We start from the raw sequence: 52508 nt of genomic DNA, 5'->3' as shown, positions 1-52508 counted from the left end.
CTGGCCGTTGACGCCCGGTCGACGATCGTGATCAGCGGGTTTCGAGGTTGTGCGTCATGCGTTCGAGGACGCTGACGGCGGTGTGGTACTCCTGCGCGGTGATGCCGGTCATGGACAGTTCGCGGAAGGCGCTGATCCGGTCCTCGACGGCGGCGAGGCGCCGGCGGCCGTTCTCGGTGAGCACCAGCCGGCCGGGTGCGGGGCGGGTGGCCCAGTCGTCGGTGAGAGCGGTGTCGATGGCGGCGGTCAGGGTGGGGAGGTCGGCGTTGGGTGCGAGGGCCGTGTGGACGTCGGTGTCGGCGGCGTCGGGCGTGTCGCGGATGACGTTGAGGACCTGCCAGGCGGTCCGGGTGAGGCCGAACTCGTCGAGCATGCCGTTCATGGAGCGGGTGAGGGCCTTGTCGGTGCGATTGAGCCAGTAGCCGATGGGCTTCACGGTGATGGTCCTTCAGTGAGGTCGGGATCGCGCGGGGCGGGGCGGGGCGCGGGAGCGGCGGCGGTCAGCGCGTGGTGAACGCGGCGGCGTTGTCGGTCGCCCATTGCCGGAAGGTGCGCGCGGGCGTGCCGAGCAGGGTTCGGGTGGTGTCGGCGATGGGGGCGGGGCCTGCGGACGCGGCAGCCCACAGGGCGAGCAGGGAGGAGACCATCGGGGCCGGCATGAAGCGGCTCATCTGCTGCTCGGCCTGCTCGTGGGTGATCGTGTCGACGCGGATGTCGCGGCCGAGGACCTCGGCCAGGACGGCGATCTGCTCGCGGAAGGTGAGGGATTCGCCGCCGGTGAGGGTGAGCGCGCGCCCGCGGCGGGCGGTGTCGGTCAGGGCTGCGACGGCGATGTCGGCGATGTCCTCGGGGTGGATGGGCGCGATGTGCGCCTCGGGGTAGGCGAGCTGGATCGGCAGGCCGTGCCCGATGAAGTGGGACCAGCCGAGGGCGTTGCTGGCGAAGGCGTCCGGGCGCAGGAAGGTGCACGGCAGGCCGCTGGCGGTCAGGGCGCGCTCGACGAGGAGGCTGTGCGAGGCCAGCGGGTCGGTCTCGGCGTCGGGGGCCAGAACCGAGGAGGAGGACAGCAGTACGACGTGCTCGACGCCGGCGGCCCGTGCGGTCTCGGCGAAGGCGTCGATGCCCTCGGGCTGGGGGTAGAGGAAGACCTGGCGCACGCCGTCGAGCGCGGCCGGGAAGGTCTCGGGCCGGCTGAGGTCGACTTCGGCGACCTCGACGCCGGTCGGGACGGCCAGCTCGGCGGGCTTGGCGCTGGCGGCGCGGACAGGAAGGCCGGCGGTGTGCAGGCGGTTGATGACGGCCTGGCCGACCTTGCCACGGGCGCCGGTGATGAGGATGGTCATGAAAACTCCCGGAGGCTCACGAAGCTTGCTCGAAGACATATGCATGATTGCATGCACGTAATTTCACGTCAACACATGCCTTCCAAAGCTCACGGACATTACGATGGGTGCATGACGACGAACGAGCCGCAGACGGCCGAGGAACTGCTGAACGCCGTGGGCCCCGCGTTCTCCAAACTGCGCCGCACCTCGCTGCTGGAGGTCGAGAACCCCGTCTCGGCCAAGGACCTGAGCCGCACCCTGGTCCTGAACATCGTCCTGGAGCACACCCGGGACTCCGACAAGGAGATCACCGTCGGAGCGGTGGCCGAACTCCTCGGCGTCGACCCCTCGGTCGCCAGCCGGATGGTCACCGACAACATCAAGGCCGGCTACCTGACCCGTGCCGCCTCCCAGCAGGACGGCCGCCGCACCGTCCTCCTGCTCAGCCCCGAAGGCGCCGACCTCATGGCGCGCTTCCGGCGCCACCAGCGTGCGGCGTTCGAGTACATCACCGCCGACTGGGCCGAGCACGACCGCCTGGAGTTCGCCCGCCTGATGCTCAAGTACGTCGGCTCCCTCGCCCAGTTGAACGATCGCCGCCCGGCCGAGGACGCCAAGGGATCCTGACGATCGCAGGCCCGGCCCTCGTCTCCCCCTCCCCCGCCCGGCACTCCTTCGTCACCGCCGTCCGCACCGGGGAGTTCGACACCCGGGAGTTCGGCACCGGGGAATCGGCACCGGGAAGCTGAGGGTGCTCGCACGCCGCCACCCCCGACCGGGGCGGCGGTGTGGCGGCGTGGCGGCTGCGGCAGGGAAGGCGGCTCAGTCGAGGCAGAACTCGTTGCCCTCGACGTCCTGCATCACCAGGCACGACTCGTTCTCGTCATCGGCGGTCAGCAGTTGCACGCGTACCGCGCCGAGTGCGACCAGTCGGGCGCATTCGGCCTCGAGTACGGCCACGCGCTCCTCGCCCACGAGTCCGGTGCCGACCCGTACGTCGAGGTGCACCCGGTTCTTGACGACCTTGCCTTCGGGAACGCGCTGGAAGTACATGCGCGGGCCCACCCCCGTGGGGTCACTGCACGCGAACCACGCACCCCGCTTCTCCGGCGGCAGTGAGAGGTTGAAATCGTCCCAGGTGGCAAACCCGTCCGGCGGCGTCGGTGCTACGTAGCCCAACACCTCGCACCAGAAACGGGCGACGCGTTCGGGGTCCGCGCAGTCGAAGGTGACCTGGAGTTGCTTGACCGATGACATCGGGTCACCCTAACAGGGGGGTTCGGGGCTCTTCCGCTCAATTTCCGGTGGGGTTCCCCGGGTTGGCGGGCGAAGCCGCGCCCCGGGCCCCACCAGCTCCCTTCACTGTCGCGTGACGGTCACCCACACGGCGTCCTGCCCGGTCACGGCACCCCGCCGGACGGCGACGGGGGCGGCGGCGGTGCGCGCGGTGACGCTAGTGGTCGGCTTCCTGCAGCGCGGATTCCCCCTGATGGCCGGTCAGCGCAGGCGAGGGCCCGGTGCGGGGCCGGCGCCGCACGGCCACGTCCAGTAGCCTGCGCACTCTTGACTTCCTCCCCCTCGTGAACGAGGGGGATTCCCCTCAGCCTCGCGGCTGAGCCGCTGCGAGTGTGCGCTGCGGTGGGACGACTTCCTGCTTCACCGACGACCGCCCGCCCGGAGTGCTCCGTTGAGGTCTTACAGCGTCTCCACAGGCGGCAACCGCCAGCCCGGCGGCCAGGATGTTCTTCGCCGCGTTCACGTCCCGGTCGTGGGTCGTCCCGCAGTCACACGTCCACTCACGGACGTTGAGCGGCATCCTGCCTCGCAAGATACCGCAGGCACTGCACAGCTTGGAGGAGGGAAACCAGCGGTCGATCACCACGAGCTCCCGCCCGTACCAGACCGCTTTGTACTCCAGCATGCTCCGCAGTTCCGACCACGACGCATCGGCGATCGCGCGAGCCAGAGTACGGTTCCTCAGCATGTTCCGCACGGTCAGGTCCTCGATCACGAGCGTTTGGTTCTCACGCACGAGAGCGGTGGTGACCGTGTGTAGGAAGTCCCTGCGACGGTCGGCGATCCGGACATGCGCCCGGCCGACCTTCAACCGGGCCTTGTCCCGGTTCTTCGATCCCTTGGCCTTGCGCGCAAGATCCCGCTGAGCCTTCGCGAGGCGCTGCCGGTCATTCCGCTCATGCCTCGGGTTGCGGATCTTCCCGCGCCCGTCCGTCAGACCTTCGATCGGTCTGGACAGGACGAGCAGCGACGCTATGCCCGCATCGATACCGACAGCGGCGTTCGTCACCGGCATCGGCGCCGGGCGGTCGTCGCACAGCACCGACACGAACCAGCGTCCGGCCGAGTCCTGCGACACGGTGACCATGGTCGGTGTACTGCCCTCGGGCAGAGGCCGGGACCACACGATGCGCAGAGGCTCGGCCATCTTCGCCAGCGTCAGCCGACCGTCCCGCCACCGAAACGCGGAGGACGTGTACTCGGCGGACTTGCAGGACTTCTTCCGGGACTTGAAACGCGGGTACTTCCCCCGTTTCCCCCAGAAGTTGACGAACGCACCCTGCAAGTGCCGCAGCGCCTGCTGCAATGGAACGGAGGAAACCTCGCAGAGGTAGGCCAGTTCCTCGGTCTTCTTCCATGCCGTCAGCATCGCACTGGTGGCGTTGTAGTTGACGCGCTCCTGCCGCTGCTGCCACGCGTCCGTACGCGCCTGCAGCGCCAGGTTGTAGACCTTCCGCACGCACCCGAACGTGCGCGACAGCTCAGCCGCCTGCGCATCGGTCGGATAGAAACGGAACTTGAACGCCCGCTTCACGGAAGTGGTCCGCACGAATCACACGATACATCATCAGATTGTGACCATTTGCTGGCGGTTGGTAACCGGCGGTCCGTCTCTACGACGACCCGCCGTCCCCTGCCCCGCTACGCGGGCGGTCCGTTTCCTCCCCCGGCTGAAGCCGGGGGTATCCCCGGAGACATCCGATGACGCGCCCTTGGATCATGCCGGTACTGCTCCTGCTGTGCGGCTCGGTCGTCGCGGCCGGGCTGGCCTCCCGGGGCAGCCTCGGGCCGGCGGCGGCCTTCCTGCTGGTGTTCGTGCTGTGCGCGCTCGTGAACTCGCCGCTGGTCTTCCCGCGTTCGGTGAGCGTGGCGCAGGCGCAGCGGCGCAGCGCGGCCGACGGGCGGCCGGTGGTCCTGTGGCGGCCGGGCTGCAGGTACTGCCTGCGGTTGCGGTTGCGGCTGGGCCGCGATGCGCGCCGGGTGCACTGGGTGGACATCTGGCGCGATCCCGAGGGGGCGGCGGCCGCGCGGGCGGTGAACGAGGGCAACGAGACGGTGCCGACGGTCTTCGTGGCGGGGCGGGCGCACACCAATCCCCCGGTGGAGTGGGTGCGCGCGCAGCTGTCCGCGCGCGGGTGAGCGGAGCCGGCGGGGGGTCCGCGCCCTCGGTGTCTCGTCAGGCCTGCGTGGCGAGGAGGGTGTCGGTGGCGGTGACGGTGGCGCCCAGGTCGCGGAAGGTGTGGAGGGCGGCGGTGTGGGCGGGGGCGGACAGGGCGGTGACGGCGTCCTCGGCGACGGTGGTGGGGTAGCCGAGGGTGACGGCGGTGCGGACGGTCTCGCCGACGCCGTACTCGGTGGTGATGCCCGCGACGACGAGGGCGGTGGCGCCGAGGCGGCGCAGGCGGTCGGCGAGGTCGGTGCCCTCGAAGGCGTCGATGCCGTACTTGGTGACGACCTCGTTGCCGGGGCGGGCGTCCACCTCGGGCGCGAAGCGGTTGGCGTGGGAGTCGGGGCCGCCGTCGCTGCCGTCGATGCGGGCGTAGCGGACCAGGACGACGGGCAGGCCGGCCGTTTCGAAGGCGGTTTTCAGGCGGGCGGCGGAGCGGACCACGGCGGTGCCGGTCAGTGGGGCGGATGGGCGGTTGACGATCCAGTGCTGGAGGTCGACCAGGACCAGGACGGTGCCGGGGGCGAGGGCGGCGGGGCTGTCGGGGGTGTCGGTCATCGGGGTTCCTCGGGGTGGCGGGCGGCGCGGGCCGGGGTTGGGTCGGTGTCGCGCAGGGCGGCGGTGGAGCGTTCCAGGAGGTCGCGCAGCTGGGCCTGTTCGGTGGTGTCGAGGGCGTCGGCGAGGCGCTGTTCGACGGCGCGGGCCAGGGTGTCGGCCTTCCTGGTCAGGGTGCGGCCGGAGCGGGTGAGCGTGGCCACGAGGACCTTCCGGTGGACGCTGGAGGTCTCGCGGGTGATGAGGCCCTTGTGTTCCAGGTTGGCGAGGACCGTCGTCATGGTCTGCGGCGTGACCATGCACGCGCGGGCGAGCTGGGCGCCGGACAGGCCGGTGGTGGACTGCTGCAGGACGAGCAGGGCGACGTACTGGGGGACCGTCAGGTCGACGGTGCGCAGCACGCGGGTCTTCTCGCCGATGAGTGCCTGCTCGGCCCGTTTGATGGCGTGGCCCAGGCGGTCGTGGAGGTCGGGCGGGGCCTGGGCCGGGCCGTCGGTGCCGCTGCCGCTGCTGGTGTCAGTGTCGGTCATGGTGATCGCATCCCTGGCCGCTCCCCGGTCCTAGGCTGTTCGGGCTTTACGTTATATCAGTGGCCTGACACTGTGCCAGATGGGGAGTCGGCGGGTACGTCCCGTGGGCCGGGGTGCGAATCCGGTGGCATCGGCGGCTCGTGGGCGGGGAGACTGCGGGGATGGAGACTCCTGTTCCGGACCTGCGCGTGCGCAGCGTCGTGCCCGACTACGCGGGCATGCATCCCCTGGTCGCCGAGCTGGTGCTACCCGAGGGCGCGTCGATGTCCGTCATGAGCGCGCTGGAGACCTCCCGCGAGCTGATCCGGCATTCCTTCTACCGGTACGAGTTCGCCACCGTGGCCGTCACCCACTCCCTGTCGGCCCTGGAGCAGGTCCTGGCGGGGCGGCTGGCCGACGAGGACGCCCCGTTGCGGGAGCTGGTCCGGCGGGCCGGCGACGCGGGGCTCGTCCCGGCGTACCTGGCCGGGGAGTTGGAGCGCGCGGTGCGGCTGCGTGAGCGGATCGCGCGGGGTGCCGTGAGCAGCGGCGTCGTGAACCCGCTCAGGGCCGTCGATCTGCTGCGCGCCGTGTTCGACACGGTCGCCCTGCTGCTGGGCCCGCCGTCGCAGGCGGGGCCGGCTGCTGGGGAGCCCGGTCCGGGCGAGCCGCAGGAGCGCCTGGCCCGTCTGTGGGAGGAGCACCGGCAGGCCCCGTTCCCGGAGAGCTTTCGCGGCGTGGACATCGACGGCGCGGACCTGATCCAACTGGACGCCGACGTGGCCGGCCTCGTCCGGCGGGAGCTGGGCGGCGGACTCGACGCCGACGGCGTCGCCGTCCTGTGGGCGTGCATCGCCGGCCTCGGCAGGGCCGTGCCCGTGCTCGACGAGGAGTACTGCGCCGCCTACTTCACCCGGCTGCGCACCATGGCCGATCTCGTGGCGGCCCGCCACCTGCCCCCGGCGGCCGCCTGACGCCCGGCACCCGGCACCCGACGCCTGACGCCTGACGCCTGACGCCTGACGCCTGACGCCTGACGCCTGACGCCTGAGTGGGCGTACACGCCCGGACGGGGTCTCAGGACGGCGAGGACGTGCCGCCGGGCGCGGCGGGCTTGGTGTGCAGGACCTCGCGGGCCTGTTCGGCGGCGCGCAGGATGCTCTCGCTGATGAAGTCGAGGAAGCGGGCGACGTTCTCCAGGCGGTGGGCGGCGGGGGTGCCGGCGCCGAGGACGGCGACGCCTTCGCGGGCGGTGGCGACGAGTTGGTCGTTGGCGCGGGCGCTGGCGATGGTCGCCTGGTAGAAGAGTTCGTCGTCGACGATGTAGCGGTCGCGGCGGCGTTCGTCGCGTTCGCGGCGCACCAGGCTCTGGCTCTCCAGGAAGGCGATCGCCTTGGAGATGGAGGCCGGGCTGACCTGGAGGCGGTGGGCGAGGTCGGAGGCGGTGAGGCTGCCCGCGTCGGTGACGAACAGGCAGGTCAGCACCCGGGCCGTCATCTTGGACAGGCCCGTGCCCATCATGACGGTGGTGAGCGTCTCCTCGTAGTCGGCCACGGCCTCGGCGTCGCGGCCGTGGGCGTGGGGGGCCGGCTGCGGCCCGCGGGCGGCGGCGGGTCCGCGCCGGTGGGCGCGGCGTTCGGTGGCACGGTGGGCCAGGTCGGCGCGGTAGGCGGTGGGGCCTCCGTTGCGCATCACCTCGCGGGTGACGGTGGAGGTGGGGCGTTCCAGGCGCCGGGCGATCTCGGCGTAGGGGAGGCTGTCGGCCAGTCCCAGCGCGATCTGCTGGCGTTCCTGCTGGGTGAGTCGGCCTCCCGGCATCGCGGTCTCCTCGGTGGTGCCTCGTGGTGGTCCTTGATCCCCACGATAGCGTTCACCTCTCATCCATTGCAATGAACAAGTCTCATGCCGTTGCGCTACTGACAGAACCGTTGCAACACTTTCCCGCATCCCACCTGCAGATATGGCCGTCTGACGCAACGAACATGTTGTCGCTACCTGGAAAGCAACGTAGCGTTTCCGGTGTCAGAAAGATCGCCCGACCGGCCGGCCGAAGCACTGGCCGGCCGAGACACCGCCGGCCGAGACACCGGAGAACACCGTGCAGAAGTTCGACACCCCCGCCGCGATCACTGCCGTCCTGGACATCCGCGCCACCACCCCGCACGGCGACATCACCGCCCGCAGCCTCTGAGCCCCCGAGCCCGACCGCCGCCCGCCCGGGGAACCGACGGCACGCCCGCACCGGGACCGACCGCGTGGCGGCACGGGGCCGCATGGGCCAGGCGCGGGCTCCGTACGGGTGGATTCGCCAGGACGCGTCCCGCGCGGGGGCGTACCCGGCCGGTCGGGCTGGTGATGCTGGCGTGGGTCCGCTCCCCCGACCCGAAAAGGCGCCCCGACGTGCGACGCACCCACCACCGCAGACTGTTCGCCGCCGCCCTGGTCGTGGCATCCGTGCTGGCCCCGATCACGGCGGCCCCCGCCACCGCGACCGCCCGCCCCGCGGGAGTCCACCCCACGGGCAACCACCGGTACGACACCCGCCACGGCGGGGACGACTGCCCGCCCGACGGGCTCGACCCCGACCTGACCGCCCGCCTGGACACCGCCATCGAGTCCGTGCGCCGCCAGGCCGCCATCCCCGGCGTCGTCGTCGGCCTGTGGATGCCCGGCCGGGGGTGCTACGTGCGCGCCACCGGCGTCGCCGACACCGCCACCGGCGCGCCGATGCGCACCGACTCCTACGTCCGCATCGGCAGCGAGACCAAGACCTTCACCGTCACCGCGCTGCTCGAACTCGTCGACGAACACCGCGTCGGCCTGGACGACCCGATCTCCGCCTACGTCGACGGCGTGCCGAACGGCGACTGCATCACGCTGCGCCAGCTCGCCGAGATGCGCAGCGGCCTGTTCCCGTACACCTCCGACCCGGACTTCATCCACGACCTGCTGAGCGACCCGCAGCGCTCCTTCACCCCGCAGCAGGCGCTCGCCTACGGCTTCAGGCACGACAACACCTTCGACCCGGGCCAGGAGTTCCAGTACTCCAACACCAACCTCGTCCTGCTCGGCCTGGTGGTCGAGAAGGCCGGCGGGCGCCCGCTCGCCGAGTTCCTGCGCGAGCGGGTGCTGCGCCCCTCCCGGCTGCACCGCACCCTGCTGCCGCAGGGCCCCGAGTTCCCGCAGCCGCACCCGCGCGGCTACACCGACCAGACGCTCAGCGGCGCCACCGCCGACGCCACCGACTGGAACCCCAGCTGGGCCTGGGCGGCCGGGGCGATGATCTCCGACCTGCACGACCTGCGGCACTGGGCCGAGGTCCTCGCCACCGGGCGGCTGCTCAGCCCCGGGACCCAGGCGCAGCGCCTCACCACCCTGCCCACCGGCTTCCCCGGGACGAGCTACGGCCTGGGCATCTTCGACGCCAACGGGTGGATCGGGCACAACGGCTCCATCCCGGGGTACGAGACCGTCACCGTCTACCTGCCCGCGCAGCAGGCCACGCTGGTCATCGAGATCAACACCGACTCCACGGTCCAGGGCCAGGAGCCGTCCACGCTCCTGGCCCGGGCGATCACCGGGATCGTCACGCCGGACAACGTCTACGACGGGGCGGTGGTCACGCGGTAGGCGCACCGGCCCGGCGGCCCGGCGCCGCCCCGGCCCGCACGGGCGCCGCGGCCGGGGCCCGACGTGCGCTCCGCCAGGGGCCTTCAACGCGGCGGGGGCGGGCGCCGCTCAGCCCGCCCATCCCCTCCCCCGCGCCGCCGTGCCCGCCCGCGCCAGGTGCCGCACCGCGGGCCGTTCCACCACCGCGTACGTCAGCGCCCCCGCCCCCAGCGTCACCGCGAACGCCGCCAGCGTGAGAGCGGCCGCGACCGGGGCGGGGTAGGTGCGCTCGCCCAGGAGCAGCGGGCGGCCGTGGAAGAGGACGACGCCCTGGCAGAGGTAGAAGCCGAAGGAGACGCCCCCGAGCCACTGCGCGAACGGGCGGGCGGGGGCGGGGTGGTGGAGGTCGCGGTGGGCCGCGGCGCAGACGAGCAGGGCCAGCGGTACCAGCATGGGCAGGGTGAAGTCGTACGGGGCGGGGACCGCGAGGGTGAGCGCGTAGGCGGGCGCGACGAGGAGGGCGGCGGGGGTGAGGCCGGGGCGCGGGGCGAGGCCGGCGGCGACGGCCCGGGCGAGGAGCATGCCGAGGACGAACTCCGGCAGGCGGGCCGGCGGGAAGAGGTAGCCGAACCACAACTGGTCGAGGGATACCGGCAGTTGGGGGATCCGGGGCCGGTCGGGCAGCAGGGCGTCGTCGGCGGCGGCCACGGCCGCGGCGGCCGTCAGGGCCAGGGCGATGGCCGGCCGCAGGCCCCGGTCGGGCAGGCGGCGCAGCGCGCGGTGCAGGAGCGGGAAGAGCAGGTAGAACAGCAGCTCGCAGCAGAGCGACCAACTGGGCATGTTCATACCCGAGTTGATGTTGGGGTCGGGTGATTCGGCGTGCACGAGCAGGAGGTTGGGCAGCCAGGTGCGCACCGGTGCGGTCTGGGCGAACAGCAGGAGCGCGGCCGCCCACATCACCAGGTGGGTGGGGTAGATCCGGGCCAGGCGCCGGCGCCAGAAGGCGCCCGGCTTCTCCCCCTCCCGGGCCGACCGGGTCAGGACGAAGCCGCTGAGGACGAAGAAGAAGGACACTCCGGCGTACCCGGCCTTGGAGGTGGCGTGGGCGAGCGCGCCGGCGAGGGGACGGTCGGCGAAGAAGGTGAGGGGTGCCTGCGGGCGCAGCGGGTCGGCGGTGAGGAAGGCGTGGAAGAGGAAGACGGCGAGGGCGGCGGCGAAGCGCAGGGCGGTGAGGGTGGGCAGATGTCCCCCGGACCTGCCGTGATCGCTGTGTGCGCGCATGATCTGACTGTAGGTCACGGACGCGTGGGGGCCTGCCCGGGGCAGCTCGCTCCCCCGGCCCCGGGGAAGCCCCGGGGCCGGGCGGGTGCGGCCCCGGCGAACGGACGCCCGGCGGACGGCGGACGGCGGACGGCGGACGGCGGACGGCGGAACGGGACCGTCAGCCCCCGCTCGGGGCCGCGCCCAGGGCGGCGGGCAGGGCCTCGAGGGAGTGCAGGACGTGCACGCCGTCCGCCACCGGGGCGCCGTCGGCGGACCGGTCGAGCCAGAAGGCGTGCAGGCCCGCGTCGCGGGCGCCGAGCGCGTCGAGGTCGTACTTGTCCCCCACGTAGGCGACCTCGTGCGGGGCCAGGCCCAGGCGCGCGCAGCCGGCCCGGAAGATGCCCGGGGCGGGCTTGGCCTCGCCGTGCTCGTCGGAGCAGACCAGCACGGCGTCGTCGAAGTGGCCCAGCAGGCCGACGGCCCGCAGCTTGCCGCGCTGGTGGCCGGCCGAGGAGTTGGAGACGATCCCGAGCCGGTAGGCGGGCGCGAGCGCGGCCAGCACCGGCGCGGCGTCCGGGAACGCGGCCCAGGCCGCGTCGCGGTGCGCCGCGTACCCGGCGAACCAGGCGGCGGCCCGCTCGTCGGACAGGTGCTCGGCGTCGTCCTCGCCCAGGCGGGCGAGGAACTGCCGGGTGCGCTCGTACTGCTGGCCCGCGAAGGTCAGCTCGCCGGCCAGGAACCGCGCGTACTGCTCCTCCATGACGCCGCGCCACAGCGCCACCGCCGCCGCGGGCGCCGGGAAGCGGCCCAGCAGGCCCAGGTCCCGCAGGTGGGCGAGGATGCCGGTCTCCTCCGACCCCGAGTAGTCGAACAAGGTGTCGTCGACGTCGAAGAGCACGCCCCTGATCGGCACGATCCGTCCTTCCCGCTGTCCCCCGGCGCCCCGGGTGCGCCCGGAGCCGTACGGAGCCGTACCCTACGCGAGGTCCGGGCGCCGGGCCCTGGGCGGCAGCCGGGGCGCCCGGCCCCGGGTCACTCGCCCTTGAGCTGCTGCACCAGGCCGAGCCGGTCGATGACGGCGTGCCGCTCGCTGATGCGGTCGCCGACGAAGCGGAACAGGGCGAAGGCCTCCGTGCTGACGCGCTTGCCGGTGGCCGGCAGGCCCATCAGCGGGCCGGTGTGGGTGGCCGTCATCCGCCAGCGCACGACGACGTCCTCGCCCTCGCCGAGCAGGTCGAGGATCTCGAACGACGGGTCGCTGTGGGTGGCGTGCACCTCGCGGATGGCGTCCTTGAAGCCCTGCGGGCCGCGGACGTTCTGGTGCAGGCCCTCGCTGGTGACGAAGTCGGCGGTGAACAGCTCGTCGGCGACGTCCACGTCCCCGGCCTCAAGTGCCTTGTAGAGGCGGCGGACGGCGTTCTTGCGGTACTCGACGGTGGTCATGGGGGTCCCCTCCCGAGGCGGATGCCAGGCGAACTGCCAGGCGAATTGCCGAAACGGACTGCTGAAACGGATTGCTGAAACGGATTGCCACATGCGGTGGCAAGCGGATCGCCGAGCGACTTACTGAGCGATCCATCAGTAAGTTAACCTCTTACTGAGCGGTTACTCAAGTAGTCGGGACGGCATGGAGAAACGGAGGCCGGGCATGGCCCAGGCGCGAAGCGGTCGGCCCTCGACCGGGGTACGGGAGGCGGTGCTCAAGGCGACCGAGGAGGTGCTCGGGGAGGCCGGACTGGCGCTGTCCACCAAGGAGATCGCGCGCCGGGCGGGCGTCGCGGAGTCGAGCATCTTCTACCACTTCGGCGACCGGCTGGGCCTGCTCCAGGCCGTCATCGGGCTGCACCTGCCGGCCTTCGCCGACGCGACGGCCATCCTCGGCACACCGGAGGCCGAACCCGAGGCCGACGCTCCCGAAGCCGACCTGGAGGCCGACCTCGCCGCCCTGCTCACCCGCCTCGAACAGTTCTACCGCCGGATCATGCCGATCCTCGGCGCCGTCCAGTCCGACGCCGGGCTGCGCGGGCTGCTCGCCGAGCGCGACGGCGAACTCGGCCCGCACCTCGCCCTCGGGGCGGTCGCCGACGCCGTCCGCGCCCGCCAGGGCGCCGGCCGGCTCCCCGCCGCGCTCGACCCGTCGGCCGCGGCCCTCCTGCTCGTCGGCGCCGCCCACCAGCGCGCCCTGCACACCCATCTGCTGGGCGAGGCCGCAGCCCGCTTCCTCCCCCCGGTGGCGGCCCTCGCCCGCACCCTCGCCCCGGCCTTCCGGTAACCCGCCCTCCGGTAACCCGCCCTCCGGCAACGCGCCTTCGGACGACAGCCACGCCCGGCACGGCCCGCAGGACGGCGATGACGACGCCGGGCGCGCGCCGGCCGCGCGCCCGGCCTCGCCGCGGAACCAGGCGGCATGAGCCGGGCCATGGCCCCGGCAGCGGGGTTGCGCGTGCGCCCGGGCGGTCCCCCGGCGCCTCCTCCGGCGCGCCAGGGGTGCGATTCCGGCTGCTCAGGCGGGAGTCGCGGCCGCCGCGAGGAGGGCGTCGAGCAGGCCGGGGAAGCGGGTGTCGAGGTCGGCGCGGCGCAGGCGCACGAAGCGGTTGCGGCCGGCGACGCGGGTGGTGGTGACGCCGGCTTCGCGCAGGACGCGCATGTGGTGGGAGACGGTCGACTTGTGCAGGTGTTCCAGGCCGAGGCCGCGGGGGTCGCAGGAGTGCTCGGCGTCGTCGGCGTAGCTGAGCAGCAGGGTGAGGCGGACCGGGTCGCCGAGGGCGTGCAGGACGGTGACGAGGTCGATGTCGGCGGTGGCGGGCTGGGGAAGCCGCTCGTCCCCGCCCGTGACACTCGTGGCGCTCGTGACAGTCGTGGCGCTCGTGACGCTCATGGCGCTCAGCCTCCGGGCCGCTGGGAATGACGGGGAATGAATGGTTTGACAATCATCCACCCATCCCCGAGTGTTTGACGAGCTTCAAACTGTTGCACGTCCATCCAACAATCTGTCATCGGGGGGGCTCACCCGTGCCCGTACGTCTGCTCCTGCTCGCCCTCGGCACCTTCGCCATGGGCACCGACTCGATGGTCGTCGCCGGCATCCTCGGCCCGATCTCCGCCGACCTGGGGGTGTCGGTGCCGGCCGCCGGCCAGCTGGTCACCGTCTTCGCGCTCGGCTACGCGCTGCTGGCCCCGGTCCTGGCCGCGCTCACCGCCCGCTGGCCGCGCCGGCGCCTGCTGCTGAGCGCGCTCGCGGTGTTCAGCGCGGCCAACGCGCTCAGCGCGCTCGCCCCCACCTACGGCCTGCTGCTGGCCACCCGGGTGCTGGCGGCCGCCGGCGCCGCCCTCTACACGCCGACCGCCAACGCGGTGGCCACCACCCTGGTCGCCCCCGAACGGCGCGGACGGGCGCTGGCGACCGTGCTCGGCGGGATGACGGTGGCCACCGCCCTCGGCGTGCCGCTGGGTACCTGGGTGGGGCGCGCCGACTGGCGGCTGACGATGTGGCTGGTCACCGCCCTGGGCGTGGCCGCGCTGGCCGGCCTGGCGGTGCTGCTGCGCGACCTGCCCGCCCCCGCCGCCGCCCCCACCCTCGCCGCCCGCCTGGCGCCGCTGGCCCAGCGCCGGGTGCTGGGCGCGGCCGCCACCACGCTGGTGTTCTTCCTCGCCTTCCAGAGCGTCTACATCTACCTGGCCACCGCCGTCTCGGGTGCCACCGGCGGCGACGCCAACCGGCTGAGCCTCGTCCTGCTGACCTGCGGCGTGATGTCGGTGGCCGGCAGCTGGCTGGGCGGGCGCCTGGTGGACCGGGCGGGGGTGCGGCGGGTACTGCTGGCCGGCTCGGCCGTGGCGGCGGGCGCGTTCGCCGCACTGCCGTGGCTGGGGCGCAGCATGCCGGGGGCGCTGGTGTACGCGATGGTGGTGCCGCTGGCGGGGTGGGCGGTGTCGGTGGCGCTGCCGCACCGGTTGGCGTCGATCGATCCGGCGAGCGCGCCGCTGCTGATCTCGCTGAACAGCAGTGCGCTGTACCTGGGGACGGCGGCCGGGGGTGCGGTGGGGTCGGCGGCGGTCGCGGTGCTGGGCGGGCGGTGGTTCCCGCTGGCGGCGGCGGTGCTGGCGGTGGCGGCGTGCGCGGTGGCGGCGGCGACCACGCGCGACGAGCGCCGGGCCGGGCCCGTGGTGGCGGCGGTGCCGGTACGGCCCTGAGCGGCCGGGTACGGCTGAGCGGCCGGGTGCGGTGCCGGGCGGTCGTGCGGTGCCCCGGGCCGGTGTCGGCCGGCCCGGGGCTGGGGCGGGTTCAGTTCCCGAGGACCTCGCCGACCAGGGCGCGGGCCTCGTCCTGGACCCGGGCGAGGTGGTCGGGGCCGTGGAAGGACTCGGCGTAGATCTTGTAGACGTCCTCGGTGCCGGAGGGGCGGGCGGCGAACCAGGCGTTGTCGGTGCAGACCTTGATGCCGCCGATGGCGGCGCCGTTGCCGGGGGCGTTGGCGAGGACGGCGGTGATCTTCTCCCCGGCGAGTTCGCCGGCGCCGACCCGTTCGGGGGACAGGCGGGCCAGGCGGGCCTTCTGCTCGCGGTCGGCGGGGGCGTCGACGCGGGCGTAGGCGGGGGCGCCGTGGCGCTTGGTCAGTTCGCGGTAGCGGGCGCTGGGGGTGGTGCCGGTGACGGCGGTGATCTCGGAGGCGAGCAGGGCCAGCAGGATGCCGTCCTTGTCGGTGGTCCACACCCCGCCGTCGCGGCGCAGGAAGGAGGCGCCGGCGCTCTCCTCGCCGCCGAAGCCGATCGAGCCCTCCAGCAGGCCGTCGACGAACCACTTGAAGCCGACCGGGACTTCGACCAGGGTGCGGCCGAGGTCGGCGGCGACGCGGTCGAGCATCGAGGAGGAGACCAGGGTCTTGCCGATGCCGGCGTCGGCGGGCCAGTCGGCGCGGTGGCGGTAGAGGTAGTCGACGGCCACCGCGAGGTAGTGGTTGGGGTTCATCAGGCCGCCGTCGGGGGTGACGATGCCGTGCCGGTCGGCGTCGGCGTCGTTGCCGGTGGCGATGGCGTACTGGTCGCGGCGGGTGATGAGGGAGGCCATCGCGGACGGCGAGGAGCAGTCCATGCGGATCTTGCCGTCCCAGTCCAGGGTCATGAACCGCCAGGTCGGGTCGGTGAGCGGGTTGACGACGGTCAGGTCCAGGCGGTGGGTCTCGGCGATGCGCGCCCAGTAGGCCACCGACGCGCCGCCCAGCGGGTCCGCGCCGATGCGCAGGCCCGCCGCCCGCACCGCGTCCAGGTCCAGGACGGAGGGCAGGTCCTGGACGTAGGCGCCCAGGTAGTCGTGGCGGGCGGTGGTGGCCGCGTTCAGGGCCCGCGCGTAGGGGACCTTCCTCACCCCGCGCAGGCCCTCGCGGATCAGCTCGTTGGCGCGGTCCTGGATCCGCCCGGTGGCCTCGGATCCGGCCGGGCCCCCGCTGGGCGGGTTGTACTTGAAGCCGCCGTCGCGCGGCGGGTTGTGCGAGGGGGTGACCACGATGCCGTCGGCCAGCGCGCGGGGGCTGCGCCGGTTGTGGGCGAGGATCGCGTGGGAGACCGCCGGGGTGGGGGTGTAGCCGTCGGCGGCGTCGATCAGCACGTGCACGCCGTTGGCGGCCAGCACCTCCAGGGCGGTGACCTTGGCCGGCTCCGAGAGGGCGTGGGTGTCCGCGCCCAGGAACAGCGGCCCGCCGACGCCCTGTTCGGCGCGGTACTCGCAGATCGCCTGCGTGGTCGCGGCGATGTGGTCCTCGTTGAACGCCGCGTCCAGCGACGAGCCCCGGTGCCCCGAGGTCCCGAACGCCACCCGCTGCCCGGGCTCCTGCGGATCCGGGTGCAGCGCGTAGTACGCCGTCACCAGCCGCGCCACGTCCACCAGGTCACCGGGCTGCGCCGGCTGCCCGGCCCGTGCGTGTGCCATCCGTCTACTCCCGCCGATTTGCGACTTGTGTGCCGTACCCGTCCTTGCCCGTGCTCACCGATCGTAGCCAGAACGCGACGGTGCCCCGAACCGCGGCAGGCGGTCCGGGGCACGGCGGCACAACTCTTTCCCGCGGGATCAGCCGGGCAGCTGCTGGCGGTAGTCGTCCAGGACGGGCGCGGTGGTGGTGGCGAGGAACTCCGTCACCGTGTACGCGGTCAGCCCGGCGACCACGAACGGGTCGGTGGCCACCAGCGCCTCGATCGCGGCCCGGTCCTCCCCCACCGCCAGGATGATCCCGCCCTCGCGCGGCACCTTGCGCCCCGAGGCGAGGAAGGTGCCCGCCGCGTAGTGCGCCTCCAGCCACGCGACGTGCTGCGCCAGCGCGGCGTCGATCTGCTCCAGCGGTGCGGTGTAGCTCAGCTCGAGAATGAACATGCGCCCAGGCTAGTCCGGCCGCCGCCAGGGCTTCCCGCCGGCGGCCCCTTCCCCGGGCCCCGGGAGGGTGCCGACCCCAATCCTGCCAGGTCAGGCAAGGTTTCGGTAGGACGCAGCGCACCCCGTTTTCGTCTTGCCGCGCGGTGGGCGCGGCCCGCAGACTCGTGCGACATCCCCTCCCCCTCTCCACGGCCTGACGTGCCGTCGCCCCGCTGCGGGCGCCCGGTGCGTGGCGCCGTCGTGCCCGCGGGCCGCGTGAGGAGGGGGCGGGGAGCGAGCGAAGCGACGAAGGGGGACAGACCCATGAGCGGGACGAACGTGCACGGGGACCTGGTGCTGAAGGCGCGCGTGCGGCTGCTGAGCCACAACGAGCGGGTGCTGCACGGCGAGGAGGGGCTGTGGGTGTACCGGACGCTGTTCGCGGTGAGCCCGCACGTGTACGCCTTCAAGCTGGCCCTGGTGCTGCGGGAGGCGGCCGAGGGCCCGCGGGTGGCGCACCTGCCCGAGGCGCGGGAGGCGCTGCTGGCGCAGGCCCGGGCGGCGGCGGCGAGCATCCCGGCCGGCGCGCCGGCGTACCAGGTGCGGATGTGGGAGCACACGGTGACGGACCTTCGGCTGACGGAGCAGCAGGCGGGGCGTGCGGGGCGGTAGGTGGCCGCGGGATGGTTGCGGTACGACAATCCCTTTGTGACGACTGATCGGAGAGATTCTTATATGAGCAGGTCAGGGCTGTCGCGGCGTGCGCTTCTCGCCGGTGCCGCCGCGGGTGCGGGCGGCGCCGTCGTCGGCTGGGACACCTCGGCGCGGGCGTGGGCCGCCGAGCCGGGTGCCGGTGTCGCGCGACTTCCCGCCCTGGACGGGGTGGTGACGCTGCAGGGGGCGGATCTGGAGCGGTTCTCCTCCGATTTCGGGCACCTGGTGTCCGCGGCGCCGCGGGCGGTGCTGCGGCCCGGCTCGGTGCGCGATGTGCAGCGGGTGGTGGCGTTCGCCGCCCGGCACCGGATCCCGGTGGCGGTCAACGGGCAGAGCGGGGACGTGGCGCAGGTCGGCGAGGCGGGGCTGGAGTCGCACTCCAGCTACGGGCAGGCCAACCCCCGCGGCGGGATCGCGATCGACGCGCGCGGCCTGTCGAAGGTCGTCTCGGTGCGGCCGGGGCGTGCGGTGGTGGAGGCCGGGGCGACCTGGGCGCAGGTGGTCGAGGCGGGGCTGGCGCAGGGCTGGGTGCCGCCGTGCCTGACGGACTATCTGCACCTGTCGGTGGGCGGGACGCTGAGCGTGGGCGGGATCGGCGGCGCGGTGCAGCGCTACGGCCTGCAGGCGGACCGGGTGCTGGAGGTGGAGGTGGTGACCGGCACCGGGGAGCTGGTGACGGCGTCGCCCGCGCGCGAGCGGGAACTGTTCGAGGCGGTGCTGGCCGGCGGCGGGCAGGCCGGGATCATCGTGCGGGCGACGCTGGCGCTGGTGCCGGTGCGCGAGCGCGCCCACGTGTTCCAGCTGTTCTACGACGACCTGGACACCTACCTGGCCGACCAGGAGAAGGTGCTGGCCCAGGGCCGGTTCGACCTGCAGGTCGGCGACGTGGAGCGCAGCGCGGACGGGTCGCGGTGGCGGTACAAGGCGGAGCTGGTGGCGTTCGCGGACGCGGGGCAGGCGGTGGACCGGGAGGCGCTGCTGGCGGGGCTGTCGCCGGCGGCGGGCGGGGTGTCGGTGGTGGAGCAGGGCTGGCGCGAGTACGCGTTCCGGGTGGACGCGTTCGCGGGGTACCTGCGGGCGGCGGGGCTGTGGGGGCTGGCGAAGCCGTGGCTGAGCGTGTTCCTGCCCGCGTCGACGGCGCGGGTGTTCATGGCGGAGGCGGCCGAGGTGCTGACGGCGGCGGATCTGGGGGCGGGGCTGCTGCTGTTCTACCCGTACGCGCGGGAGCGGGTGCGGGCGCCGCTGGCGGTGCTGCCGCAGGAGGCGGTGGGCTGGCACTTCGACCTGCTGGCGTTCCCGGGGCCGGGGGCGGACACGGCGGCGATGCTGGAGCGCAACCGGCGGCTGTACGACCGGGCGGTCGAGCTGGGCGGCAAGCGGTACCTGATCGGGGCGGTGCCGGGGATGACGGGGGCGGACTGGCGGCGTCACTACGGGGGGCTGTGGGAGCGGGTGGTGCGGGCCAAGCGCCGTTTCGACCCGGCGGGGATCCTGGCCCCCGGGCAGGGCATCCACGCGTCCTGACGGGCCGTCGATCCGGCCCGCCGTACCGCCCGGGGCCCGGGGCCCGGGCGGTACGGCGGGCCGGTGTGCGTCAGCCGGGTGTGTGTCAGCCGGTGTGCGTCAGCTGATCTCCATCTGCGCCATCATCCCCATCGCCGAGTGGTCCAGCAGGTGGCAGTGGTACGGGTAGCGGCCGCGGTAGGAGTCGAAGGTGGCGTGCAGGCGCACGCTCTCGCCGGGCAGCAGGCGCACGGTGTCCTTGAGGCCGGCCTCTTCGGGGCCGGGTGCCGTGCCGTTGCGCTCGAGGACGCGGAACTGCACCAGGTGCAGGTGGAAGTTGTGCGGGACGTCGGTGTTGGCGTTGACGACGGTCCAGATCTCCGAGGTGCCGAAGGCCACCGCCGCGTCCACGCGCGCCGGGTCGTACACCTTGCCGTCGATCAGGCCGCGCGCGGCGCCCGGGGTCTCGTCGACCTTGAGCACGACGGTGCGTTCGCGGGCCGCCGCGCCGAGGGCGGGCAGGGTGCGCAGCCGGTCGGGGACGCTGCTGGGGTCGGGGGCGGAGCGCACGATGTCGAAGCGCATGACCTGGCCGACGTGTTCGGCGGGGCCCGGCGGCATGGAGTTGGTGAGGACCACGGAGGAGCCGATGGGGTAGCGGGAGAAGTCGATGACGACGTCGGCGCGCTCCCCGGGTGAGAGGTCGATCGTGTCGGTGGTGTGGGGGCGTTCCAGCAGGCCGCCGTCGGAGCCGATCTGGGTGATCGGGCCGCCGTCGGCCAGGCGCAGGGAGAAGAAGCGCAGGTTGGAGGAGTTGAGCAGGCGCAGCCGGTAGCGGCGGGCGGCGACCTCGGCCTTGGGCCAGGGGCGGCCGTTGGCGAGGATGGTGGTGCGGTTGAAGGGGTCGTCCATGCGGTAGACGAGGTGGCCGGAGGCGTCGAAGCGGGCGTCGCGCAGGGCGATGGGCAGGTCGTAGCGGCCGGCGGGCAGCGGCAGGGCGGTTTCGGTGGCGTCGGTGAGCAGGTAGGTGCCGGCCAGGCCCCGGTAGACGTGTTCGGATTCCGTGTGGTGGGCGTGGTCGTGGAACCACAGGCTCGCGTGGGGCTGGTCGTTGGGGTAGGTGTAGGTGCGGCTGGCGCCGGCGCCGAGCAGGTTCATCGGGCCGCCGTCGCTGGCGACGGGCACCTTGGAGCCGTGCAGGTGGACCGAGACGGCGTCGTCCAGCAGGTTGGTCTGGCGCACGACCACGGGCCGTCCGGAGCGGGCGCGGATGACGGGGCCGGGGAAGGCGCCGTTGTAGGTGAGGACCTCGGTGCGGTGCCCGGGCAGGATGCGGGCGAAGGAGCGGAGCATGGTGACGGTGTAGGTGTCGGCGCCGCCGTCGGTGGAGACGGGGCTGAGCACCGGGGGCAGCGGCAGCGTGGTGGTGAACTTCGGGGCCAGGGCGGGGCCGGTGTCCGGGCCCGGGTCGGGGGCGTCGGTGCCCGCGGGGTGGGTGTGGCCGGCCGCGGCCTGCGCGGCGGCGGTGTCCTGGCCGGCGGCGGCGTCCTGCGCGGACGCGGCGGGGGCGGCGGAGGCGGCCGGGCGTACCGCGGTGCGCACGAGCAGGACCCCTCCCCCGGTCGCCAGGGCGGCGCCGATCATCCTGCGTCTGGTCACCATCGCGCGTTCCTCCCGCATGCTGCTCCCCCGCGCGCCCGGCGGGTGCCGGGGCGGCCTGGTCCGGGGGTGATTGCAGCAGCGCCGCCTTGCGCGCGGCTGGGGTCCGGCTGGGGCGGGCGGGCGGTGCGGGAGTGCGCGGCAAGGCGGTGCGGGCGGGCGTGGCGCCGCGGTGGCCGGGGGTGGTTTCGGGGTGCGGCGGCGGTGAGCTGCGGGTGTTGCGGGCGGCTTGCGCGGCGCCACGACCGTGGCTCGGGACGCACTCGAGGAACGCTCGCGAGGCGGGGCAGCCCCGGGCCCGGTGGGCTCGCGGCACGCTCGGCTCGCACTCGGAGCACTCGGCTCGCGGAGCACTCGGCAAGCACTCACGGAGCACTCGGCTCACGGAGCACTCGGCTCGCGCAGCACTCGGCTCGCGGAGGACTCGAAGGACTCGAAGGGAAGGGCCCCAGCGTGGACCTGCGGTACTGGCTGCCGAGGGCGGCCGAGGTGGCCGAACGGTGGGGGGAGCGGTTCGGGCCTTTCGCCGCGCACCCCTCGCACCTGGTGGACGAGGCGGACTTCGCCGTCGCGTTCGAGCGCTTCGCCAAGCGCCTGGAGCACAACTACCCGTTCTTCCACCCGCGTTACGCCGGGCAGATGGTCAAGCCCCCGCACCCGGCGGCGCTGGTCGGCTACCTGACGGCGATGCGCTTCAACCCCAACAACCACGCCTACGAGGGCGGGCCGGCCACCAACGACATGGAACGCGAGTGCGTGGCCCAGCTCGCCGCGATGTTCGGCCTGCCCGCGCACGTGGGCCACCTGACCAGCAGCGGCACCATCGCCAACCTGGAGGCGCTGTACGTGGCGCGCCAGAGCCACCCCGGCCGGGGCGTCGCCTACAGCGCGCAGGCGCACTACACGCACAGCCGGATGTGCCACGTGCTGGGCGTCGACGGGTACGCGGTCGCCGCCGACGCCCAGGGGCGCATGGACGCGGGCGCGCTGGAGGAGCTGCTGCGCACCGGGCGGGTGGGCACGGTCGTCGTCACCTGCGGCACCACCGGGCTCGGCGCGGTCGACCCGGTGCACGAGGTGCTGGCGCTGGCGCGCCGGTACGGGGCGCGGGTGCACGTGGACGCCGCCTACGGCGGGTTCTTCGCGGTGCTGGCCGCCGACGACGCGCGGGCGGCGGAGCTTCGCATCGACCCGGCGCCGTGGCGGGCGATCGCCGGCTGCGACTCGGTGACCGTCGACCCGCACAAGCACGGCCTGCAGCCCTACGGCTGCGGCGCGGTGCTGTTCGCCGACCCCGCCATCGGCCGGCACTTCGCCCACGACTCCCCGTACACCTACTTCACCGACGCCGAACTGCACCTGGGCGAGATCAGCCTGGAGTGCTCGCGCGCCGGCGCCTCGGCCGCCGCCCTGTGGCTGACCCTGCAACTGCTGCCGCTCACCCCGGACGGACTGGGCGCCGGACTGGCCGCGGGCCGGCGCACCGCCCTGGCCTGGGCCGACCTGATCGAGGCCAGTGGCGAACTGACGCTGCACCAGCGGCCGCAGCTGGACATCGTCACCTACTTCCCCACCCCGAACGCCCCGCCCGCGCCGCCCGCCCCGCCCGCGCTGTCCGCGATCGACGCCGCGAGCGAGCGCGTCCTGCGCCGGGGCACGGCCGACGAGCACGACCCCGTGTACCTGAGCGTGCTGCGCGTGGACGCCGCCGACTTCACCCGCCGCCACCCGGACGTCACCGCCGACGCCGAGAGCGCCCGGGTGCTGCGCAGCGTGCTGATCAAGCCCGAGGCGGAGGCGTGGCTGCCGCGCCTGCACGCGCGCGTCGCCGCGCTGGCCGCCGAAGCCGCCGCCGAAGCCGTCGAACCGCCCGCCCCCTCGTACGCAGAACCGCCTGCCCGCCCGTCCGCCCCCACACCCGCCCCCACACCCGCCCCCTCGTCCGTCGCCTCGCCCGAGGAGAGTGTCCGTTGACCACCGCCACCGCCACCGCCACCGCCCGGCGGCCCGCCGTCCGCGCCGCCGTACGCCGGGCCCGCCCCGACGAGGCGACCGCCCTGGCCCGGCTGCTCGCCGACGCCTTCGCCGACGACGCGCTGATGCTCTGGGCCTTCCCCGACCCCGACCACCGCGCGCGGGTGCTGCCCGCCTTCTTCCGCGTCCACCTGGAGCAGTGCCTGGCCCACGACGGCGTCGTGGTCGCCCACGAGGACACCGCGTACGGGCGGCTGCTGGGGGCGCTGCTGTTCCTGCCCCCGGGCGTGTGGGAGGACCCGGGCCGCGCCGACGGCGCCGCCACCCGCGCCCTGACCGAGGCCATCGACGCCGGGCACCACGGCGAGTCCGCCCGGCGCCTGGCCGCCATCACCCACCTGCAGACGCGCCGCCACCCGCGCCACCGCCCCCACCACTACCTCGCGTTCGTCGGGGTGCGCCCCGACGCCCGCACCGCCGGCGCCGCCGAGGCGATGCTGAACGCCGTCCTGGCTCAGGTCGACGCCGACGGCCAGGCCGCCTACGCCGAGACCAGCTCCGTGGGCGGCGCCCACCTGTGCGCCACCCACGGCTTCACCCGCTTCGGCGAGGCCATCGCCCTGCCCGGCGGCGGGCCCCGCCTGGCCCCGATGTGGCGGGGGCCCCGGTGACCGCGCCCGCCACCGCCACCGCCGGCGCCCTGCGCCTGTTCAGCGCCGAGCGCATCGACGCGGGAGGGGCCGCGGCCCACCCCGAGGCCGTCGAGGTCCTCGCCTGGGCCCGCCGCTTCCTCACCACCGCCCACCCCGACCTCGGCCGCAGCGGCCCCGTCTGCCCCTACACCCAGCCCTCGCTGCGCCGCGGCCTGTTCCACATCGCCGTCCCCGACGGCAGCGACGGCGGCGACGGCGACAGCGGCGGCGACCTGCCGGCGCTGGTGGGTGAACTGCGCGCCCGCTACGAGGAGTTGCTCGCCGAGCTGAGCGAGGAGTCGGACCGCGAGCTGCTGACCGTGCTGCTGGTGCTGCCCGGCCTGGACCGGGCCTCCTGCGTGCTGGACGAGGCGCAGCGCAAGGCCAAGGACGAGTTCGTCGAACAGGGCCTGATGATCGGGCAGTTCCACCCGGGGTGTGAGGAGCCGGGCCTGTGGAACCGGTCGTTCCGGCCGCTGCGCGCGCCGGTGCCGCTGCTGGCGGTGCGCAAGCTGCTGGTCTTCGACCTGCCGTTCCTGACCGGTGACGAGGCCCATCTGAACCACTACCTGGCCCGTTTCGCGCCCGAGGTCCCGGCCCGGATCCGTGACCAGCTGGTCACCAGCGTCCGTGCCCACCAGCGGGCCGCCGCCTGACCCGCCCCCTCCCCCGCGCGCGCGGAGCCGGTCGGCGCCCGGCTCCGCGCGCGCCCCTGTTTCGGCCTTTCGCCGGGGGTGCCGGGCCCGTTCGAGACGGGCTCCTAGTCTTCCCGGCCTTCCCGGCCCTCCCGGCCTTCCTGGCCTTCGTGGTCTTCCCGGCCTTCCCGGCCTTCCCGGTCGGGCATCGCCATGGTCGCGGGGACGTAGCGCATGCCGTACTGCGCGCCGATCCCGTTGACCTTGGCCAGGTCCATGCGGCCGTCGGGGGTGCGCAGGGCGGGGCCGGCGGCGAAGACGTCGGCGAGGTACTGGTCCCAGCCGCCGGGGGTGGAGACCTGCAGGCAGCGGGCGGGGGGCTGGGAGGCGTTGCGCATGGCGTGCGGGACGCCGTGCGGCAGCAGGGCGCACATGCCGGTCTCCAGGCGGTGGGTGCGGCCGTCGTAGTCGATCTCCATGGCGCCCTCGAGCACGTAGACGAACTCGTCCATCCGCTCGTGCACGTGGAGCGGGACGTCGATGTCCAGCTGGTTGACCAGGACGGCGGCCCGGCCCTCGGTGTCGGCGGTGGTGGCCTTGATGCCGAAGCCGGGCGGCAGCGGGACGCCGACCTGCCGGTTCTCGGTGGGCTGGAGGACGAAGAATCGTTCGCTGTTCATGGAGTTGACTCCCCCTCGGGTGTGGGCCGCGTGTGTGGCCGGGCGCGGCGCATCGCGGGCTGGGCGCATGGCGCACCCACCCCCTATACTGATCCGGAAGCGGATTCCGGTTCCGTTTCGATGCTAGGAAGGAGCGCGTACGGTGTCAACGCGATCGGCCGACGGGAGCGAAGCCGGCGGCGAAGGCGGGACCAACGGCGACGGCGGGACCAGCGGCGGCGGTGAGCGGCGCCCGCGCGCCGATGTGGCCCGCAACCGGGCCCGGCTGCTCGCCGCGGCACGCGCGCTGTTCACCGAACGCGGCGACCAGGTGCAACTACCGGACGTGGCACGGGCGGCCGGGGTCGGCATGGGGACCGTCTACCGCCACTTCCCCACCCGGGAGGCCCTCGTCGAGGCCGCGGCCGAGGACCGCTTCGCGGGGATCCTCGCCTTCGCCCGCGCCCTGGCCGACGACGGCGGCCACGACCCCGTCCTTGGCTACCTGCACCACGTCGGCGAGGTCCTGGAGAGCGACCGCGGCCTGTCCGCCGCCGTCGAGGCGCTGCGCGGCACCCCCGGCTCCGCGCCGCTGGGCCGTACCCGCGCCGAACTCGAGGAAGCCGTCGCGGTGTTGATCGATCGCGCCCGCCGCGGAGGCACGATCCGCGCCGACGCCACCGTCGCCGACGTCCACCTCCTGGTCGGCGCGATCTCGGCCACCGTGCGCACCGGCAGCGGCCCGTGGCGCCGCCTGCTCGACCTCACCGTGCAGGGCCTGCGCCCCCGGTAGGCGCCCGGCCTGCCGGGGCGGCCGCCCGGTACGCGCAGCGGCCACGGCCGGTGCGCGGAACGGAAAACCGGGCGCAGGCGTTCGCCGTAGCGTCCTGAACACCACCGCCGGAGGAGAACTGGCGGCCGTTCAGGAACTGGAAAGCAATTGCTGAAGAAAATCTGGTCCGCGCTGCTGTCGACGGCCATGGCCGCGGGCCTGGTCGCCGCGCTGGGCTCCCCGGCGCACGCCACCGACTACAAGGTGACCGACTGGAACGTCTCGAACATCACCAGCCGGGGTGCGCAGCACGCCCAGAACTACTGGAACGTCATCGACTTCATCCACCGCAACAGCTACGGGAATGACACCAGCGTCCCGCGGCTGCGGCAGACCACCACCGAGCGGCACCTGATCCAGGTCCGGGTGATGGACGGCAACGACCAGCTCGCCTCCGTCTACCTGTGGTCGGACAACCTGTACGTGGCCGGCTTCTACTCCCCGGTCGCCAACCAGCACTTCGTGTTCGCCGACGGCCGTACGCAGCAGTTCCAGGACGCGCTCGAAATCCGCAACGCGCGCATCATGCCGAACACCGGGAACTACACCGCGCTGCCCGGCGGCAACAACCGGGAGAACCTGGTCCTCGAACCCGAGACGATCTACAACGCCATGCAGACGCTCCACCGGGCGACGGAGTACAACGACAACGTCGGGCGGGCCCTGCTGATCGCGATCCAGCTCTTCTCCGAGGCCTCGCGGTTCGCCCCGATCTTCGACAACATCCGCACCAACATCCGGGACTGGACCCACCACCCGCTGGGCGGCGCCAACGCCGACCTGGAGAACCAGTGGGGCCGGATCTCGGACTTCGCGAACGCGGTGGGGGTGCGGGGCGAGAGTCGGCAGATCACGGTCCTGGGCCACATCGTGTGGACGCTGACCGAGCTGGTGGCCGCCCTCGGCTTCGTCGAACTCAACGGCGGCCAGTCCAGGCTCTGACGGGCCGCGGGGGGCCGGGTGCGGGGAGTCGGGTGGTCCGGCTTCCCGCGCCCGGCACCCTCCGTACCTAGCGGGCCAGGCGGCCCAGCAGCGCGGAGGCGGCGGCGATGCCCGCCAGGGTGGCGGCGGTGAGGACGGCGAAGTCCAGCGGCAGGTGGGAGGGGGTGCCGATGAGCAGGCCGCGCAGGGCGTCGACCTGGTAGCTGAGCGGGTTGGCCTTGCTGACGGCCTGCAGCCAGCCCGGCATCAGGGCCACCGGGTAGAGGGCGTTGGAAGCGAAGAACAGCGGCATGGTGATGGCCTGGCCGATGCCCATCAGCCGGTCGCGGGTGAGCACGATCCCGGCGATCGCCATCGACAGGCAGGAGAAGAACGCAGAGCCGAGCAGCACCGCCGCCACCACCCCCAGCAGGCGCAGCGGGTTCCAGGTCATGGCGACGCCGAGGGCGGCGGCGATCAGCACGACGACGACGGCCTGCAGGACGGCCTTGACGCCGGCGGCGAAGGCCTTGCCGGTCACCAGGGCGGCGCGCGGGGTGGGGGTGACCAGCAGTTTGGTGAGGACGCCGGAGTCCCGCTCCCAGATGATCATGATGCCGTAGAAGATCGCGATGAACATCGCGGACTGGGCGATGATGCCGGGGGCGAGGTAGTCCAGGTAGGGGATGCCGCCGGTGGGGATGGCCTTGAGGCGGGTGAAGGTCTGGCCGAAGACCAGCAGCCACAGGGCGGGTTGGATCGCCCGGGTGTACAGCTCGGTGCGGTCGTGGCGCAGTTTCTGCAGTTCGACCGCGCACATCGCGGTGATGCGGGCGGGTACCAGGCGCCAGCCGGTGCGGGCGCGCGGGGGTACCAGCAGCAGGGAGAGGTCGGGGCCGGCGGCGGGGGGTTCAGCCGACGCGGCCTGCGGTGCGGCGGGTACGGCGGACATCGCCGAAGTCTCCTTCCGTGGCGTCGGCCAGGTCGCGGCCGGCGAAGTGGCGGAACACGTCGTCGAGGGTGGGGGCGTCGTGGCCCGGCGTGTGCGGGCCGGGGTCCTCGCGGCGGACCCGGTCCTTGAGTTCGGCGGGGGTGCCCAGTGCCCGGATGCGGCCGCGGTCCATGAGGGCGATGCGGTCGCAATGGCGGTCGGCCTCGTCCATGTAGTGGGTGGTGACCAGGACGGTCATGCCGGTGGCCTTGCGGACGGCGTCCACGCGTTCCCACACGCCGGTGCGGGCGATCGGGTCCAGGCCGATGGTGGGTTCGTCCATCACCAGCAGGCGCGGGGCGCTGACCAGGGCCTGGGCGAGTTCGAGGCGGCGCACCATGCCGCCGGAGTAGGTGGCGGCCATCCGGTCGGCGGCCTCGGTGAGGTCGACGGCCGCCAGTGCCTGGGCGACGCGTTCGGCGCGTTCGGCGCGCGGGACGTCGAAGACGCGGGCGAACAGGGCGACGTTCTCCCGCCCGGTCAGCCCGGACTCGGCGGACAGCTGCTGGGGAACGTAGCCGAGCAGGCGCCGTACCTCCATGGGGCGGCGGGTGGCGTCGTGGCCGAAGACGCGCACCATGCCGGCGCCGACGGGCAGCAGGGTGGTGATCGCGCGGATGGTGGTGGTCTTGCCCGCGCCGTTGGGTCCGAGCAGGCCGAACACTTCGCCGGTGCGGACGGTGAGGTCGATGCCGTCCACGGCCCGGGTCTCGTGGCCCTTGCCGTGCCCGTGCCGGAAGACGTACTCCAGTCCCCGGCACACCACCGCCTGCGCCTGCTCGCTCATCGCCCCTGCTCCCCCGGCAGGTCGCGCAGGGCCTGCGCGACCTGCCGCAGCGCGGGCAGCGCCTCGGCCAGGGCCTGCTGCCGGTCGGCGGGCAGGCCGGCCACGGCCTCCTCCATCAGCGCGCGCCGGCGCCGGCGCCAGGCCTCGATCCGCTCCACGGCCGCGTCCGTGACGTACAGCAGCGCGGCCCGGCGGTCGGCGGGGTCCACCTCCCGGCGCAGCAGGCCCTGCGCGGCGAGCTGGTTGACCAGGGTGGACACGGAGTTCCCGGCCAGGCACAGCTCCTCGGCGGCGTCCGAGACCCGCAGTCCGGGGCTGTCCGTCACCAGGTGCAGCAGTTCCACCTGCGCCCCGCGCAGCCGCGGCTGTTCCATCGTGGCGCGCAGGCGCCGGCGGACCATGCGCTGGATCCCGACGAGGAGGGCGGACAGCTCGTCGGCCGGCGCGACATCGAGCGGTGCGAGCTGCGTCGCGGTCATACCCTCATTTTAGCTCTCAGTGAGAGCTATCCGTCGAGGGCGCACGGGGGGACCCGGGCGCGCGCGGCCCGCGAGCGCTTCGAGGACGCGGGCGGCCTGCGGGTGCCATGACGTCGGGGATGCCGCGGACGGGGACGAAGCGGGCGCCGAGCGGGCTGCTCGTCTTCTGCGGGGGGACGGTCCGGCGGGTTTCGCGCCGCCCCCGCCGCCCGGGGCGGCGGGGCCTTCGGCGGCCGGGGCGGAAGTGCCGCCCGCCGCACTCTGGCGCCGCCGGAGGATCTCTGACAACATCTCAGCCGACGTGAACGAAACGTGTGCCAATCGTTCACGTTGCCCGCACAAAACCGGTCGTAGAGCGTTGTCGAGAGATACGAGGCCTGCCATGAAGACCTTACGGACCCACACCTCGCACCTGGTGACGGTCGTGCTGCTGCTCCTGGGCATGATGACCGCCGCGAGCGCGCAGGCGCAGGCAGCCCCGCAGCGGCTCGCCGGCAGCACGACCATCTGCTCCTTCTCCCCCGTCCCGGCCGGGTGGGTCGTCACCAGTTCGTACAGCAGCTGGGGCTGTCCCGGCTCCGGCGTCTCGTACACGATCACCGACACGGCCGGGCAGACCAACCTCGCCATCTGCTCCTTCTCCCCCAAGCCGGCCGGGTGGGTGGTGACCAGCTCGTACAGCACCGGCAACTGCGCGGGCAGCGGCATCGCCTACGGCTTCCACAACGTGGCCAACGACACCAACGTCGGCGTGTGCTCCATGTCGCCGATCCCGACCGGGTGGGTGATCAGCAGCTCGTACAGCAGCGGCAACTGCGCCGGCACCGGCGTCGCCTACACCCTCCACAACACGGCCAACGACACCAGCGCCGGCGCGTGCTCCATGACCCCGGTCCCGGCCGGGTGGGTCGTCACCAGCTCGTACAGCAGCGGCAACTGCGCCGGCACCGGCGTCGCCTACACCCTCTTCAAGATCACCACACAGACCTCCGCCGTCGTGTGCTCCTTCTCCCCGCTCCCCGCCGGGTGGGTCGTCAGCAGCTACTACCCCAGCAGCAACTGCTACGGCAGCGGCGTCGCCTACTCCATCCGGAAGGCCTGACCGCCGGCCGCACGGACGGACGGACGGACGGACGGCACTGTCACCGCGGAGCGCCGGCCGGACCCCCACGAAGCCCCGCCGCCCCGCCACCCGGGGCGTCGGGGCCCTCGGCGCCCTGGGCGTCCTGGGCGGACGCTGCCCGCGCGCGCCGCGCAGCCGCGGCTCGTCCATGGTCTGGCGCAGAGCGATCGGTCCACGGATCGGAGGTGACGGCTCCTTCTGACGGTGCGGGTGGGCGGGGGTGCCCGCTGCCCCGCCGGGGCGGGGCCGGGCGGGCGGGCGCCGGTCGGGGGCCTCCCGGCCGAAGGGGCCTCAGTTCTTGACGTACCAGGGGGTGATGAAGCCCTTCTTGGTGCGGTCGCGGGACCACGTCGTCACGCCGTCGGAACCCAGGGCGTTGATGGTGAAGTCGAGGTCGTCGAGCTTCTTGCTGAACGTCACCTTGCCGGTGAAGTAGCCGCCCAGCGAGTTCCAGTCGCTGTGGGTGGTGCGGAACCAGACGGCGTGGTCGAGGCCGATCACGAAGTCCACCCACTCGCCGGTGCGCAGCAGCCAGGGGCTCTCGCCGTCGCCGTAGGCGCCGCCGCAGTAGAAGCTGCCGTTGTCGAAGCCGAGTTTGCTGGTGCAGACCTGGGGGAGGTCGCCGGCCTGCGCGGGGGTGGCGGCCAGTGCGGTGGTGGCGAGCAGGGCGAGGGTGGCGAGCGCGGTTGCGGTCTTGTTCACGGAGGCCTCCGGCGGGGTGGGACGGGCAGGGCAGGGCCAGGGCAGGGGACGGCCGTGGCGTAAGGCCGGCGGTCGTCCGCACGGGCCTTGGGTGCCCATCCTTGCGCAGGGCTGATGCTTGATCAACTTCTGGTGCCGCAGGCGGTCCGTGTGCGGACCGGCCGTGTCCGGGAAGGCGTTTTTCTTTCCCTGTGCGGGAGTTGGCGGGCGTTGGGGTGAACCTTGTGGCCGCGCCGGCCGTTCCCGGCGGCCGGTCAGACGGCGGCGAGGGCGGGGGCCGGGGCGGGGCGGGTGCGGCAGTCGTCGGTGAAGGCGAGGGCGCGCAGGTGGTAGGGGCGGGCGGCGTGGCCGAGGGAGAGGTTGTGGCCGGCGCCGTGGGCGGTGACCAGGCGGGCCAGGCCGTGGGGGAAGGCGGCGGTCAGTGCGGTGCGGGCGGCCGGATCCAGGCGCCACCAGTGCTCGTGTTCGGCCAGGGTCAGGCGCACCGGGACCCGGACGCGGGCGGCGAGGGCGCTGTAGCGGGCGGGCCAGTCGGCGAGTTCGTGGGATTCGAGGGCGGGGACGGGGGTGAGCAGGGTGCGGGCGGCGTGGAAGGTGCCGGGCGGGTAGAGGCCCAGGGGGCCCCAGTTGAGGCGGCCGCCGCCGGCGAGGTCGTCGGGGCGCTCCCACGCGCCGGGGGTGTAGTGCTGGGCGAGGCCGTTGAGGTCGGCGCCGAGCAGGGGCAGGCGGGGGTGGTGGGGCCAGTGGGCGGCGAGGGTCAGGGCGATCTTGCCGCCGAAGGAGTGGGCGAGGAGTTGGACGCCGGCGCCGGTGGGGTGGGCGCGGGCGTAGTCGGTGAGGGCGGCGTGGAGGGTGGCGGCCTGGTCGGCGATGAGCTGGCCGTGCGGGAGGCGGTGGGCGGAGGCGCCGTGGCCGGGGCGGTCGAGGGCCAGGACGGTGTAGCCGAGGTCGGCGGCGAGGGTGAGCAGGCTGGTGTCGGGGTGGGCGGGGCCGGCGAAGTAGGCGGCGCGCATGCCGCGGCCGTGGATGGCGAGGATGACGGCTTTGGGTTCGCCGTGTTCGGGTTCGGCGACCAGGGCGGACAGGGGGATGCCGTCGGCGTCCAGGACGAGGGAGCGGGTGCGGGTGCGCGGCGGGTGGGTGCTCATGCGGCGGCCCCGGCGCGGGCGGCGTCGAGGGTGGTGAGCCAGGTGTCGATGTCGTCGGTGTGCAGCAGGGCGGTGCCGACCAGGAGTGCGGCGTAGCCGGCGTCGAGGAGGCGGGCGGCGGTGTCGGGGTCGGTGATGGCGGAGGCGGAGACGGGGGCGCGGCAGCCGGCGGCGCGGACGGCGGGTAGCAGGCGCAGGCTGCGCTCGAGGTCGCCGGGGTCGCGTTCGCGGGTGCGGATGTCCTTGTTGTTGACGGCGATGACGCACTGGTCGGTGTGGGGCAGGTGGTCGAGTTCGTGGTCGTGGGTGATCTCGACGAAGGGGGTCAGGCCCAGGCCGAGGGCGCAGGTGACGAGGCGGCGTAGGGAGGTGGCGGGCAGCAGGGCTGCGGTGAGCAGGACGGCGGAGGCGCCCATGGCGTGGGCGGCTTCGAGTTGGGCGGGGCGGGTGAGGAAGTCTTTTTGCAGGACGGGCAGGGTGGTGGCGGCGGTGACCTCGCGCAGCAGGCGGGTGGTGCCGCCGAACCAGCGGCCGGTGACGACGGACAGGCAGGGGGCGCCGGCCTGTTCGTAGCGGGTGACGAGGTCGGTGACGGTGCGTGGGCCGAGGAGGTCGGTGCCGTGGGGGTCGCGGAGTTTGACTTCCATGATGAGGGGGCGCTCGGCGGTGAGGAGGGCGTCGAGGAAGCCGGTGGGGTGGCTCATGCGGTGGCCTCCTGGAGGCGGGGGTGCCAGGCGCGGGTGAGGGCGGTGACGGCGTCGCGGGTGAGGCGGCCGGTGCGGTCACGGGCGGCGGTGTCGATGTCGGCGCCGGCGTAGAGCGGGTGGTCGGTGACGGTGCGGTAGGTGTCGCGGTTGGTGGTGTCGAGGCCGCCGGCGAGGAGGAAGGGGGTGTTCAGGCGGGGCAGCAGGGCGTGGATGTGGTGGGGGTCCAGGCTCTGGCCGGTGGAGCCGATGCGGCCGTCGTCGGTGACGGTGTCGAGCAGGAACAGGTCGCATCCGGCGCGTTCGAAGGCGGGGGTGAAGGCCCGTTCGAGGCAGCGTCCTCTGGCGAGGTGGAGGACTTTGACGAGGACGGCGTAGGGCAGTCGTTCGCGCAGGTCGGCGACGAGGGCGGGGCTCTGGTAGGCGTGGAGCTGGATCCAGCGGATGCCGGTGGCGCGGGCGAGGCGGGCGAGGTGGTCGGCGTCGTCGAGGAAGGTGACGAGGACGGGTTCCAGGCCCAGGCGGATGGCGGTGGCGGCGAGGTCGGCGAGGTCGTCGGTGGTGAGGTCGGCGGGGCCGCCGGGGATGCCGTGCCACAGGCCGACCAGGGTGGGGCCGGTGTCGGCGAGCAGGGCGAGGTCGGCGCGGGTGCGGGCGCCGCACACCTTGAGGTGGCCGGGGCGCAGCGTGAGCCCGGGCGCCGGCGCGGCGGCGGCGGGCGGCACGGCCGGTGCGGCGGGGGCTGCGGGGGCTGCGGGGGCGGGTGGTGCGGCGGGGGCGGTCATTTGCCGAGTCCGAGCATGGCGGCGATGCGGTTGTACTGGATCTCGTTGCTGCCGGAGTAGATGGTGCCGGCGACGGCGTTGCGGACGTCCTTCTCCAGTCCGTACTCGGACATGTAGCCGTTGCCGCCGAAGACCTGGACGGCGGCGAGCGAGGTGGCGAGGTTGGATTCGCTGGTGAGGAGTTTGGCGATGGCCATGTCGACGGTGACGTTGTCGCCGGCTTCGAGGCGCTGGGCGGTGTCGTAGAGCCATTTGCGGGCGGTCTCGAGGCGGATCTTGGTGTCGACGATCTTGTTGGCGACGGACTGGTAGGAGCCGATGGGCTTGCCGAAGGACATGCGGGTCTTGGCGTAGTCGAGGCAGCGGGCGAGGCGGTGCTGCATCTCGCCGGTGTTGACGATGAAGGAGTAGAGGATCTCGCGTTTCATGACGTGGTCCAGGACCATGAAGCCGCCGCCGACCCGGCCCAGGACGCGGTCCTTGGGCACGCGTACGTCGTCGAGGAAGAGTTCGGACAGCGGGGAGGTACGCAGGCCCATCTTCTTGATGGGGTTGCCGCAGGTCAGGCCGGGGGTGTCGGCGTCGAGGAGGAAGGCGGTGACGCCGAGCGCCCCGCCCTGGGGGTGGGTGCGGGCGTAGACGACGATGACGTCGGCGACGGGGCCGTTGGAGACGAAGGTCTTGGCGCCGGTGAGGACGAAGTGGTCGCCGTCGCGCACGGCGCGGGTGCGCATCTGCATGGCGTCGGAGCCGCTGTCGGATTCGGTGATGGCGTGGGCGCCGATGGCTTCGCCGGAGGCGATGCGCGGCAGGTAGGCCTCTTTGAGGGCGGGTGAGCCGAAGGCCTGCAGGGGGACGCCGGTGGAGGCGAGGGAGGTGGTGACGGAGAAGTTGAGGCCGCCGTCGCGGCAGGCGTGGCCGAGGCCTTCGAGGACGTACATGGTGGTGAGCAGGGATTGGCCCAGGCCGCCGTAGCGTTCGTCGAAGGGCAGGGCGAGGATGCCGGTCTTCTGGATCAGGCGCCACTTGTCGTGGGAGAAGGCGGCCTGTTCGTCGCCTTCGATGTGGCCGGCGCTCAGGTCGTCGCCGAAGCGGGCCAGGCCCTCGCGCAGGGCCTTCTGGTCGGCGTTCCAGCGGATCACGGTGTTGCCGCCTTCCTCCCGGGCCCGTGACCGGGCCCGGGGTGGCAGGCCGGCGTCGGGCGCCGGCGCTCGTCTGAACAGAGGTCCTCGCGGACGGAAGGTCTCGCCTGGGGCCTGTGGGCGGGCCCTAGTAGGCGGAGGAGGAGTGGGCGTCGAGCTGGTGGACCTCGTCGCCGCGCAGGGCCGGGGAGAAGACGCAGACCAGGCGCAGGTCCTCGTGGGGGCTGGCGATCAGGTAGTGGGCGTCGTGCTCGTCGAGGGCGTAGAGGCGGCCGGGGGTGATGGGGTGGGTGTTGCCGTCCATGTCGACGACCTCGCCGGAGCCGGCGATGCAGTAGCAGGCCTCGAGGTGGTTGCGGTATTCGAGGCGGGACTTGGTGCCGGCGTTGACGATGGTGTCGGTGAGGCTGTAGCCGAGGCCGTCGCCGGCCACCAGGAAGCGGCGGGACAGGCCGTTGCCCCATTCGACGGTCTTCACGTCGGCGATGTCGCGGATCAGCATGCGGGGTGTTCCTCTCGGGTGGTGGTGCCGGCGGGTGTGAGGGCGGTACCGGTGGTGGTGCCAGTGGTGGCGCCAGTGGTGGTGCCGGTGGTGGTGCCGGTGCTGGTGGTGCGTCCGCCGGGTGCGTCCGGGTGTGGGGGACGGGTGGGGCGGAGGTCGGTGAGGAAGGCGCCCAACTCCCTCACGGCGTCGAGGCCGTGGGTGTGGGCGTGCTCCAGGCGGGCGGCGGCGGCGGAGCCGACGATCGCCGCATCCGCGCCGCTGTCGGCGACGGCGGCCAGGTCGGCGGCGGTCTTGACGCCGAAGCCGACGGCGACGGCGGTGTCGGGGGCGGCGCGGCGCAGCGCGGTGACGGTGTCGGCGAGCGTGTGGTGGCCGGTGGCGGGGGTGGTGCCGGAGCGGCCGTAGTGGGCGACGAGGTAGACGTAGGCGCCGGTGGCGCCGTGGGCGGCGTCGGCGAGGACCTGGGGGGTGGAGGCGGGGTAGCAGGTGGTGACCTGGGGCAGGCCGGTTGCGCGCATCGCGTGCTGCCAGGCGGGGCGCACGCGTGGGGGCAGGGCGTGGACGAGCAGGGCGCGGGCTCCGGCCTGGGCGATGGCCGAGGTGGTGGTGGCGGGGTCGCGGTGGCGCAGGCTGTGGCTCCAGTCGGCGAGCAGGGCGACCTTGAGGCGGGTCAACCGCGGGGTGAGGTCGGCGAGTTCGGCCAGGACGGTGTCCAGGGTGGTGCCGGCCTGGAGGGCGCGGGCGGCGGAGCGGCGGATGACGGGGCCGTCGGTGGGCGAGTTGGGGAAGGGGACGGCGAGTTCGAGGACGTCCACGCCGTGGGTGTCGAGCATGAGGGCGAGGTCGGCCAGGGGGGCGGCGGGGTCGCCGGCGTTGAGGAAGACGGCCAGGCCCAACTCGCCCGGGGGGAAGAGGGGTTCTGGGGGGACGGGTCCTGGGGGGAGGGGTCCTGGGGGGAAGGGGGGTTCAGACACCGGCTGCCTCCTGGCGGCGGGCGCCGGAGGCGGCGCCGGGTGGGGTTCCGGGGCGGGTTCCGGGGCGGGCGCGCAGGCGTTCGGCCAGGGCGCGGGGGGCGCCGTCGGCGAGGGCGTCCAGGGCGGCGGTGTACGCGGTGGCCCAGTGGGTGTGGCGGCCGGAGGCGAGGGCGAGGGCGGCGGCGTTGAGGGCGATCGTGTGGGTCGCGGTGGGGCCGGCCTGGGCGGCGAGGGCGCGCAGGAAGTGGCCGGTGAGGTCGTCGGGGTGGGGTGCGAGGTCGGCGAGGGTGCCGGTGGCGGGGGCGACGGAGCCGGCGGGCAGGTGGATGGCGCCGTCGGGGGTGTGGAGGGTGTTGTCGGCGAAGGGCAGGAGTTCGTCGGCGCCGGCGTTGTTGTGGGCCAGCCACAGGGTGCGGCCGGTGACGTGGCCGGCGAGGTGGCGCAGCGTGTCGAGGGGGGCGGTGACGCCGGCACCGGTGAGCTGGGCGGTGACGGGGACGGTGGCGATGAGGGGGCCGAGGGTGTTGAGGGCGTGGCCGAAGGGTTTGAGGGTGAGGGGGTAGAGGGTGCGGGCGAGGCGGGTGAGGGCGGGCGGGTAGACGTGGGGGCCGGCGAAGGCGATGCCGTGGTGGGCGAGGTGGTCGGCGGTGGCGGTGTGGCTGGAGGTGAGGGTGATGCCGAGGCGTTCGAGGAGGTCGACGGAGCCGGTGGCGCTGGTGTAAGCGCGGGAGCCGGTTTTGACGACGGGGATGCCCATGGCGGCGGCGGTGAGGGCGGCGGCGGTGGAGAGGTTGAAGGTGGCGGGGCCGCCGCCGGTGCCGACGATGTTGACGCTGGCGGGGTGGGTGGGGCCGGGGTGGGGGGCGCGTTCGGTGAGGGAGGTGGTGAGGGCGGTGAGGGTGGCCGGGTCGGGCAGGCGGGTGGTGAGGCTGGCCAGCAGGGCCGCCGCCTGGGCCCGGTCGCTGTCGCGGGCCGGGCCCAGGGTGCGGTGTTCCAGCTGGTCCCACCACGAGCGCCAGGCGTCCAGGGGGACGGGGCGGCCGGCGAGGAGTGCGGTGAGGGCCGGGTGCATGGGTCAGCGGCCGGCCGTGGCGGTGGCCGCGGTGCGGCGCTGGGTGATGAAGGCGTCGATGGCGGTGACGGAGCGGAAGTTGTTGGGGTCCAGGTCGGTGTCGTCGACGGGCAGGGCGAAGTGGTCTTCGACCCAGGCGATGAGTTTGAGGACGCCGAGGCTGTCGATGACGCCGTCGGAGAGCAGGTCGTGGTCGTCGGCGAGCTGGTCGGGGGTGACGTCGGGCAGGAATTCCTCGATCAGGAACCGCTTGATCCGGTCGATGTTGCTCATGGTGGCAACTCCCTTGCGTGGTAACGGAAATGGGACAGGGGTGGTGGTCAGGTGGTGGGCAGGACGGCTTTGCGGTCGACCTTGCCGGTGGAGGTCTTGGCGAGGGGCTCGTCGTGGATGGCGAGTTTCTCGGGGACGGCGGCGCGTGGCAGGTTGCGGGCCAGGTGTTCGCGCAGGGTGAGGGTGTTGAGGGCGGAGCCGGGGGTGCGCTGGACGGCGGCGTGCAGGCGTTTGCCGGTCAGCGGGTCGGGGGCGGCGGCGACGGCGGCTTCCAGGACCTCGGGGTGGGTGAGCAGGACGCGTTCGACCTCGGCGGTGTTGACGGCGACGCCGCGGACCTTGACCTGGAAGTCGGCGCGGCCGGTGAGGTGGACGCGGCCCTGGTCGTCGCGGGTGACGAGGTCCCCGGTGCGGAACCACCGCCGTCCGGGGCCGGCGCCTTCGGGCTGGGTGGTGAAGCGGCCCGTGTCGCGGGAGCGGTCCAGGTAGCCGGCCGCCTGGAAGGGGGTGGAGACGTACAGTTCGCCGCTGCCCGCGCCGTTGACGGGGGTGCCGTCGGGGGCGGCGATGAGGGTGCGGACCCCGGGCAGCGGGGATCCGATGGGCACGGGCAGGGCGGCGGCGGCGTCCAGGCGGTCCAGGCGGTGCCAGAAGCTGTCGTTGGTCTCGGTGCAGCCGTAGATGTTGTAGAGGCCGGCGCCCGGGAGCAGGGCGGGCAGGGCGGCGAGGGTGCGGGCGTCGATGGCGTCGCCGGTGAACACGGCGTGCTCGACGCTGTCCAGCACCGTGGCGCCCGCGCCCTGCCCGGCGCCCTGCCCGGCGCCCTGCCCGGGGGCGTGGCCGGCGGCCTGGCCGGCGGCCTGGACGAGCAGGGCGTAGGCCAGGGGGACGGCCTGCAGGACGTGCGGGCGGTGGCGGGTCAGCTGGGTGAGCAGGTGGCGGCCGCTGAGGGCGTGGGCGGGGTCGATGAGCAGGCAGGTGCCGCCGGCGGCGAGGGTGGCCCACACGTCGAGCAGGGCGAGGTCGAAGTTCAGCGGCGCGTAGTTGGCGACGGTACGGCCGGGGCCGAGGTCGAAGGTGTCGTGGGCCCAGGCGGTGAAGCGGTCGACGGCGCTCTGCGCGAGGGGGACGATCTTGGGCAGGTCGGTGGAGCCGGAGGTGGTGAGCATGAAGGAGGTGCCGGCCGCGAGGGTGGGCACGGGTGCGACCTGGGCCAGGACGGGCAGGGCGGGGGTGTCCTGGCCGAGGGGGGCGAGCAGGCGGCGGGCGCCGGCCTGGGCGAAGAGGGCGGCCAGCAGCGCGGGGGCGAGCTGCGGGGAGGGCAGCAGGAAGGGGCGGCGTTCCATCAGACAGGCCAGGACCAGGGCGATCGCCGCGGGCGACTTGACGGCGAGCAGGCCCACCGGCTCCCCCGGCGCCAGCCGCAGGGCGCTCAGGCGCCGGCGCTCGGCCTCGGCGAGGGCGGCGAGTTCGCCGTAGCTGGTGGCCTGGTCGTGCCAGAGCAGGGCGGGCGCGTGGGGGCGGGCCCGGGCGTGGGCGGTGAACGCGTCGGGCAGCGGCAGCGGCGCCGGGGCAGCCTGGGGGGTCCCGGCGGTGTGGGCGGTCCCGGCAGTGTGGGCGGTCCCGGCGGCGTGGGCGGTCCCGGGGTTGTGGGCGGTCCCGGCAGTGTGGGCGGTCCCGGCAGTGTGGGCGGTCCCGGCAGTGTGGGCGGTCCCGGCAGTGTGGGCGGTCCCGGCGGTGGGGGCGGTCCCGGCGATGTGGGCGGTCCCGGCGATGTGGGCGGTCCCGGCGATGTGGGCGGTCCCGGCGATGTGGGCGGTCCCGGCGATGTGGGCGGTCATCGGGTTCACTCCCCCGCCGGGGCGATCCGCGCCCAGCCGGCCTTGACGGCGGTCCCCGCGTCGGTGGCGATCGTGAACCGCACCACCGTGGCGCCGTCGTAGGGCTGCAGGGTCAGGCGCAGTGCGGTACCGGGGCGGGTGGGGGCGGCGAAGCGGGCGCCGAGGGCGGTGACGCGGGCGGGGTCGGCGCCGGCGTGGCGATCGGTGATCTCCTCGGCGGCGAGTGCGACCAGGTGCATGCCGTGGGTGATGATGCCGGGGAAGCCGGCCGTGCGGGCGGCGGTGTCGTCGAGGTGGATCGGGTTGAAGTCGCCGGAGGCGGCCGCGTAGGCGGCGGTGTCGGCGGCCGTCAGGGTGCGGGTGAGGGTGAGCGGTGCGCCGTCGGGGGTGGTGCCGGGGTGGGCGGCGGGGGCGAGGGTGCCGTACGGCTCGGTGCGGGTGGCGCCGAGCAGGAGGGCGGAGGTGGCGAGGTCGGCGACCGGGGTGCCGGTGTCCGCCCGGGTGAGGCGGGTGGTCAGGGCCAGGCGGGTACCGCGGGCCTCGCGGCGCACCGCGCTCACCTCGACGGCGATGTCGAGGCCGCCGGGGGTGAGGGGGGTGTGGGTGTGGATGTCCTGGGCGAGGTGGACCACGCCGGTGAAGCCGGGGTCGCCGGCGGTCAGGGCGGTGACGGTGTGCTGGGCCAGGGCATGGGCGGCGACGAAGGGGTGCGCGGGGCACGCCCCGGCACGGTCCGCGGCGGTGAGGCCGGTGCGGGCCGCGGCGCGGTAGGCGTCCAGGTCCCGTGCGGTGACGGTCAGCCGGGTGCGCCGCAGGGGCGGGGAGGTCGTGGTCATAGCGGGGTCACCACCAGGGTCGCGTTGTGGCCGCCGAAGCCGAACGAGTTGGACAGCACCGGGCCCAGTCGGATGGGGCGCGCGGCGGTGTGGACGACGTCGAGGTCCAGGCCCTCTTCGGTCTTCTCGTGGTTGGCGGTGGGAGGAACGGTGCGGGTGTTCATGGCCTCGATGGCGGCGATCAACTCGACGGCGCCGGCGGCGCCGATCAGGTGGCCGATGGCGCCCTTGGTGGAGGTGACCGGCACGCCGTGGGGGCCGAACACGGTGCGCAGGGCGGCGGCTTCGGCGCGGTCGTTGTGCACGGTGGAGGTGCCGTGGGCGTTCACGTGGGCGATGTCGGCGGGGGTGAGGCCGGCGTCGGCCAGGGCGGCGCGCATCGCCGCCACGGCGCCGGCGCCGTCGGGGCGCGGGTTGGACAGGTGGTAGGCGTCCGAGGTGGAGCCGTAGCCGGCGAGCAGCGCGTGGGGGCGGGCGCCGCGGGCGTTCGCGTCGGCGAGGCGTTCCAGGACGAGGAAGCCGGCGCCTTCGCCCATCACGAAGCCGTCGCGTTCGGTGTCGAAGGGGCGGGAGGCGCGGGCGGGGTCGTCGTTGCGCAGGGAGTGCGCGCCGAGGTTGCCGAACGCGGCGAGGGTGACCGGGGTGAGGGTGGCCTCGCAGCCGCCGGCGAGGACGACGTCGGCGCGTCCGCTCTCCAGCAGCAGCGCGGCGTGGCCGATCGCGTCCGCGCTGGAGGCGCAGGTCGTGGCGATCGTCAGCGCCGGTCCGCTCCAGGAAAGGCGCATCGCGATCTGCGCGGCGGCCGCGTTGGGCATGGTGACCAGCGGCATCAGCGGGGAGACCCGCAGCGGCCCGTGCCCGGTGTACAGGGCGGATTCGCGGTCGCTGGTGGTGCGTCCGCCCACCGCGTTGCCGACCACGATCGCGCTGCGTCCCGGTTGCGGTTCGGGGCTTCCGGCGTCGCGGTGGGCGGCCAGCGCGGCCAGGGTGCCGTAGTGGGCGAACGGGTCGAGGCGGCGGGCGTCCTTGGCCGGCACCGGGCCGGCGGCGGGCAGGCCGGTGACGCGGCAGCCCAGGCGCACCTTGTGGCGGGCCAGGGCCGGGTCGTCCAGGGCGGTGGCGGTGGAGCGCCCGGAGGCGACGGTTCGCCAGAACTCCCGGACGGTGTGGCCGGCGGGGCTGACCACGCCGAGGCCGGTGACGGCGATCGGCGGGCGGGCGGGCGGGGCCATGGCTTCCTCTCCTGTCCAGGCCGGGTGGTGGCGGGTGGTCAGATCAGGCCGGTCTGGGCGGCGGCGCTCAGGAACGCGTCGGCGGCGAAGTCGATGTCGGCCGCGGTGTGGCGGGCGGTGACCGCGATGCGCAGCCGGGCCAGGTCGTTGGGCACGGCGGGGGTGACGACGGGCAGGCCGATGACGCCGGCCTTGCGGCAGGCGGTGGCGTAGTCGTAGGCGGCGTCGTCGGTGCCGGCGATGACGGGCAGCACGGCGGTGGTGGAGTCCATGGTGGAGATGCCGGCCGCGTTCAGGCGCTCGCGCAGGCGCTGGGCCTGGACCTGGGTGTGGGTGACGCGTTCGGGTTCGCGGCGCAGGATCCGCAGGGACTCCAGGGCCGCGCCGGTCTGGGCGGGGCCCAGGGCGGCGGAGAACAGGAACGGGCGGGCGGCGTAGCGCAGGTGGCCGATGAGGTCGTGGCTGCCGGCGACCCAGCCGCCCATGGAGGGGATGGCCTTGGAGAGGGTGCCGAGTTTGACGTCGACGCGCACCTGGTGGCCGAAGTGTTCCTCGATGCCGCCGCCGGTGGCGCCGATGACGCCGAGGGCGTGGGCCTCGTCGACCATGAGCAGGGCGTCATAGCGGTCGCAGACCTCGCGCAGTTCGGGCAGCGGGGCGATGTCGCCGTCCATGGAGTAGACGCTGTCGACGATGACCAGGCGCACCCCGGTGGGGGCGGCGGCCTTGAGGCGGCGCTCGAGGTGGTCGACGTCGTTGTGGCGGAAACGGGTCACGGTGGCCCCGGACAGGCGGCAGCCGTCGACGATGGAGGCGTGGTCGTACTTGTCGATCAGGACGGTGTCGCCCTGGCCGACCAGGGCGCCCACGGTGCCGACGTTGGCGGCGTAGCCGGAGCCGAAGACCAGGGCGCGCTCGCGGTGGGCGTAGCTGGCGACCTCGGCTTCCAGTTCCTCGTGCAGCGGGATGGTGCCGGCCAGGGCGCGCACGCCGTGGTTGCCGGTGCCGTAGACGTCGACGGCGGCCTTGGCGGCGGCGACCACGCGCTCGTCGCCGGCCAGGCCGAGGTAGCTGTAGCCGGACATCATGAGCAGGCGCTCGCCGTCGAGGTCGCAGTAGGCGCTGTCGCGTTCCATGGTGTAGGCGACGAAGCTGTTGCGCCGGGAGGGGTCGGACTCCAGTGCGGCCACCCGGGCATTCGTTGCGGCGAGCTTCGGCTCCAGGCGGTCCCATGCTCCGGTGGCGTTCACGGGCGTTTCTCCTTCACGGCGTCACGGCTTCGGGGGCTTTCACAGGTCTCACGGCTACACGGGTCTCACAGGTCTCGCGGGTCTCACGGCTTCGCGGGCATCGCGGGTTTTCGCGGGTTTTCGCGGGCGGTTCTTCGGCGGCGTTCCGGGTGGCGTTCCGGCTTGTTTCCGGTTTCCGTCCGGTTCGTTTCCGGAGGTTTCCCGGCGGGGCGTTTCACGGTGGCTGCGGGCGGGATTTCTCGAAGCCTTCACGCGGGCTGCTCAAGGATGGCTACATTTCTACGGCAGGATGCGCAAGGCGTCCGCAATAGCCGCTTCTTTGGCCTGCGGAAACCATCTGACGTGCGGAAACATTGCGTCCACGACGCATCGACCGGCCGGCGGGTATGTTTTCGCGGCCGGTGTTGACACCGCGCCTCGCGCCGAATGTATGGTCAAAATCCGCCGAAACCGAACGGCTGGTCGGCGGCGCATCCGTCCCGTTCCGGGTTTCCCGCTTTCCCATGCCGACAGCCCGGCACGGGCCGTCACTTCCGCTTTGCCTCAAGGGGGTTGGAGCTACGTTGAACGGCTTCAGGGAAGACAGTCCGTCCGGCAGATCGGGGGCGCGGCGATGCTGATCCGCCTCACCGGCCTGGTCGCGATCGAGCACGAGAACGGTGCCCCGCAGCACCTGTCCAGCGCCCAGGCCCAGGTGGCGTTCGCCCGCCTGGTCCTGGAGCGCTCCGGCGGCACCAGCCGCGACCAGCTGGCCGACACCATCTGGCCCGACGGCCTGCCCGACACCTGGGCCTCGGCCCTGCGCAGCGTGGTCAGCCGGGTACGGGCCTTCGTCACCGACCCCGGCCAGGGGCCCGGCGCCACCCCGCTGATCGCCCAGGGCGGGCGCTACGTGCTGCGCCTGCCGGCCGACGCGGCGGTGGACCTGGAAGCCGCCGCCTGCGCCGTCGGCGAAGCCGGCGAGGCCCTGGCGGCGCGCAGCCACGCGGTGGCCCAGCAACTGGCCGCCGGCGCGCTGGCCAACCTGCGCGGCTCGTTCCTGCCCGACCACGAGGGCGACTGGGCGCAAGGGGTACGCGAACACGTCGAGGAACTGCGCATCAGCGCGCTGGAGACCGCGAGCCTGGCCGCCTCCGCCCTCGGCGAGGAACACCACGCGCTGCGCTGGGCCGACGAGGCGGTGCGCCGCGCCCCGTTCCGCGAAAGCGCCTACCGCTGCCGCATGGAAGCCCTCGCCGCCTCCGGCAACCGCGCCGAGGCCCTGCGCTGCTACCAGCAGCTGCGCCAGGTCCTGGCCGAGGAACTGGGCATCGACCCGGCCGCCGAGACCCAGGAGCTCTACCTCGCCCTGCTGCGCACCCCCACCCCCGCGCCCCCCGCCCCGTCGGCGGTACGGCCGGTGGACCCGGTCCTGATGGGCATCTTCGAACCCCTCGCCCTCACCCGCCTGCCCCGCCCCGCCCCCACCCCGGCCCGCGCCGCCTGACCCCGGGGCCACCCCCCTCTCCCTCCCCTCTCCCCGCGCCTGTCCCCTTCCCCGCGCCCCCGACAAGGGGCACGGGGAGAGGGGCACGCAACGCCGGCCCCTCCCGCACCCACCCGCCCGGCCCCGCCCGGCGCACCCCGGGCGCACGCCGCTCCCCCTACGGCGCCCCGCCCCCACCACACACCCACCCGCCCGGCACCCACCGCCCGGCACCCACCACCGGTCACACCCGGCACGCGCCCCTCCCCCGCGCCCCCGGCCCGGCTCCCGGCGCGACCGTCCTCCCGTCCGGCCCGGCCCGGTGGGCCCCTCCCGTCCCCACCACGCACCCACCCGCCCCTTCCCCGTCCCGCCCCCCGCGCCCCCGGTCCGCTTCCCCGTGCGACCGCCCGCCCGTCCGGCCCGGCGGGTCCCCTTGCGCCCCTCGGGTGTGTTGCGGAGGTGTTGCGGTGGGCGTGGCAGATGGGTCGGGCGTAGTAGCGTCGGTGCGTGAAGTCGCGCGCACGGCGCGGTTTTTGACCATGGGACGGACGGGGGTCGAGTGTTGGGAAGGGGTGGTGGGTGTGGGACGGGCACGCGTGGCGGCGCGGATGATCGAGCACCCTGGTGTGGAGGACGTGAGCGTCCAGCGGGTGCTGGAGGCGCTCGCTGATCCGGCCCGCAGGTCGGTGGTGCGCACGCTCGCGCACTCGGGGGCCGATCTGAGTTGCGGTTCCTTCGACTTGCCGGTCGGGCGTTCGACCTCCAGTCACCACTTCAGCGTGCTGCGCGAGGCGGGACTGCTGCGCCAGTACTACGTGGGGACCACCAAGATGAACGCGTTGCGCAGCGAGGAGCTGGAGGACCGTTTCCCGGGCCTGTTGTCGGCGGTGGTGGCCGCCGCCGACGCGGAGGCCCTGGACACCGCACCCTCCTGACAGGTTCCGATGGTCCGTCAACTCCCGCCGGTGATAACACTCTTGCCGATCGCGGGCGCCGGTTCCGGGTGCCAGTTCCCGGCGCCGGTCCGCGGGCGGCGCTTCCGGGTGGCGGTGGGCGGGTGGCGGTGGGCCTCGGCCGTGGCGTCGGGGCCCTCGGGGCTCTCGGGGCCCTCGGGGAGGCGGGCGGAGCGGGGCGCGTAGGCTGTCCGTCCATGATCGGGAACGCCGGGACCGGGGACGACGGGCAGGGCTGGGCCGCGACCCTGCGGTGGGTCCAGGGCGCACTGGCGCCCGGTGAGCGGATCGCGCAGGTGACGGCGCTCAAGGGCGGGTGGACCTCGCGGATGCGTCGCCTGGACATCGAACGCCCGGGCGGCGACGGGCCGTACGCGCTGGTGCTGCGCTCCTTCGTCACGCCGTTCTACCGCCGCCACGCCCCGGCCCTGCTGGCCCGCGAGGCCGGCGTGCTGGGCCTGCTGGAGAACGGCGGCGTCCCGGCCGCGCGCCTGTTCTCCCTCGACGAGCACGGCGCGGCCTGCGACCACCCGTCGCTGGTGATGACGCACCTTCCCGGCGGTGTGCGCCTGGCCCAGGACGCGGACACCGGCCGGCGCGCGGACCTGCTGGCCGCCCAGCTCGCCGCCGTCCACGCCGTCGAGGTCGGTGAGCAGCGGCGCCCGCGCGTCTGGCAGGCGTGGACGGCCCCCGACCTCGTCCGCGTCCCCGGGCACACGCGGCGCCCCGCGCTGTGGGCGCGGGCGGTGGAGGCGATCCGCCGCGAGGCGCCCGCGCACCGCCCGTGCTTCCTGCACCGCGACTTCCACCCCGGCAACGTGCTGTTCACCGGCGCCGGGGAGCAGCTGGCGGTCAGCGGGGTGGTCGACTGGGTGGAGACGTCCTGGGGCCCGGCCGACCTGGACGTCGCCCACTGCTCCACCGCGCTGGCCCTGCTCCACGGCCCCGCGGCCGGCCTGGCCTTCGCCGAGCGCTACCGCGACGCCGGCGGCCGCCCCCTCGCCGAGGGCGGCGACCACCTGTACTGGCGGCTGCTGGACGCCCTCGCCTTCGCCCCGGACGCGGAGAAAGTCGCCGTCCCCTGGCGCGAACTGGGCCGCACCGACCTGACCCCGGACGTCCTGATTGCCCGTCTGGAGGACTACCTGCAAGCCCTGTTCGACCACTACGCCTGACCGCCCCCGCCTACCGGCCCCGGCCCTCCCGCGACCGGAACAGGCACCCGCGCGCCGGCGTTCGACGTGGTGCCCGACGGCCGGGCCTGCCCGCCGGCGAGGTCCGCGCGGCGGCGCCCCTTGACGGTCGAGGGCGTCCCGGTAGCGTCCCGGTCGTACGGCATCCTTGATCGCCACGGCTTCCGGGACCGCGCCGTCGGCGGCGTCGCTCACGGTCCGGCTTTCGGCCACCGGGCCGCCCCCGCCCCCGTTCCCGCCGCCTTCGTTCACGCCGCCTTCGTTCCCGCCGGTGTGCTCTGCCGCGTCGCCATGCCCCACCCCCTCTCCTACCGCCCGCCCCCCCGTTACCTATTTCGTGCATCGACGGACCGCTGATGAGGGGCTTGAGCACCGGCTTCACCCGAGCCGGAAGAGCTCTCCGTACCGTGGATGTGGCAGCTCGGTGCCAAGGCAAGGCCGGACGAAAGCGGGATGGAGGAGCCTGCACGTGATCGACACCAGCAACATCGACGTCTTGCTCGGCCTGGACGTCGGCGAGGGCGAACATCACGCCACCGCCGTCACACCGGGCGGGAAGAAGGTGTTTCGACAAGCGCCTGCCCAACACCGAACCCAAACTCCGAGAGCTGTTCGCGAAACTCCAGGCCAAGCACGGAACGGTGCTGGTCGTGGTCGACCAGCCGTCCTCCATCGGCGCCTTGCCTCTGGCGGTCGCCCGGGACACGGGCTGCCCGCTCGCCCGTCTGCCGGGCTGACGATGCGGCGGATCGCCGACCTCTACGCCGGCCTCGCCCCGGCCACCCGGAGCTCGGACTCCTCGATCCGCGGCGAACAGCCCTCCAGGCGGGGAAACAAGCAGCTCAAACGGGCCTTCTCCCTCTCCGCGTTCGCCGCACTCGGCGACCCGGCATCGCGGGCCCACTACGACAAGAAGATCGGCCAAGGGAGCACCACACCCAGGCCCTGCTCTGCCTCGCCAGACGCCGGGCCGACGTCCTGTTCGCGATGCTCCGCGACGGAACCTTCTACGAGCCCCAACCCGCTGCGGCTGGGTGAAAAGCCCGGACCGCTCGATCAGTCCTCCGGCCGAAGCCGCTGACGAGCCGCCTCAAGCCGCTGGCCATAGTCGGGCGCAAACAGCTCAGGAGGCACCTTGTCGAGCGTTCCGGCGATCCGATGGATCGGCGCCCAGAGCGCCGGATCGTCGACAACGCGGCTGAGGTCCGTCATCTGGAGCTTCTCCAGCCAGTGCGACAGCACCAGTGCCTCGTCACTCGTGAGCTTGATCGTCACCTGGCCATCACTCATGCACACCCCTACGGCTCGGCCCGCCTGACCGCACGAACCTACTGGCCTTGGACCTTGACCGAACACACAGGAGCACCCCCCGGGCGGGTCGTGCACAATCCGGTTTCCGGCGTGGACGGCGTACGGATCCGGCCGCATGCCCGCACCGGGCGTCACGCGGGCGGGCCACCGCCCGGCGGCCCGCCCCGCCACCGGCCGGGCCGGGCCGGGCCGGGGGCCGGAACCCGCCCCGGCCGTCCCCACACGCTGCGAAACCGCCGCCGGTCCCGCGGACGGCCGGGGCCGCTCACAGGGGCAGCTGCAGGTCCTCCTCGGCGGCGGTGACGTCGCCTCCGAAGGCGCGGCGGGCCTCGGCGAGCGCGACGGTGCGGTCGGTGCCGGGCCAAAAGAGCAGGAGCCGGGCCGCGCCGGCCCGTTTCGCCCACTGCCCGGCCTGGGCGGCGCTCAGCAGGTACGGGTCGCCGGGGCCGTCACCGCACACGGTGGCACCGGCGACGAACAGGTCGGCGCCGGCGGCCAGGCCGGCCAGGCCCGGGCCGGGACCCGCGTCGCCGCTGTAGGCGAGGGTGAGACCCGGGGCACTCAGGCGCACGCCCGCGTGCGGGACATGGTGAGGCAGCGGCACGGTGTCCAGACGCAGCGGGCCCAGGCGGTGGGAGGCGGTGGCGGTGGCGGGCAGGGGGCGGATGTCGAAGACGTCGTGGAGGTCTTCGGTGGGTTCCATCGCCTGGACGCGGGTGACGACGCCGGGGGGGCAGTACAGGGGCAGGCGGGGCGGGCGGGCAGCGGCGAAGTAGCGGGCCCGGCACAGGGCGCTGAGGTCGGCGCAGTGGTCGGGGTGTTCGTGGGTGATGACGACGGCGTCGAGGCCGGTGACGCCGGTGTGCTCGAGCAGGCGGGGGAAAGTGGCGTAGCCGAGGTCGAGAACGAGGCGGTAGCCGTCGTACTCGAGGAGGAACCCGCTGGCGGCCCGGCCCGCTTCGGGATAGGCGGCACTGGTCCCCAGGACGGTGAGTCGACGCACCCGGCGATGCTCTCACAGACGGGATGACGCCCCGTCACAGCCCGAACTGCGGGCCCGGACTGCGGGCCCCTGGCTGCGGGCGTGGGGCCCGGCTGCGGAACCGGGACGGGGAATCTTCTCGGGGGCCGCCGTGGTCCTCGGCGGCGGCAACCGCCGCCGGGCAGAGTACGACCACGCCACCCGCCAGAGCCCCCGATGACCACCCCGGCCCGCGACGCGGCCACGGACACGGACACGGACACGGGCGGAGCCGTACCGGGCCCGCGCCCCTCCTCCCCGGACAACCACGCACCACCGCCACCGCCACCGCACCGTCCCCGCAGCCCGAAGCCCCCGCACGCCCCCAGACGCCCCCCGCCAGGCCGTCCAGGCCCTCGACACCCTCCTCGACAAGGCCGTCTCCGCCATCCCCTCCCCCGCCGCGCCACCGCGACGCCCGGCCCGCTCCACCGGACACACCACCGGAACCGGAACCGGCGGACACTGCCCCGGCCGCGCCACCGCTACCGGCATCGGCACCGCCGCCGGCACCCGCGCGCGCCACACCACCGCCAGGGTCGGCGAAGCCGAGTACGGCGCCCTACCCGGCACCACCGAACGCGGCCGACGCTCCCACGGCCAACACCGTCACCTCCGTCCGCCCCACCCGGCCCGCCGTGGTCGCCCGCACCCGGGCCGGCCACCGCCCCGCCCTGCCGTTCGGCGCCGCCGGCAACACCGCCCTTCCAGGCCACCGTCCGCCCCATCCCCGTCATCCGCGGCCACGACCCCTTCGCCACCCCCGCCCCCCGAACCCGCCCTCCCCGACGGCAGCCCCGGCATCCTCCCCCGGTACGGCGGCCCCTTCCGGTCCGCCTGACCCCCAGCCCCGGCGCGCCACCGCCACCACACGGACCCCCTCCCCTGCCCTCGCTTGCGCCCGCTCCTCCTCCCGCCCCTCCTCGGGGCAGGCACGTGGGGGCGGGGGTGTCCAGCCGGTGGTCGCCCGGCGGACGGAACACGGGCGGGCAGTAGGATCGGCGGCGTTGCACACCCGATACACCGCTGGTAGGAGGCTTTTCATGGCTCAGGTCACGCTGAAGGGGAACCCGGTCGAGGTCGGCGGCGCGCTGCCCACCTCGGGCAGCCAGGCCCCGGCGTTCACGCTGGTCGGCACCGGACTGGCGGACACCTCGCTGAACGACTTCGCGGGCGCCCGCAAGGTCCTCAACATCTTCCCCAGCATCGACACCCCCACCTGCGCGACGTCGGTGCGCACCTTCAACGCCCAGGCCGGCGCGCTGGACAACACCGTCGTCCTCTGCATCTCCGCCGACCTGCCCTTCGCGCAGGCCCGGTTCTGCGGCGCCGAGGGCCTGGACAACGTCAAGACCCTCTCCACCCTGCGCGGACGCGACTTCCACGACGCCTACGGCGTGGCCATCAACTCCGGCCCGCTGGCCGGCCTGACCGCCCGCGCCGTGGTCGTCCTGGACGAGAACGACACCGTCCTGCACACCGAACTCGTCGCCGAGATCGCCGACGAGCCGAACTACGAGGCCGCCCTCGCCGCCCTCAACTGACCCACCCCACGCGCCCCGGCGCGCGTGCACGCGGCGGCCCGCGTCCCCACCCCACCCGCTACAGCGGGCAGGAACAAAGGGGGGATACGGGCCGCCGCCCCCGTTCCCCCACTTCCCCCCTCCGCCCCTCCGCCCCTCCGCCCCTCCGCCCCTCCCCTCTCAGCCCCTCCCCTCTCAGCCCCTCCCCTCTCAGCCCCTCCGTCCCCTCCTCCTCGCCCCCGCATCCGCCCGCCCCTTTCTCGCGCGGGCAGCCGGCCCGGCCAAGAACCCGCCCGGGCCAAAACCCCGCCCACCCCGCGCCCCCGCCACCATGCCCACCGCCACCGCGCCCGCGCACATACCCCCGCACCAGGTCCGCGACGAGGAACCCGCCACGGTCCCCGGAACAGCCGAACGGCCCCGAGACGCAGAAGAAGACCACCGCGCCCCGGGACCACCACGACCAGCCCCCCGCATCCGGCCGGCACCGGGCCGGCGTCCGCGGACACGGACCTGACGGATACACACCCCTTCGGCCGACAGCGACGACCACCGCCCGCACCGCCGCCCACGGCCCGGCCCCCGGACACGAAGCCACCCACACCCCCACCCGCCCCTGCCGGAGCCGGGACGCGGCCACCACCACCCCGGCCCCGCTCCCGGAGAACACCCCGGCCCCGCACACCCGCACCACCGCCGACAACACCGCCCCCCGGGTCCCGCCCGGAGGGCGCGTACGCCCCGCCCCAAGCCCGGGCACCGCCCCCGCCCGAACCCCGGCACCCGCACCACCCGCAGGGCAGGCACGCCCCCGGCCCCGGCCGGTCCGGGCCCGGCCGGTCCGGGCCCGGCCGGTCCGGGAGACGGATGCCCCACCCGGCGGGCACGCCGCCCCCGCCCCGGCCTCGCCTGTCGGAAAGTGTCTCGTTCGGGACCAGTCGTTCCGTAGCGCGTGGACACAGGTGAACGGTTGGTCCCGGACGAGCTGTCGGACCTCTTCCAGCGCGTCGTGCCCGAGCCTCCGGTACGGCCACAGGGCGGGCGCCGACGGCGGGCCGGCAACCGCCAGGTGCCGGCCGCAATCGTGTTCGTGACCAGCACCGGAAGCAGCCGGCGCCGGCTCCCGCCCGTGTCCGGAGCGCCCTGACAGAGCACCCACCGGCGCTTCACCGCATGGACCGCCGCACGCGTGTGCGCCAAGCTCTACCACGTCGTCCTGGACGAACTCGGGGCCGGCGGAGAACTCGACCGGTCGCGGGCGGCGATCGATCCAGCGAACATCCACGCTCTCACCAGGGGGCCACCGACCGGACCGAATCCGACCGACCACGGCGAGAAGGAATCAAGATCCACCTGATCTGCGACCGCAACGCCACCCCGCTCGCGGTCGGCACCTGCAGAGCGAACCTCCACGACGGCCAGGCCCTCGAACCGCTCCTGGCCCCGATCCCGCCCACCCGCTCCCGACACGGGCCACGTCGCCGACAGCCCGCCAAACCGCACGCGGACACAGCCCACGACCGCCCCTTCATCCCGGCGTCTCCTGCGCGAGCACGGCATCACCGCCCGCATCGCCCGGCCGGGGCGTGGACTCAAGCCAGCACCCGGGACACCACCGCCGGGTCGCCGAACGCACGATCACGTGGCCGGGCGCCTCCCGCCAGCTCAACCGGCGCCACGAGCGCTACGAGCGCTACGAGCGCTACGAGCGCTACGAGCGCAGAGCCTGACGGCTCAGGTGCCGGGCACCCGGGCGGCCAGGAGCGCGAGGAACCCCTCCAGCAGCGACCGGTCGGCGCCCGGCACCACGTAATGGCGGAAGACACCGCCCTCGGCAACCACCGTCGAGCACGCCCAGTCGAGCAACTCGAACCTGGCACGCAGGTAACCGCCTCCTGAAGCGACAACCTCGACGCCCTCGGGTGACACCACGACACGGTGGGTGGCGCCACATCCGCACTCGTCGCACACCAGCGGGACCCCGCCCATTCCCGCGAGGCGTCACAGGCGCCGGGTAGGCGAGTTCACGACCGGGACACACCGCCACGCTCAGACGACCCGACACCCGCACAACCTATGGTCTCAACCTCCAGACGGGACACTCCTCCAGAGCCGGGGCGTGGCCACCACCACCCCGGCCCTGGCCCCCGCTCGCGCCCGCCTACCGCCTACCGCCTACCGCCTACCGCCTCGGGCTCGTCTCCGACCCCCCGGCCCGAACCCGCCCGAACCCCCGGAGCCCGTACCACCGCAGGCCCCGGCCGGTACAAGCCAGGGGCACGGACGGGCATACGGCTCGGCCCGGCCCCCTCCTGTCCCGCGCCCGTCCTGTCCCGCGCCCGGACACCGGCCCCCGGTACCCTACCGGCGGGCAACGAGTGCGCCCCCGCCCCCGGACGGCAGGAACCGGGGACGGGGACAGGGGCGGAGCGGGACCCGGGGACCGGTACGGCGGGCCCCGGACACCGGCCCCCCGGAGCCCGAACCGCCCGACGACGGGTGCGTCCCCGCCCCCGGACGGTAAGAGCCGGGGACGGGGACG

General features: G+C 74.1%; 54 protein-coding genes and 1 pseudogene. 21 read left to right on the top strand and 34 right to left on the bottom strand.

Annotation, left to right across the window (positions count from 1 at the left end):
- Positions 1-31: 31 nt before the first annotated feature.
- The gene (locus ACZ52J_RS01590; protein WP_465614994.1) at positions 32-436 is read right to left on the bottom strand and encodes a MarR family winged helix-turn-helix transcriptional regulator; all 405 of its coding nucleotides are present in this window, start codon (positions 434-436) and stop codon (positions 32-34) included.
- A gap of 64 nt (positions 437-500) precedes the next feature.
- Positions 501-1343 (bottom strand): SDR family oxidoreductase, encoded by an 843-nt coding sequence (locus ACZ52J_RS01585; protein ID WP_465614993.1) that lies wholly within the window; start codon positions 1341-1343, stop codon positions 501-503.
- A 111-nt stretch (positions 1344-1454) separates the two neighbouring features.
- Between ACZ52J_RS01585 and ACZ52J_RS01580 the strand changes: the two genes are divergently transcribed.
- Positions 1455-1952: a MarR family winged helix-turn-helix transcriptional regulator gene (locus ACZ52J_RS01580; RefSeq protein WP_465614992.1), complete on the top strand. Its 498-nt coding sequence runs from the start codon at positions 1455-1457 to the stop codon at positions 1950-1952.
- Positions 1953-2147: 195 nt separating this feature from the next.
- On the opposite strand, the gene ACZ52J_RS01575 is transcribed toward ACZ52J_RS01580, so the two are convergent.
- Together ACZ52J_RS01575 and ACZ52J_RS01570 are read right to left on the bottom strand one after the other, a co-directional pair.
- Positions 2148-2582, bottom strand: coding sequence for a VOC family protein (locus tag ACZ52J_RS01575; protein WP_465614991.1), 435 nt, complete (start codon positions 2580-2582; stop codon positions 2148-2150).
- A 343-nt stretch (positions 2583-2925) separates the two neighbouring features.
- Positions 2926-4170, bottom strand: a complete 1245-nt coding sequence (locus ACZ52J_RS01570) for an RNA-guided endonuclease InsQ/TnpB family protein (RefSeq protein ID WP_465614990.1) — start codon at positions 4168-4170, stop codon at positions 2926-2928.
- A 152-nt stretch (positions 4171-4322) separates the two neighbouring features.
- Between ACZ52J_RS01570 and ACZ52J_RS01565 the strand changes: the two genes are divergently transcribed.
- Positions 4323-4760 (top strand): glutaredoxin domain-containing protein, encoded by a 438-nt coding sequence (locus ACZ52J_RS01565; RefSeq protein WP_465614989.1) that lies wholly within the window; start codon positions 4323-4325, stop codon positions 4758-4760.
- A gap of 37 nt (positions 4761-4797) precedes the next feature.
- On the opposite strand, the gene ACZ52J_RS01560 is transcribed toward ACZ52J_RS01565, so the two are convergent.
- Entirely contained in the window at positions 4798-5346 is a 549-nt protein-coding gene (locus tag ACZ52J_RS01560) for a cysteine hydrolase family protein (protein WP_465614988.1), read from the bottom strand.
- Positions 5343-5873, bottom strand: a complete 531-nt coding sequence (locus ACZ52J_RS01555; RefSeq protein WP_465614987.1) for a MarR family winged helix-turn-helix transcriptional regulator — start codon at positions 5871-5873, stop codon at positions 5343-5345. Before ACZ52J_RS01555 ends, ACZ52J_RS01560 begins: the two co-directional genes overlap by 4 nt.
- Before the next feature lie 161 nt (positions 5874-6034).
- Here ACZ52J_RS01555 and ACZ52J_RS01550 point away from each other — a divergent pair, with 161 nt between their 5' ends.
- Positions 6035-6826, top strand: coding sequence for a hypothetical protein (locus ACZ52J_RS01550; RefSeq protein WP_465614986.1), 792 nt, complete (start codon positions 6035-6037; stop codon positions 6824-6826).
- Between the two features lie 103 nt (positions 6827-6929).
- Here ACZ52J_RS01550 and ACZ52J_RS01545 read toward each other — a convergent pair whose 3' ends face one another.
- The gene (locus ACZ52J_RS01545; protein WP_396290370.1) at positions 6930-7670 is read right to left on the bottom strand and encodes a helix-turn-helix domain-containing protein; all 741 of its coding nucleotides are present in this window, start codon (positions 7668-7670) and stop codon (positions 6930-6932) included.
- Between the two features lie 582 nt (positions 7671-8252).
- Between ACZ52J_RS01545 and ACZ52J_RS01540 the strand changes: the two genes are divergently transcribed.
- Complete coding sequence (locus ACZ52J_RS01540; protein ID WP_465614985.1) at positions 8253-9482, top strand: serine hydrolase domain-containing protein; 1230 nt, start codon at positions 8253-8255, stop codon at positions 9480-9482.
- A 108-nt stretch (positions 9483-9590) separates the two neighbouring features.
- On the opposite strand, the gene ACZ52J_RS01535 is transcribed toward ACZ52J_RS01540, so the two are convergent.
- From ACZ52J_RS01535 to ACZ52J_RS01525, 3 genes are all read right to left on the bottom strand, one after another.
- Complete coding sequence (locus tag ACZ52J_RS01535) at positions 9591-10742, bottom strand: acyltransferase family protein (protein WP_465614984.1); 1152 nt, start codon at positions 10740-10742, stop codon at positions 9591-9593.
- A 160-nt stretch (positions 10743-10902) separates the two neighbouring features.
- Positions 10903-11637 (bottom strand): HAD family hydrolase, encoded by a 735-nt coding sequence (locus ACZ52J_RS01530; protein ID WP_465614983.1) that lies wholly within the window; start codon positions 11635-11637, stop codon positions 10903-10905.
- 119 nt (positions 11638-11756) lie between these two features.
- A complete protein-coding gene (locus ACZ52J_RS01525) occupies positions 11757-12167 on the bottom strand; it encodes an ester cyclase (protein ID WP_360509408.1) in 411 nt (136 codons plus the stop codon).
- A gap of 205 nt (positions 12168-12372) precedes the next feature.
- Between ACZ52J_RS01525 and ACZ52J_RS01520 the strand changes: the two genes are divergently transcribed.
- Positions 12373-12996, top strand: a complete 624-nt coding sequence (locus ACZ52J_RS01520; protein ID WP_465614982.1) for a TetR/AcrR family transcriptional regulator — start codon at positions 12373-12375, stop codon at positions 12994-12996.
- Positions 12997-13227: 231 nt separating this feature from the next.
- Here the strand turns inward: ACZ52J_RS01520 and ACZ52J_RS01515 are convergent, their stop codons facing one another.
- Positions 13228-13602 (bottom strand): ArsR/SmtB family transcription factor, encoded by a 375-nt coding sequence (locus ACZ52J_RS01515; RefSeq protein ID WP_465614981.1) that lies wholly within the window; start codon positions 13600-13602, stop codon positions 13228-13230.
- Between the two features lie 134 nt (positions 13603-13736).
- Here ACZ52J_RS01515 and ACZ52J_RS01510 point away from each other — a divergent pair, with 134 nt between their 5' ends.
- The gene (locus ACZ52J_RS01510) at positions 13737-14915 is read left to right on the top strand and encodes an MFS transporter (RefSeq protein WP_360509402.1); all 1179 of its coding nucleotides are present in this window, start codon (positions 13737-13739) and stop codon (positions 14913-14915) included.
- A gap of 91 nt (positions 14916-15006) precedes the next feature.
- Here ACZ52J_RS01510 and pgm read toward each other — a convergent pair whose 3' ends face one another.
- Positions 15007-16647: a phosphoglucomutase (alpha-D-glucose-1,6-bisphosphate-dependent) gene (pgm, locus tag ACZ52J_RS01505; protein WP_465614980.1), complete on the bottom strand. Its 1641-nt coding sequence runs from the start codon at positions 16645-16647 to the stop codon at positions 15007-15009.
- Positions 16648-16785: 138 nt separating this feature from the next.
- Positions 16786-17085, bottom strand: coding sequence for a YciI family protein (locus ACZ52J_RS01500; RefSeq protein ID WP_465614979.1), 300 nt, complete (start codon positions 17083-17085; stop codon positions 16786-16788).
- A 303-nt stretch (positions 17086-17388) separates the two neighbouring features.
- Between ACZ52J_RS01500 and ACZ52J_RS01495 the strand changes: the two genes are divergently transcribed.
- Positions 17389-17736: a hypothetical protein gene (locus tag ACZ52J_RS01495; protein WP_465614978.1), complete on the top strand. Its 348-nt coding sequence runs from the start codon at positions 17389-17391 to the stop codon at positions 17734-17736.
- Between the two features lie 63 nt (positions 17737-17799).
- Positions 17800-19302: an FAD-binding protein gene (locus tag ACZ52J_RS01490; protein ID WP_465614977.1), complete on the top strand. Its 1503-nt coding sequence runs from the start codon at positions 17800-17802 to the stop codon at positions 19300-19302.
- Between the two features lie 99 nt (positions 19303-19401).
- Here ACZ52J_RS01490 and ACZ52J_RS01485 read toward each other — a convergent pair whose 3' ends face one another.
- A complete protein-coding gene (locus ACZ52J_RS01485; protein ID WP_465614976.1) occupies positions 19402-20943 on the bottom strand; it encodes a multicopper oxidase family protein in 1542 nt (513 codons plus the stop codon).
- Between the two features lie 450 nt (positions 20944-21393).
- On the opposite strand from ACZ52J_RS01485, the gene ACZ52J_RS01480 reads away from it, so the two are divergent.
- Genes ACZ52J_RS01480 through ACZ52J_RS01470 form a run of 3 tightly spaced genes read left to right on the top strand, consistent with a single transcriptional unit; the run spans position 21394 to position 24262 of the window.
- The gene (locus tag ACZ52J_RS01480) at positions 21394-22914 is read left to right on the top strand and encodes a pyridoxal phosphate-dependent decarboxylase family protein (RefSeq protein ID WP_465614975.1); all 1521 of its coding nucleotides are present in this window, start codon (positions 21394-21396) and stop codon (positions 22912-22914) included.
- Complete coding sequence (locus ACZ52J_RS01475; RefSeq protein WP_465614974.1) at positions 22911-23585, top strand: hypothetical protein; 675 nt, start codon at positions 22911-22913, stop codon at positions 23583-23585. Before ACZ52J_RS01480 ends, ACZ52J_RS01475 begins: the two co-directional genes overlap by 4 nt.
- Positions 23582-24262 (top strand): DUF6875 domain-containing protein, encoded by a 681-nt coding sequence (locus ACZ52J_RS01470; RefSeq protein ID WP_465614973.1) that lies wholly within the window; start codon positions 23582-23584, stop codon positions 24260-24262. Before ACZ52J_RS01475 ends, ACZ52J_RS01470 begins: the two co-directional genes overlap by 4 nt.
- A gap of 104 nt (positions 24263-24366) precedes the next feature.
- On the opposite strand, the gene ACZ52J_RS01465 is transcribed toward ACZ52J_RS01470, so the two are convergent.
- Positions 24367-24921: a cupin domain-containing protein gene (locus tag ACZ52J_RS01465; RefSeq protein WP_465614972.1), complete on the bottom strand. Its 555-nt coding sequence runs from the start codon at positions 24919-24921 to the stop codon at positions 24367-24369.
- A gap of 142 nt (positions 24922-25063) precedes the next feature.
- On the opposite strand from ACZ52J_RS01465, the gene ACZ52J_RS01460 reads away from it, so the two are divergent.
- Positions 25064-25693, top strand: coding sequence for a TetR/AcrR family transcriptional regulator (locus ACZ52J_RS01460; RefSeq protein ID WP_465614971.1), 630 nt, complete (start codon positions 25064-25066; stop codon positions 25691-25693).
- A 147-nt stretch (positions 25694-25840) separates the two neighbouring features.
- Complete coding sequence (locus ACZ52J_RS01455; protein ID WP_465614970.1) at positions 25841-26674, top strand: ribosome-inactivating family protein; 834 nt, start codon at positions 25841-25843, stop codon at positions 26672-26674.
- A gap of 67 nt (positions 26675-26741) precedes the next feature.
- On the opposite strand, the gene ACZ52J_RS01450 is transcribed toward ACZ52J_RS01455, so the two are convergent.
- The 3 genes from ACZ52J_RS01450 to ACZ52J_RS01440 are packed head-to-tail and all read right to left on the bottom strand — an operon-like array spanning position 26742 to position 28910.
- Positions 26742-27605, bottom strand: a complete 864-nt coding sequence (locus ACZ52J_RS01450) for an ABC transporter permease (protein ID WP_360509381.1) — start codon at positions 27603-27605, stop codon at positions 26742-26744.
- A complete protein-coding gene (locus ACZ52J_RS01445) occupies positions 27565-28431 on the bottom strand; it encodes an ATP-binding cassette domain-containing protein (protein WP_465614969.1) in 867 nt (288 codons plus the stop codon). Before ACZ52J_RS01445 ends, ACZ52J_RS01450 begins: the two co-directional genes overlap by 41 nt.
- Entirely contained in the window at positions 28428-28910 is a 483-nt protein-coding gene (locus tag ACZ52J_RS01440; RefSeq protein WP_465614968.1) for a MarR family winged helix-turn-helix transcriptional regulator, read from the bottom strand. The genes ACZ52J_RS01445 and ACZ52J_RS01440 overlap by 4 nt, the downstream gene beginning before the upstream one ends.
- 382 nt (positions 28911-29292) lie before the next feature.
- Between ACZ52J_RS01440 and ACZ52J_RS01435 the strand changes: the two genes are divergently transcribed.
- The gene (locus ACZ52J_RS01435) at positions 29293-30012 is read left to right on the top strand and encodes a hypothetical protein (protein ID WP_465614967.1); all 720 of its coding nucleotides are present in this window, start codon (positions 29293-29295) and stop codon (positions 30010-30012) included.
- Positions 30013-30324: 312 nt separating this feature from the next.
- Here the strand turns inward: ACZ52J_RS01435 and ACZ52J_RS01430 are convergent, their stop codons facing one another.
- The 13 genes from ACZ52J_RS01430 to ACZ52J_RS01370 form a co-directional block, all read right to left on the bottom strand.
- Positions 30325-30735 carry a hypothetical protein gene (locus tag ACZ52J_RS01430; RefSeq protein WP_465614966.1) on the bottom strand — a complete coding sequence of 137 codons (411 nt, stop codon included), beginning with the start codon at positions 30733-30735 and terminating at the stop codon, positions 30325-30327.
- Between the two features lie 254 nt (positions 30736-30989).
- Positions 30990-31883 carry an alpha/beta hydrolase gene (locus ACZ52J_RS01425; RefSeq protein ID WP_465614965.1) on the bottom strand — a complete coding sequence of 298 codons (894 nt, stop codon included), beginning with the start codon at positions 31881-31883 and terminating at the stop codon, positions 30990-30992.
- Complete coding sequence (locus ACZ52J_RS01420; RefSeq protein WP_465614964.1) at positions 31880-32587, bottom strand: beta/alpha barrel domain-containing protein; 708 nt, start codon at positions 32585-32587, stop codon at positions 31880-31882. Before ACZ52J_RS01420 ends, ACZ52J_RS01425 begins: the two co-directional genes overlap by 4 nt.
- Positions 32584-33372, bottom strand: coding sequence for a phosphoribosylanthranilate isomerase (locus tag ACZ52J_RS01415; protein ID WP_465614963.1), 789 nt, complete (start codon positions 33370-33372; stop codon positions 32584-32586). The genes ACZ52J_RS01420 and ACZ52J_RS01415 overlap by 4 nt, the downstream gene beginning before the upstream one ends.
- Positions 33369-34514: an acyl-CoA dehydrogenase family protein gene (locus ACZ52J_RS01410; RefSeq protein WP_360508458.1), complete on the bottom strand. Its 1146-nt coding sequence runs from the start codon at positions 34512-34514 to the stop codon at positions 33369-33371. The genes ACZ52J_RS01415 and ACZ52J_RS01410 overlap by 4 nt, the downstream gene beginning before the upstream one ends.
- 127 nt (positions 34515-34641) lie before the next feature.
- Positions 34642-35016, bottom strand: a complete 375-nt coding sequence (locus ACZ52J_RS01405) for an ectoine synthase (protein ID WP_360508461.1) — start codon at positions 35014-35016, stop codon at positions 34642-34644.
- Entirely contained in the window at positions 35010-35993 is a 984-nt protein-coding gene (locus tag ACZ52J_RS01400) for a tryptophan synthase subunit alpha (protein WP_465614962.1), read from the bottom strand. The genes ACZ52J_RS01405 and ACZ52J_RS01400 overlap by 7 nt, the downstream gene beginning before the upstream one ends.
- Positions 35986-37065 (bottom strand): hypothetical protein, encoded by a 1080-nt coding sequence (locus ACZ52J_RS01395; protein WP_465614961.1) that lies wholly within the window; start codon positions 37063-37065, stop codon positions 35986-35988. Before ACZ52J_RS01395 ends, ACZ52J_RS01400 begins: the two co-directional genes overlap by 8 nt.
- Before the next feature lie 3 nt (positions 37066-37068).
- Positions 37069-37338 carry an acyl carrier protein gene (locus ACZ52J_RS01390; protein ID WP_360508470.1) on the bottom strand — a complete coding sequence of 90 codons (270 nt, stop codon included), beginning with the start codon at positions 37336-37338 and terminating at the stop codon, positions 37069-37071.
- Positions 37339-37385: 47 nt separating this feature from the next.
- Positions 37386-39179 (bottom strand): AMP-binding protein, encoded by a 1794-nt coding sequence (locus ACZ52J_RS01385; RefSeq protein WP_465614960.1) that lies wholly within the window; start codon positions 39177-39179, stop codon positions 37386-37388.
- Between the two features lie 5 nt (positions 39180-39184).
- Entirely contained in the window at positions 39185-40015 is an 831-nt protein-coding gene (locus ACZ52J_RS01380) for a MaoC/PaaZ C-terminal domain-containing protein (protein WP_465614959.1), read from the bottom strand.
- Entirely contained in the window at positions 40012-41247 is a 1236-nt protein-coding gene (locus tag ACZ52J_RS01375) for a beta-ketoacyl-[acyl-carrier-protein] synthase family protein (RefSeq protein WP_360508479.1), read from the bottom strand. The genes ACZ52J_RS01380 and ACZ52J_RS01375 overlap by 4 nt, the downstream gene beginning before the upstream one ends.
- 38 nt (positions 41248-41285) lie before the next feature.
- Positions 41286-42497, bottom strand: coding sequence for an aminotransferase class I/II-fold pyridoxal phosphate-dependent enzyme (locus ACZ52J_RS01370; RefSeq protein WP_465614958.1), 1212 nt, complete (start codon positions 42495-42497; stop codon positions 41286-41288).
- A 613-nt stretch (positions 42498-43110) separates the two neighbouring features.
- Between ACZ52J_RS01370 and ACZ52J_RS01365 the strand changes: the two genes are divergently transcribed.
- The 5 genes and pseudogenes from ACZ52J_RS01365 to ACZ52J_RS01345 all read left to right on the top strand — a co-directional run.
- Positions 43111-43983, top strand: coding sequence for an AfsR/SARP family transcriptional regulator (locus ACZ52J_RS01365; protein WP_360508485.1), 873 nt, complete (start codon positions 43111-43113; stop codon positions 43981-43983).
- 563 nt (positions 43984-44546) lie between these two features.
- Positions 44547-44900 (top strand): ArsR/SmtB family transcription factor, encoded by a 354-nt coding sequence (locus tag ACZ52J_RS01360; RefSeq protein WP_360508488.1) that lies wholly within the window; start codon positions 44547-44549, stop codon positions 44898-44900.
- Between the two features lie 215 nt (positions 44901-45115).
- The gene (locus ACZ52J_RS01355; RefSeq protein ID WP_465614957.1) at positions 45116-46093 is read left to right on the top strand and encodes a phosphotransferase family protein; all 978 of its coding nucleotides are present in this window, start codon (positions 45116-45118) and stop codon (positions 46091-46093) included.
- A gap of 545 nt (positions 46094-46638) precedes the next feature.
- Entirely contained in the window at positions 46639-46848 is a 210-nt protein-coding gene (locus tag ACZ52J_RS01350; protein WP_465615284.1) for an IS110 family transposase, read from the top strand.
- A 23-nt stretch (positions 46849-46871) separates the two neighbouring features.
- Positions 46872-47149: pseudogene (locus tag ACZ52J_RS01345) on the top strand (transposase); the annotation flags it as partial.
- Between the two features lie 18 nt (positions 47150-47167).
- Here the strand turns inward: ACZ52J_RS01345 and ACZ52J_RS01340 are convergent.
- Entirely contained in the window at positions 47168-47401 is a 234-nt protein-coding gene (locus ACZ52J_RS01340) for a hypothetical protein (RefSeq protein ID WP_465614956.1), read from the bottom strand.
- Positions 47402-47687: 286 nt separating this feature from the next.
- Entirely contained in the window at positions 47688-48425 is a 738-nt protein-coding gene (locus ACZ52J_RS01335) for an MBL fold metallo-hydrolase (RefSeq protein ID WP_465614955.1), read from the bottom strand.
- A 1061-nt stretch (positions 48426-49486) separates the two neighbouring features.
- On the opposite strand from ACZ52J_RS01335, the gene tpx reads away from it, so the two are divergent.
- Together tpx and ACZ52J_RS01325 are read left to right on the top strand one after the other, a co-directional pair.
- Positions 49487-49987 (top strand): thiol peroxidase, encoded by a 501-nt coding sequence (gene tpx, locus ACZ52J_RS01330; RefSeq protein ID WP_465614954.1) that lies wholly within the window; start codon positions 49487-49489, stop codon positions 49985-49987.
- Between the two features lie 1565 nt (positions 49988-51552).
- A complete protein-coding gene (locus ACZ52J_RS01325) occupies positions 51553-51696 on the top strand; it encodes a hypothetical protein (protein WP_465614953.1) in 144 nt (47 codons plus the stop codon).
- Positions 51697-51700: 4 nt separating this feature from the next.
- On the opposite strand, the gene ACZ52J_RS01320 is transcribed toward ACZ52J_RS01325, so the two are convergent.
- The gene (locus ACZ52J_RS01320) at positions 51701-51898 is read right to left on the bottom strand and encodes a hypothetical protein (RefSeq protein ID WP_465614952.1); all 198 of its coding nucleotides are present in this window, start codon (positions 51896-51898) and stop codon (positions 51701-51703) included.
- Between the last annotated feature and the right edge of the window lie 610 nt (positions 51899-52508).

This window comes from Kitasatospora sp. NPDC034035 (assembly GCF_055575755.1).
This window is presented reverse-complemented; position numbering and strand designations above follow the sequence as displayed.

What these genes read in the sequence shown, in the direction of transcription:
- ACZ52J_RS01585 (WP_465614993.1), bottom strand. Translation starts at nt 1,343, where the DNA reads ATGACCATCCTCATCACCGGCGCCCGTGGCAAGGTCGGCCAGGCCGTC.
- ACZ52J_RS01580 (WP_465614992.1), top strand. Translation starts at nt 1,455, where the DNA reads ATGACGACGAACGAGCCGCAGACGGCCGAGGAACTGCTGAACGCCGTG.
- ACZ52J_RS01575 (WP_465614991.1), bottom strand. Translation starts at nt 2,582, where the DNA reads ATGTCATCGGTCAAGCAACTCCAGGTCACCTTCGACTGCGCGGACCCC.
- ACZ52J_RS01565 (WP_465614989.1), top strand. Translation starts at nt 4,323, where the DNA reads ATGACGCGCCCTTGGATCATGCCGGTACTGCTCCTGCTGTGCGGCTCG.
- ACZ52J_RS01560 (WP_465614988.1), bottom strand. Translation starts at nt 5,346, where the DNA reads ATGACCGACACCCCCGACAGCCCCGCCGCCCTCGCCCCCGGCACCGTC.
- ACZ52J_RS01555 (WP_465614987.1), bottom strand. Translation starts at nt 5,873, where the DNA reads ATGACCGACACTGACACCAGCAGCGGCAGCGGCACCGACGGCCCGGCC.
- ACZ52J_RS01550 (WP_465614986.1), top strand. Translation starts at nt 6,035, where the DNA reads ATGGAGACTCCTGTTCCGGACCTGCGCGTGCGCAGCGTCGTGCCCGAC.
- ACZ52J_RS01545 (WP_396290370.1), bottom strand. Translation starts at nt 7,670, where the DNA reads ATGCCGGGAGGCCGACTCACCCAGCAGGAACGCCAGCAGATCGCGCTG.
- ACZ52J_RS01535 (WP_465614984.1), bottom strand. Translation starts at nt 10,742, where the DNA reads ATGCGCGCACACAGCGATCACGGCAGGTCCGGGGGACATCTGCCCACC.
- ACZ52J_RS01525 (WP_360509408.1), bottom strand. Translation starts at nt 12,167, where the DNA reads ATGACCACCGTCGAGTACCGCAAGAACGCCGTCCGCCGCCTCTACAAG.
- ACZ52J_RS01520 (WP_465614982.1), top strand. Translation starts at nt 12,373, where the DNA reads ATGGCCCAGGCGCGAAGCGGTCGGCCCTCGACCGGGGTACGGGAGGCG.
- ACZ52J_RS01515 (WP_465614981.1), bottom strand. Translation starts at nt 13,602, where the DNA reads ATGAGCGTCACGAGCGCCACGACTGTCACGAGCGCCACGAGTGTCACG.
- pgm (WP_465614980.1), bottom strand. Translation starts at nt 16,647, where the DNA reads ATGGCACACGCACGGGCCGGGCAGCCGGCGCAGCCCGGTGACCTGGTG.
- ACZ52J_RS01500 (WP_465614979.1), bottom strand. Translation starts at nt 17,085, where the DNA reads ATGTTCATTCTCGAGCTGAGCTACACCGCACCGCTGGAGCAGATCGAC.
- ACZ52J_RS01495 (WP_465614978.1), top strand. Translation starts at nt 17,389, where the DNA reads ATGAGCGGGACGAACGTGCACGGGGACCTGGTGCTGAAGGCGCGCGTG.
- ACZ52J_RS01490 (WP_465614977.1), top strand. Translation starts at nt 17,800, where the DNA reads ATGAGCAGGTCAGGGCTGTCGCGGCGTGCGCTTCTCGCCGGTGCCGCC.
- ACZ52J_RS01485 (WP_465614976.1), bottom strand. Translation starts at nt 20,943, where the DNA reads ATGGTGACCAGACGCAGGATGATCGGCGCCGCCCTGGCGACCGGGGGA.
- ACZ52J_RS01465 (WP_465614972.1), bottom strand. Translation starts at nt 24,921, where the DNA reads ATGAACAGCGAACGATTCTTCGTCCTCCAGCCCACCGAGAACCGGCAG.
- ACZ52J_RS01450 (WP_360509381.1), bottom strand. Translation starts at nt 27,605, where the DNA reads ATGTCCGCCGTACCCGCCGCACCGCAGGCCGCGTCGGCTGAACCCCCC.
- ACZ52J_RS01445 (WP_465614969.1), bottom strand. Translation starts at nt 28,431, where the DNA reads ATGAGCGAGCAGGCGCAGGCGGTGGTGTGCCGGGGACTGGAGTACGTC.
- ACZ52J_RS01440 (WP_465614968.1), bottom strand. Translation starts at nt 28,910, where the DNA reads ATGACCGCGACGCAGCTCGCACCGCTCGATGTCGCGCCGGCCGACGAG.
- ACZ52J_RS01435 (WP_465614967.1), top strand. Translation starts at nt 29,293, where the DNA reads ATGAAGACCTTACGGACCCACACCTCGCACCTGGTGACGGTCGTGCTG.
- ACZ52J_RS01425 (WP_465614965.1), bottom strand. Translation starts at nt 31,883, where the DNA reads ATGAGCACCCACCCGCCGCGCACCCGCACCCGCTCCCTCGTCCTGGAC.
- ACZ52J_RS01420 (WP_465614964.1), bottom strand. Translation starts at nt 32,587, where the DNA reads ATGAGCCACCCCACCGGCTTCCTCGACGCCCTCCTCACCGCCGAGCGC.
- ACZ52J_RS01415 (WP_465614963.1), bottom strand. Translation starts at nt 33,372, where the DNA reads ATGACCGCCCCCGCCGCACCACCCGCCCCCGCAGCCCCCGCAGCCCCC.
- ACZ52J_RS01405 (WP_360508461.1), bottom strand. Translation starts at nt 35,016, where the DNA reads ATGCTGATCCGCGACATCGCCGACGTGAAGACCGTCGAATGGGGCAAC.
- ACZ52J_RS01395 (WP_465614961.1), bottom strand. Translation starts at nt 37,065, where the DNA reads ATGCACCCGGCCCTCACCGCACTCCTCGCCGGCCGCCCCGTCCCCCTG.
- ACZ52J_RS01390 (WP_360508470.1), bottom strand. Translation starts at nt 37,338, where the DNA reads ATGAGCAACATCGACCGGATCAAGCGGTTCCTGATCGAGGAATTCCTG.
- ACZ52J_RS01385 (WP_465614960.1), bottom strand. Translation starts at nt 39,179, where the DNA reads ATGACCGCCCACATCGCCGGGACCGCCCACATCGCCGGGACCGCCCAC.
- ACZ52J_RS01380 (WP_465614959.1), bottom strand. Translation starts at nt 40,015, where the DNA reads ATGACCACGACCTCCCCGCCCCTGCGGCGCACCCGGCTGACCGTCACC.
- ACZ52J_RS01375 (WP_360508479.1), bottom strand. Translation starts at nt 41,247, where the DNA reads ATGGCCCCGCCCGCCCGCCCGCCGATCGCCGTCACCGGCCTCGGCGTG.
- ACZ52J_RS01365 (WP_360508485.1), top strand. Translation starts at nt 43,111, where the DNA reads ATGCTGATCCGCCTCACCGGCCTGGTCGCGATCGAGCACGAGAACGGT.
- ACZ52J_RS01355 (WP_465614957.1), top strand. Translation starts at nt 45,116, where the DNA reads ATGATCGGGAACGCCGGGACCGGGGACGACGGGCAGGGCTGGGCCGCG.
- ACZ52J_RS01340 (WP_465614956.1), bottom strand. Translation starts at nt 47,401, where the DNA reads ATGAGTGATGGCCAGGTGACGATCAAGCTCACGAGTGACGAGGCACTG.
- tpx (WP_465614954.1), top strand. Translation starts at nt 49,487, where the DNA reads ATGGCTCAGGTCACGCTGAAGGGGAACCCGGTCGAGGTCGGCGGCGCG.